Annotated in this window: 33 protein-coding genes and 1 riboswitch (1 of these 34 cut by a window edge); of the genes, 14 read left to right on the forward strand and 19 right to left on the reverse strand. The window is 47.4% G+C overall.

The annotated features are described in order from the left end of the window. A protein-coding gene (locus tag BFC18_RS20165) for a glycosyltransferase (RefSeq protein WP_070127476.1) crosses the window boundary here: on the reverse strand, nt 1-433 show its 5' end (the start). Its footprint begins 737 nt before the window's first position; 433 of the gene's 1,170 nt are visible here — the first part of the coding sequence; it begins with the start codon at nt 431-433; its stop codon lies beyond the left edge, outside the window. A 425-nt stretch (nt 434-858) separates the two neighbouring features. Between BFC18_RS20165 and BFC18_RS20170 the strand changes: the two genes are divergently transcribed. Next, nucleotides 859-1,269, forward strand: coding sequence for a 3-phosphoshikimate 1-carboxyvinyltransferase (locus tag BFC18_RS20170; RefSeq protein WP_070127478.1), 411 nt, complete (start codon nt 859-861; stop codon nt 1,267-1,269). A 63-nt stretch (nt 1,270-1,332) separates the two neighbouring features. On the opposite strand, the gene BFC18_RS20175 is transcribed toward BFC18_RS20170, so the two are convergent. The 4 genes from BFC18_RS20175 to BFC18_RS20190 form a co-directional block, all read right to left on the reverse strand. Then, nucleotides 1,333-2,055, reverse strand: a complete 723-nt coding sequence (locus tag BFC18_RS20175; protein ID WP_070127479.1) for a tyrosine-protein phosphatase — start codon at nt 2,053-2,055, stop codon at nt 1,333-1,335. A 24-nt stretch (nt 2,056-2,079) separates the two neighbouring features. Next, entirely contained in the window at nt 2,080-4,296 is a 2,217-nt protein-coding gene (locus BFC18_RS20180) for a GumC family protein (RefSeq protein WP_070127481.1), read from the reverse strand. A gap of 63 nt (nt 4,297-4,359) precedes the next feature. Further along, nucleotides 4,360-4,908 carry a polysaccharide biosynthesis/export family protein gene (locus BFC18_RS20185; protein WP_425388402.1) on the reverse strand — a complete coding sequence of 183 codons (549 nt, stop codon included), beginning with the start codon at nt 4,906-4,908 and terminating at the stop codon, nt 4,360-4,362. Beyond that, nucleotides 4,908-6,086, reverse strand: coding sequence for an outer membrane beta-barrel protein (locus BFC18_RS20190; protein WP_170826641.1), 1,179 nt, complete (start codon nt 6,084-6,086; stop codon nt 4,908-4,910). Before BFC18_RS20190 ends, BFC18_RS20185 begins: the two co-directional genes overlap by 1 nt. A gap of 330 nt (nt 6,087-6,416) precedes the next feature. Here BFC18_RS20190 and BFC18_RS20195 point away from each other — a divergent pair, with 330 nt between their 5' ends. Then, nucleotides 6,417-7,874 carry an undecaprenyl-phosphate glucose phosphotransferase gene (locus BFC18_RS20195; RefSeq protein WP_083273207.1) on the forward strand — a complete coding sequence of 486 codons (1,458 nt, stop codon included), beginning with the start codon at nt 6,417-6,419 and terminating at the stop codon, nt 7,872-7,874. A gap of 101 nt (nt 7,875-7,975) precedes the next feature. Here BFC18_RS20195 and BFC18_RS20200 read toward each other — a convergent pair whose 3' ends face one another. Beyond that, nucleotides 7,976-8,884 (reverse strand): hydrogen peroxide-inducible genes activator, encoded by a 909-nt coding sequence (locus tag BFC18_RS20200; RefSeq protein ID WP_070127485.1) that lies wholly within the window; start codon nt 8,882-8,884, stop codon nt 7,976-7,978. A 95-nt stretch (nt 8,885-8,979) separates the two neighbouring features. Further along, nucleotides 8,980-9,825: a hypothetical protein gene (locus tag BFC18_RS20205; protein ID WP_070127487.1), complete on the reverse strand. Its 846-nt coding sequence runs from the start codon at nt 9,823-9,825 to the stop codon at nt 8,980-8,982. 211 nt (nt 9,826-10,036) lie between these two features. Here BFC18_RS20205 and BFC18_RS20210 point away from each other — a divergent pair, with 211 nt between their 5' ends. Then, the gene (locus tag BFC18_RS20210) at nt 10,037-11,005 is read left to right on the forward strand and encodes a universal stress protein (protein ID WP_070127489.1); all 969 of its coding nucleotides are present in this window, start codon (nt 10,037-10,039) and stop codon (nt 11,003-11,005) included. Nucleotides 11,006-11,097: 92 nt separating this feature from the next. On the opposite strand, the gene BFC18_RS20215 is transcribed toward BFC18_RS20210, so the two are convergent. The 5 genes from BFC18_RS20215 to BFC18_RS20235 form a co-directional block, all read right to left on the reverse strand. Next, the gene (locus BFC18_RS20215; protein ID WP_070127491.1) at nt 11,098-12,369 is read right to left on the reverse strand and encodes an inorganic phosphate transporter; all 1,272 of its coding nucleotides are present in this window, start codon (nt 12,367-12,369) and stop codon (nt 11,098-11,100) included. A 282-nt stretch (nt 12,370-12,651) separates the two neighbouring features. Next, complete coding sequence (gene phoU / locus BFC18_RS20220) at nt 12,652-13,371, reverse strand: phosphate signaling complex protein PhoU (protein WP_070127493.1); 720 nt, start codon at nt 13,369-13,371, stop codon at nt 12,652-12,654. A 12-nt stretch (nt 13,372-13,383) separates the two neighbouring features. Next, nucleotides 13,384-14,190 (reverse strand): phosphate ABC transporter ATP-binding protein PstB, encoded by an 807-nt coding sequence (gene pstB, locus BFC18_RS20225; protein WP_070127495.1) that lies wholly within the window; start codon nt 14,188-14,190, stop codon nt 13,384-13,386. Nucleotides 14,191-14,197: 7 nt separating this feature from the next. Then, nucleotides 14,198-15,772 (reverse strand): phosphate ABC transporter permease PstA, encoded by a 1,575-nt coding sequence (pstA, locus tag BFC18_RS20230; RefSeq protein WP_083273208.1) that lies wholly within the window; start codon nt 15,770-15,772, stop codon nt 14,198-14,200. After that, nucleotides 15,765-17,924, reverse strand: coding sequence for an ABC transporter permease subunit (locus tag BFC18_RS20235; protein ID WP_245680444.1), 2,160 nt, complete (start codon nt 17,922-17,924; stop codon nt 15,765-15,767). The genes pstA and BFC18_RS20235 overlap by 8 nt, the downstream gene beginning before the upstream one ends. Before the next feature lie 175 nt (nt 17,925-18,099). On the opposite strand from BFC18_RS20235, the gene BFC18_RS20240 reads away from it, so the two are divergent. The 3 genes from BFC18_RS20240 (at nt 18,100) to ppx (ending at nt 22,315) form a co-directional block, all read left to right on the forward strand. Then, nucleotides 18,100-18,606 carry a glycine cleavage system transcriptional repressor gene (locus BFC18_RS20240; protein WP_070127499.1) on the forward strand — a complete coding sequence of 169 codons (507 nt, stop codon included), beginning with the start codon at nt 18,100-18,102 and terminating at the stop codon, nt 18,604-18,606. A gap of 83 nt (nt 18,607-18,689) precedes the next feature. Further along, on the forward strand, nt 18,690-20,759 hold the full coding sequence (gene ppk1, locus BFC18_RS20245) for a polyphosphate kinase 1 (RefSeq protein ID WP_070127501.1): 2,070 nt from the start codon (nt 18,690-18,692) through the stop codon (nt 20,757-20,759). A gap of 5 nt (nt 20,760-20,764) precedes the next feature. Continuing rightward, a complete protein-coding gene (ppx, locus tag BFC18_RS20250) occupies nt 20,765-22,315 on the forward strand; it encodes an exopolyphosphatase (protein ID WP_070127503.1) in 1,551 nt (516 codons plus the stop codon). A gap of 239 nt (nt 22,316-22,554) precedes the next feature. Here ppx and BFC18_RS20255 read toward each other — a convergent pair whose 3' ends face one another. The 5 genes from BFC18_RS20255 to tkt all read right to left on the reverse strand — a co-directional run bounded on the left by BFC18_RS20255 (nt 22,555) and on the right by tkt (nt 29,286). Then, nucleotides 22,555-23,715: a GGDEF domain-containing protein gene (locus tag BFC18_RS20255; RefSeq protein WP_070127504.1), complete on the reverse strand. Its 1,161-nt coding sequence runs from the start codon at nt 23,713-23,715 to the stop codon at nt 22,555-22,557. 247 nt (nt 23,716-23,962) lie between these two features. Further along, the gene (locus tag BFC18_RS20260; RefSeq protein WP_070127506.1) at nt 23,963-24,862 is read right to left on the reverse strand and encodes a fructose bisphosphate aldolase; all 900 of its coding nucleotides are present in this window, start codon (nt 24,860-24,862) and stop codon (nt 23,963-23,965) included. A gap of 188 nt (nt 24,863-25,050) precedes the next feature. Continuing rightward, nucleotides 25,051-26,226 (reverse strand): phosphoglycerate kinase, encoded by a 1,176-nt coding sequence (locus tag BFC18_RS20265; protein ID WP_070127507.1) that lies wholly within the window; start codon nt 26,224-26,226, stop codon nt 25,051-25,053. A 30-nt stretch (nt 26,227-26,256) separates the two neighbouring features. Continuing rightward, nucleotides 26,257-27,270, reverse strand: coding sequence for an erythrose-4-phosphate dehydrogenase (gene epd, locus BFC18_RS20270; protein WP_070127508.1), 1,014 nt, complete (start codon nt 27,268-27,270; stop codon nt 26,257-26,259). A 24-nt stretch (nt 27,271-27,294) separates the two neighbouring features. Continuing rightward, nucleotides 27,295-29,286: a transketolase gene (gene tkt, locus BFC18_RS20275; RefSeq protein WP_070127510.1), complete on the reverse strand. Its 1,992-nt coding sequence runs from the start codon at nt 29,284-29,286 to the stop codon at nt 27,295-27,297. A gap of 412 nt (nt 29,287-29,698) precedes the next feature. Between tkt and metK the strand changes: the two genes are divergently transcribed. Both metK and BFC18_RS20285 read left to right on the forward strand, forming a co-directional pair. Then, nucleotides 29,699-30,844: a methionine adenosyltransferase gene (gene metK / locus BFC18_RS20280; protein ID WP_070127512.1), complete on the forward strand. Its 1,146-nt coding sequence runs from the start codon at nt 29,699-29,701 to the stop codon at nt 30,842-30,844. Nucleotides 30,845-31,048: 204 nt separating this feature from the next. Beyond that, entirely contained in the window at nt 31,049-31,546 is a 498-nt protein-coding gene (locus tag BFC18_RS20285) for a hypothetical protein (protein WP_070127514.1), read from the forward strand. Between the two features lie 16 nt (nt 31,547-31,562). Here the strand turns inward: BFC18_RS20285 and BFC18_RS20290 are convergent, their stop codons facing one another. Continuing rightward, complete coding sequence (locus BFC18_RS20290; protein WP_070127516.1) at nt 31,563-32,075, reverse strand: 3'-5' exonuclease family protein; 513 nt, start codon at nt 32,073-32,075, stop codon at nt 31,563-31,565. 164 nt (nt 32,076-32,239) lie between these two features. On the opposite strand from BFC18_RS20290, the gene BFC18_RS20295 reads away from it, so the two are divergent. Next, nucleotides 32,240-33,445 (forward strand): ABC transporter substrate-binding protein, encoded by a 1,206-nt coding sequence (locus BFC18_RS20295; protein WP_083273209.1) that lies wholly within the window; start codon nt 32,240-32,242, stop codon nt 33,443-33,445. A 167-nt stretch (nt 33,446-33,612) separates the two neighbouring features. Continuing rightward, a complete protein-coding gene (locus BFC18_RS20300; protein WP_139139053.1) occupies nt 33,613-36,300 on the forward strand; it encodes a hybrid sensor histidine kinase/response regulator in 2,688 nt (895 codons plus the stop codon). 78 nt (nt 36,301-36,378) lie between these two features. Here the strand turns inward: BFC18_RS20300 and BFC18_RS20305 are convergent, their stop codons facing one another. After that, nucleotides 36,379-36,672, reverse strand: a complete 294-nt coding sequence (locus tag BFC18_RS20305; RefSeq protein WP_070127520.1) for a PEP-CTERM sorting domain-containing protein — start codon at nt 36,670-36,672, stop codon at nt 36,379-36,381. 727 nt (nt 36,673-37,399) lie between these two features. Then, nucleotides 37,400-37,473, forward strand: a riboswitch (cyclic di-GMP riboswitch). 62 nt (nt 37,474-37,535) lie between these two features. Here BFC18_RS20305 and BFC18_RS20310 point away from each other — a divergent pair. From BFC18_RS20310 to tnpC, 4 genes are all read left to right on the forward strand, one after another. Continuing rightward, entirely contained in the window at nt 37,536-38,735 is a 1,200-nt protein-coding gene (locus BFC18_RS20310) for a hypothetical protein (RefSeq protein ID WP_070127522.1), read from the forward strand. Between the two features lie 462 nt (nt 38,736-39,197). Next, nucleotides 39,198-39,515 carry an IS66 family insertion sequence element accessory protein TnpA gene (gene tnpA, locus BFC18_RS20315; protein WP_070125566.1) on the forward strand — a complete coding sequence of 106 codons (318 nt, stop codon included), beginning with the start codon at nt 39,198-39,200 and terminating at the stop codon, nt 39,513-39,515. Continuing rightward, nucleotides 39,512-39,862 carry an IS66 family insertion sequence element accessory protein TnpB gene (gene tnpB / locus BFC18_RS20320; RefSeq protein ID WP_070125565.1) on the forward strand — a complete coding sequence of 117 codons (351 nt, stop codon included), beginning with the start codon at nt 39,512-39,514 and terminating at the stop codon, nt 39,860-39,862. Before tnpA ends, tnpB begins: the two co-directional genes overlap by 4 nt. 86 nt (nt 39,863-39,948) lie before the next feature. Next, nucleotides 39,949-41,448 carry an IS66 family transposase gene (gene tnpC, locus BFC18_RS20325; RefSeq protein ID WP_070125564.1) on the forward strand — a complete coding sequence of 500 codons (1,500 nt, stop codon included), beginning with the start codon at nt 39,949-39,951 and terminating at the stop codon, nt 41,446-41,448. Nucleotides 41,449-41,469 lie beyond the last annotated feature (21 nt).

The raw sequence follows: 41,469 nt of genomic DNA on the forward strand, positions 1-41,469 counted from the left end.
CTGCTGAAGGGTAACTCGCACGTACCAGAATTTTAGAAATGAGATCTTTTAAGCCGCCTGACAAGTGGCTACTGGTGTTCACACGTTCACTAATAATTGCCTGATGACCGAAGCGCTTGGCAAGCGCCACATTAAGCATATTGGCACGGGTAAGAAACGATACGCAGATGTCTGGCTTTACTGAAAACAAAACATTTTTCAGCGCCTTGTAACCCGCGTGAAGACTACCTTTGGTGTCTAACACCACTTTATTCACATAGGCCGGTACTTGTTGCTGTTCTGGCAGGTTATCCAGCAGAATAAGATGAACACGGAAACCCGCAGACAAGAAATCCGCTTCCATAATTGCCAGCAGCTTACTCATAACACGCTCCGCACCACCCCCTTCAAGCGAGTTGATGATAAAAGCGATGTCAGTTGCCGGCTTTGCCATGGTATTTCCTTGACCGTTTTAGCGAGTGAGAAAGATCTTTTGTAAAAGACATATTCACTATTTGTGCCAAATCGTTAAGCGTTTTGCTTAGAAAAAGAAAAAGGAATCCATTCGCGGCGCTTAGTCTTATGCAAAGATTAAATAAACAAGCCTAAACCAATGATATTAAATGGATTAGTTTTAAAACCTTGGTGTATTTCTAATACATGAAAAGCGCAATCCGAATGGAAAATAAAAAAGGTTATTTATACTTTTGGCTAAAACTGCGGGCTGGTAGGACATTTCTGTGTAGCCACTTAGCAACAATTACCCATGTAGGAGAATTTGTTTCAAAAGTCGTGTAACGACATATCAATACTGTTTAATATAGACATATTTTCTATTGTGCTGATGTTTAGCACCCATTAATTACGGAATGGCTAGTTTTGTCTCAAGAATCTCACCCCGTTCATCAATCGCTACTGATGAAACGCTTGTTAAATAAAATGCCGGAAGACGTTGCTGAATCCTTTTCCGAAGAACAATTGATTGCGCTTAACAAAGCCATAGGCGGAAGAAGCTGGGCCAGACACAAACTTGATTTACGCGGCACGGTGAATATTTGGCGTTCAAGTTTCTACTTTGTCATTCTGGCAGGGAAAAACCGTCGAGAGTTATCGAGACTGGAAGAACATCTCAGCCGAGCAACGATGGCCTTAATGCTGACGCTGTTTGTTACCTTTTGCACCTTATTTGGGTTATTGGTTTTATATCTTATTAAATCTGCGCTAGGTATTAATCTGTTTGAAGACTTCTCTTTAGGAATATGGAGTTGGTTCAAACAAAACGTATTTTAAAAACACAAAGCCCGCTAAAAAGCGGGCTTTGATGGTTTGATAATGCGGCGTGTTTTTGCGCACTTAAAGGTCAACACCCACAATGGCAGCGGGATTCGTCTTGAACAGTCTGTTCGCCACGTCTTCAGAAGCTTGCTCACACACGACCTTGTAGGCAACCCCCATGTCATTAGGCCTGCGTTTCGTGTCGTGCATATCTGAAGCGACCATATCAATTTGATTTTCTTGCAACATATTCATGGCCAGCTCTTCTACATGCTCACCAAAACGGCCAATAAACGCCCCTGCTGTCACCTGAAGTAAGCAACCTTGATTGCGCAACCACTGAATTTTCTCTGGGCGCTTCCAGACATCCCGATTTCGTTCAGGGTGAGGAATTAATGGTTGAACGCCTTCATTGTGTAACCATCGAAAGAGCTGATCTAAACCGGCGGGCATATTACTGTGCGGCATTTCCAGCAGTAAAACCTGTTTCCCTTTATGGGTACCGAGATAGGGCAATTTTGACTGCTTAAACCAAACAGGCACCATTTCGTTTACCCGCACTTCTCCTGCCCAGGACATAGACAACGGAATGCCCTGCTCTGCCACAGCCGCTTTCAATTCCTGAAAGCCCGCTTCAATATTTTCCTGGGTATTGTCGAACGTTCCCCAATGAATATGAGGCGTACAGACAAGGTGGGTAACCCCTGCCTCAACGGCCTGCCTGGCCATATCCAGTGCCATTTCCATTGTGCGGGCACCGTCATCGATGCCCGGAATAATGTGACTATGTACGTCGATCACAATACTACACCCTTGTTACTCATCTTAGTTTGTATTGTAACCGTACTGGTCGTAGAAGCCACCATAGCGTTGCGAAACGTCAGACTTTCTCAGGTCAACCTGGTTCAGTACCACGCCGTCTACACGGTGTCCTACTTGTAAGAAGCGGCCTAGTCCGTTCTTGATCATCTTCTCGCTGGTACTGTCAGCGCGGACTACGTAAATCACCGAGTCACAGCTTTTCGATACCACCATAGCATCTGATACCGCCTGTGTTGGCGCGGTATCCACGACCACATACTTATATTCTTTCTTAAGATGATTGATTAGGGCTTTAAATCCGTCGCCATCTAATAACTCTTGTGGGTTAGATGGAATACTGCCCGCACAAATAATGTCGATGCCTGATTGCTCATCGTGTACCACACACTCTCGCAGCGAGTGGGTTTTCATGATCAGGTTAGATAACCCTGGCTGATAATTCGGTACATTGAATCGTTTGCCTACAACCGGACGACGTAAGTCAGCATCAATAAGAATGGTTTTGTCTAACTGACCTAACGCAAAAGAAAGGTTCACCGAAACGGTGGTTTTTCCTTCTTTTGGCACAGACGACGTTACGAGAATGGCCTGGTTCTGACGCTCAAGGTTAATCAGCGACAAACTGGTTCTCAGCGTTCTTACCGACTCACTGAACTGGTGGAATTTGTTATCGAAGAATGCACGCAAATCCATGTCCTGACGGCGTTTACCGTGGATAAGTGGAATAAGTCCCAGCATGCGCTGCCCCAGTTTTTTCTCCACATCATCGACAGAACGCACACCGCTATTCATTGCTTCTAACACAAAGGCCAGCAGAACACCGAACCCGAAGCTGGCGACAAAGGCCGCAACAATCAGTAAGGTCTTATTCGGTGCAGTAGGGTTATTTGGCACAGGCGCAGGGTCGAGTACCCGAGCGTTGGCCGACTCAAAGCCACCCATTTCGCTGGTTTCTTTCAAGCGGGTAAACATTGAGTTATAAAGTTGCTGGTTAATATCAACTTCGCGTTGCAATGCGCGGCGGGTGTTTTCAAGATTCGACAGCTTACGATACTCAGATTTCGCGTCTGACACTTCTGTTTGCAGCGTAGCTACACGTTCTTGAGACGCACGATATTGCGTAGTAATACTTGAAATCAAATCACGAATTTGGGTTTGCAAGGTATCGCGAACAGAAGTGAGTTCTGCGTTCGCTGCAATCATCTGCGGGTGCATAGGCCCAAATACTTTACTGAGCTCAGACACCCGGCTCATGGCTTCCGCTTCCTGCCGACGCACACTTTGAATATTTGCATGGTTCAGTACTTCCGGCAGTCTCGCCAGTGCACCGTAATCCGCACCATTTCTTTGCGTTTGCTCGTAAATAGTACGGTTTTGTTTCAGTGTCGTTTGCGCTTTTAACAATTGATCGCTCAACTGCTCCAATTCTTCGGCAGCTAAACCGACCACGCCATTACTGAGATTGACTAATTGATTCTTCTCATAGAATTGAGACAAGTCCCGTTCAGCGGTTTGCAGCTTGTCACGTAGGCCATCCATACTTTCCGTTAAGAAAGAAGTGGCTTTGGTGGTCATTTCCACCTTGGCTGACAGGTAATTTTCTACATACACATCGCCCATGGTAGTGGCAATGGCAGCCGCCAAACGAGGCGAGTCGCTGGTAGCCGTAATATTGATAACCTGGGTATTTTCTACCAAAGAAACATCAATGGATTTCATCAGCTTATTAATGGCAGCTTGACGACGCCTCTCCATTCGGTCTTCTTCGCTTAACGGTGTTTTTTCCGTTTTTTCGATGAACGGCAAGTTATCCATAACGAAGTTTTTCGCTTGGGTAATAACCGACTTTTCGCCATCTGAAGGCGGCATGAAAACAGGGTCGTTCGCCAAATCGAGCTCATCAACAGCACGGGCTGCCACCTGGCGAGACTGAATGATTTGGTATTGGGTACGCATGTAGTCTTTGCGCGTGGTATCCGATTTATACACCTCTTCGATAGACATGACATTGGCCGGCTGCGACTCAATGAGCAGACTGGCCGTAGTAGAATAAATCGGGGTCATGCGCATTACGATGAGGCCAACCAATACTGTAAACAGTATGGCTAACAACGAGATACGACCCAAATTACGTTTAAAAACTTGCCAATAGTGCGCAAAGTCGATGGTTTCATCGTTCAGAATACTTGTCTGAAGCGAGTCCTTCATATTCAACGACATATAAGATCCCTTAGATTCTAAATTTCATGCGCCAATAGCATTTGATTCGCACAGACACTCACCTTAGAAGAAGCGCTGGGGTATAGTAATAATGTCGCCGGGTTGAATCAGGTGACTGACATTCACTTCCATCGTTTTTTGATTTCCATTACTTTCTCTCACAACCTGAATATCCGAGCGAGAGGCTCGTTCAGTATAACCCCCGGCTAGTGCGGCAGCCTTGTTCACCGATAAACCTGGCTGATAAGGATAACCGCCTGGGTTTTTAACTTCTCCGTCGATAAAGAAAGGTCTATACTCGATAATCGATACGGCCACCGATGGATTAACCAGGTAATCTCCTTCCAGACCGGTGTAAATAAGATTTTCGACCTCGGACAATGTCAGACCGACCAATTTCAACTCCCCAAGAAATGGATAGTTGATTTTTCCAACATCAGGCAAGCGGGTTTCCATCGACAGGTCGCTCTGCCCAAAAACGTTGATAGCCACTTTGTCTCCAACCCCCAAACGATAAGAACTCATATTAATATTTCCTTCCTGAGCTCTCGCGACACAACTCATAAATAAAACGAAAATCATTAATAGTGTTCTTTTGGCAAATAAGTTCATTACAGTGTTACCTTTGCAGTTAGTCCATAAACATTTCTGTCGTATTCAATCAGTTCTCGATTGCTATCGCGAACACTTTTTGAGAAAAAAATTCCTAAAGTAAGCCAACGTCGAAATTTATAATCGCCGGACATAGTAATTCTAGTGGTATCGTCCTCTCGAAGATCTTCAGCCATACCTTGAAATTCGTCAACTAGATAAGCTCCGGTCATCGTAGTTGAGAATCTTTCGACCCAAAAATGTTGCCAGTCGAGCGAAAGATCTCTTGACTCAATGAAGTCAGCTCCTGTTGTATTTGTTTCCCTGACTCCTTGTCTAGTTCTAATAGTAAATTTTGAGTAAGTAACGGGGAGCCATGACGCACCAACTTCCCATGTTACTCCAGAGAAATCGTTTCTTTCAGGTGATTTAAATGATTTTTTGCGATAACCAATCTTTGCAAAACTTGATGATGTGGCGTTCAAATCCCAATCTAGCCCTGCTAGAACGCGGGATTCCGAGCTATCTAACGGTAGCTCAGGATTGCTGTCGTAGGCATACCTAATCTCACTTTGACCAACATCGACAACGAAATTAGTAGTAGGGGCTATCTTATATTTAAACTCAACATCCGCTTTGTAGATGCTTCTGTCTCTAATAAGGTACAACTCTTCTCGTCGATCATAGTCGATATCTTCATATCCAATCGAAAATGCTACCTGACCAAATGAAGATAAGGCTCCATAAGTATAAGCAGCGTTACCATTGATTCTGTCAAAGGTATCGACACTATTTAGTGAACTCCCTCTTCCATTTGAGTAGTTGCGCCCACGCTCGTCATGTCCAGCCAAATAGGCAGCATTAATAGTAACTCGATTGCGATCGTTAATCACAATATTGCTCTTACCGCTTAGCATGTGGTCTGTATAATCATCGGCTGAACTCGAGAAGTGCTTTCCGTTTTCGAGACGATATTTGACCGAAATTAAACTATCATTTAATTTGGTATAAATTTCCGCTTCAGGTGCAGTCACAAGTTTCCAGCTATCTATCTCATTAGCATTGGAATAAGCCACGTTATCTACATATGCCATAGTCGAATACAGACTTGGCCTGAGATTAAACTTCCCGAGCAAAATATCACCCGCAGCACTGCTTTGCGCGACAGCAGTTGGGGTAATAACTGCACCACCAAACATTAGGCAAAACATCCGTCTATACATAAATTTTCCTTCTAAGATAGTCCAGCCATCTAATTTAAAGAATATTGGGAGCATCGTCTATTCCAAGCAAAAATTTTGACTTTGGCGACACGCAAGAAAAGCATATCGGATGCTAAATTTATGCCAGAAAGTATCTTTTCAATACTTGAAATCACCTATTCATTTTTATTGGATAAAACTGGAACGGGATCTGCATTACCTATTTCAGGAAACGGTTAAATTTTGTGACGTACAAATTGCCATAGCCGTGCAGTTACCTGTAACCCATTGATAAACAGGCACGTCACACTTCGGAGAGACGAAAAAATGAAATTCAATTTACTGCAAAGTCAGACGCTGAATAGCAACGCCCTTAGGGTGAACGATGAGCGCAGTGGTATTTCAAGCTCGTATCAAAGCAGCTTTTCAACGGTATACAGACTGGTAGACCTGTCTGTTATTACACTGTGTTTTTACGCGACCATGTTTTATTACGCTGTGCCTGTAACCACGGGTACATTGATTCTGTTATTTATTAGTGTAGTCGCTTTTCAGGTTTCCGCGGAAGCCCTTGATTTATATCGTTCTTGGCGTTCAAGCCACACCAGCGCGCTAATGAAAACCGCGGCTATTGGCGGCATCATTAGTTTTGGGGCTACCCTTATTTTTGCCTTCGCCTTCGCCCATGCACTGCCGCTCACTACAACCGCGACAGGCGTTTGGTTTGGGTCGGCGCTAGTCGGCCTTACAAGCTGGCGTTTAGTACTTCGTCAGATCCTGTTTAAAGTGCGTCGCAGTGGCTTAAACGCGCGCTCTGCCATTATCATTGGTGCAAACGATGTGGGCTATAACATGGCTCTGCAGATGATGAATAACGACCAACTGGGTATTCACTTCCACGGTGTGTATGACGATCGTCCTCGCGACCGTGTAGCGGAAAACCTCTCTGATCAGATAAAAGGTAATATTGATCAGGCTATTGCGTTAGCGAAAGCCCATCAAATCGATTACATCTATATTGCGCTGCCCACCAGTGCAGAAGACCGTATTAAGTCGATTCTTGAAAAGTGTAGTGATACCACTGCTAACGTGTACCTGATCCCAAATTTCTTCATGTACACCCTGTTGAATTCACGTTGGCAGAGTGTGGGCAACGCCCAGGCGTTGAGTGTATACGACACCCCGTTCCAAGGTGCGGATAACGTACTGAAACGTATAGAAGATATCGTGGTAGGTACAGGCATTCTTACTGTGTTAGCCATTCCCATGCTGTGTATTGCAGCAGCGGTGAAACTAACATCGCCTGGCCCGGCTATTTTCCGTCAGAAACGTTACGGCCTGGATGGCAAAGAGATTACGGTTTATAAATTCCGCTCCATGTCTACCCAGGATAACGGTAATGTTGTGAAGCAAGCGACGAAGAATGATCCTCGGGTAACCCGCCTTGGCGCTTTCTTACGCCGTACTTCATTAGATGAATTACCGCAATTTATCAATGTGTTACAAGGCAGAATGTCGATTGTTGGCCCTCGCCCTCATGCGGTTGCGCATAACGAGGAGTACCGTAAGTTGATCACCGGTTATATGCTGCGTCACAAAATTCGTCCGGGCATTACAGGCTGGGCGCAGGTGAACGGCTTGCGTGGCGAAACGGATACGCTAGATAAGATGGCAAAACGGGTTGAATACGACCTGGATTACATGCACCGCTGGTCTGTCGGCTTTGATCTCAAGATCATTTTAAAGACGGTAGTTGGTGGTTTTAGCGATAAAAATGCCTACTAAAGTATAATGAAGTGTGTAATCTTTTCGCGTAGAACAGTAGCGATGGATAACACACTTCATTAACAACTATTTCATGCCAACCACAAAGTATTGCTTAAAAGCTATTTCAGCGTTGGGATGGGTAACAACGGCGACAGCACTTCACCAATACGACGGAAAAGACGCATACGAGTAGTGCCTGAACGCCACACCAATCCAATTTCTCGATAGGCATTATCTTCCGCAGGCAACGCTTTCAGTTCGGTGTTACGAATGATGTTTTGATTCAACGCCAGTTCTGGCAAAAACGTATACCCTAACTTACTGTTCGCTAGCTGAACCAGCGTGTACAAACTGCTGGCAGCCAGGCTACTCACCTGTTCACTGTGTTGCAGGTTACACGCACTCACCGCATGGCCCGTCATACAGTGCTCTTGCTGCAGCAGAAAGATACTGTTGTTAGGTAACGTAGTGATATCGAAGGGATCAGGTAACGAACCGGCCAAATTTTCATGGGCGACTAAGTGGAAGGGATCGTGGCCCAGCACCATCTGTTTACAGCCCGGCGTTTCCATGGGAAGCGCTAGAATGAGTAAATCCAGTTGCCCGTCGGAAAGCTGCTGCAGCAGGTTTTGCGTGGTATCTTCCTGAAGTTCTAACGTAATGTCAGGTAAAAAGGCTTTAAATGCGCCAATCATACCCTCAAACATAAACGGGGCGATGGTTGGAATAACGCCGAGTTTGAGTTTCCCTTTTTCCCAGTTCCCGGCATTCTGCGCAAACTCTACCAACTCTCCCGCTTCCTGAAGCAGGATTTTACTTCTGGCGACCACTTCCAAACCCAACGAGGTGAATACAAAAGTTTTGTGTTCGCGCTCAAGTAATTGGCTACCAAATTGGTCTTCCAGATTTTGAATTGCAGTACTTAACGTAGACTGACTCACATTACAACGTTGAGCAGCACGGTGAAAATGCTGCTCCTGATGGAGGGTTACCAAATAATGCAGATGTTTAAGGTTAGGCCACTTCATAAATAAAATAATAGATTAGAAAACACATTTCTAATCTATCATACTGATAACATAAGTCATCCGTTATTTACGCAGTAGCCCTTACAAAGTAAGTGTTATTTGTTCATGCGCCGGATAACCAGAATCAAGCTGACTGCCATGAATATGCCGAAAGTGCCGGGCTCGTGTACCTGCACTGCCGTCACCGCTTGCAAGCTTTGCGACAGTGCTTCAAATGGCGTGTTTGCTGCACTAACGCTACTCAGTAAGCTGTTGCTGGAATCTACCCAGCCCCCGTTCATACCACCGCCCTGCACAATCGCCAGCACATAGAAGGTGTCGCCAGGATTCACTGCTAAAGAAAGGGAGAGTGACTCTTCAACCAGCTCGCCGCTGCCAATGGCATAGTCGTCAGAATGATACATTGCTGCACCGAGTTCATTGGACCACTGCGGCGCAAAGCCAATGTGGCTCTCTAATGTTTCGAATAGCACCAGGTTGGAAAAGAAATAGCTATCAGTGTCTCCATCCCACTCGCCCGCCGACATTGTGAAATCGAAAGACGTGGTAAAGGTGAGCGTATCACTCGCTCCAGTCCATTCAAATTGCTGATACGCAGCCACGTTTGAGGAAGCGCGGGCCTGTAAATCGCCTTCAGCATAAAAATGGACTTCTGGCAGGAAAAATAAATCCGGGTCGAGGCTGGCGGTAGCCCAGCTTGAATACGACTCTAAAGCCACAAAAGTGGCGTTATTTACGACCACTTGTTCCGCAATGATCTCATTCGGATACGGGTCGTAAGACTGGGCAATACACTCCGCTTCATTCGTGGCATAGGGGCATATGCGGGTGGTGGTGTTGATGCCTAATCCGGAGGAAATAGTTGTGGCTTGAGCACTCACTACAGCAAAAGAACAACCTACAGCTAATACAACGGGTAAAACTTTTAAGAATCCTTTCATCAGAATTATCCTGTGGGTAGAATTAGCGTTTGATTTACTTTAATAGCATTTACCAAATAGTTCAAATTTTAACCGCCGCAATATTTTATTGCCTTCGCGCTTTGGCAAATTCACTGAAATGTCATGAAACGGCACGACTGTTCAGCCACAAAAAAACTATACTGAGTAAAGTGAAGCAACGGCGAGCTATTCTGTTTATTACGAGGTACCCATGAAGGACAACATTAGCAACATACTTTGTGTGTTACACGATACACACGGACAAGACAGCCTCGTCCAGCGCGCAATGAACATTGCGCAAAAATATCAGGCAGAGCTTACGGTAATGTTGGCAATGGAATCGTTGCCGCCGAATGCACGCATGATCATGCAGTCGTTTGAGTATCTGGAGTCGCAATCATCCATCAATCAAACTGCGCAAGACTGGCTCGATGAAAAAGCCGCGACCTGGTCGCAGCAATATCCGGTAAAAACCGTCGTTACTATTGGTGATCGGTTTATCGATATCATCCATCATGTTACCAACAACAACCACGACCTGGTTATAAAGCAGAACGAAAACGAAGCGTCGGGCTACATTACCAGCAGCGACGATAAGCACCTGCCGAGAAAGTGCCCTTGCCCTGTATGGATTATGCAGGCCGATGAGTTGACAAAAGATAAGCAGGTTGTTGCAGCCATCGATGTGAATTATCACTATCCTGAGCATGAAGTGTCTCTGCGTAAACAACTGGCTTTCGATATCCTTTTCCATGCCTGGCAACTTGCTGCACTGGAAAACGCTTCGCTGCATATCGTGCATGTGTACGATGGTGTGCCTGAGAATATTCTGCGTCAGGGATTCATTAGTGTTAATGAAGATGCCGCACAGCAAGACTTGAATGCTATCCGTCAGGAACGCCAGGAAGAAATTGATCGCTTACTGGGCGTATTGGCCCTGGAAGTAAAAGACAGTGAAGGCAGCGAGTTGAAGCCACAGGTTCATCTGGTACGTGGTTATCCCCGCAGGGAAATAGCTAACACTGCAAACGCCTGTGGCGCCACTACGCTGGTGATGGGCACGCTATCTCGGCTAGGCGTGCCGGGTTATATTATGGGCGGCACGGCTGAAGAAACCCTTGAGCAGGTTGAGTGCGCTTTGTATGGCCTTAAACCGCAGGGATTTACATCACCGGTTTAACCACTTCTATACGAAAAAGGCCGGTTACCTTTGCGGGTAACCGGCCTTTTTGTTTCTATTCGCTTGCTTTTGTTCGCTTGCCTTTTACTTACTTAGGCAACACCAAACGCCGCTTTCAAGCAGAAGAAGAATACGATTGCCAGAATGGCACCTGCAGGCAGGGTCACAATCCACGACACCACAATGTTACGTACGATGCCCAGATTCAGGGCCGACACACCACGCGCCAGGCCAACACCCAGTACCGCACCCACCAGCGTTTGCGTGGTTGAAATAGGTAATCCCGTTCCTGAAGCAATAACAACCGTACAAGCTGCTGCCAGTTCTGCGGCAAAACCCCGGCTTGGCGTAAGATGGGTAATACCCTGACCGATGGTTTTAATTACCCGGTGGCCGAATAAAGCCAGACCAGCAACGATACCTAAACCACCTAATGGTAAGATCCAAGGAGCCAGTTCTGAACTTGAATTAATGGCACCACCGGAACTCACTACGCTTACTACTGCCGCCAACGGACCAATCGCATTGGCAACATCGTTGGAACCGTGAGCAAATGCCATACAACAAGCTGTTACCACCATAAGCATGGCGAACACTTTTTCGATATTGGCGCTTTGAATATCGGCACTCTGGTTCTCAGAAAACTTCATGCGAGAAATGGCGTAACGGCCAATACCACCCAAAATAATGGCAATCACCACCGCCAGGATGTAGCCCATTTCAGGCGAAAACGTGAGACCCACGTGCTTCAGACCCTTCTTGATGGTTACCAGCGACATAACGAAACCGGCCAGACCCATGTAGAAAGGCACGTAACGTTTGGCATTTTTGAACGGCGTTGCCGTATCGAAAATCAGTTTATGTGCACTGACAAAGATCAGATAGGCAATAATACCGGAGATAGCAGGCGTAATAACCCAGCTTCCCACAATACCACCTACTTTGCTCCACTCAACGGCATCCATACTTACACCAGTGGCCGTAAAGCCAATGATAGCACCGATGATGGAATGGGTAGTTGATACCGGCCAACCTAACCAGGACGCTAATCCCAGCCAGATACCAGCGGCCAGCAAAGACGCAATCATCCCCAGTACCAGATAATCTGGCCGCTCAGAGAAATAGGTTGCGTCAATAATGCCTTTACGGATGGTACTTGTTACTTCGCCCCCCGCCAAATAGGCGCCAGCGAATTCAAATATCATCGCGATAATAATAGCTTGTTTGATCGTCAGCGCTTTGGACCCTACTGAGGTTCCCATTGCGTTGGCGACGTCATTGGCACCGATGCCCCACGCCATAACGAATCCGACCACAGCGGCCAGAATGATAAGCGTCATGCCATAACTTTGCAGAAGTTCCACAGGTTTCGCTCCTGGATATTATTTGCTTGCTACGCAGGAAAACGCCAAAGGGCGCTGAGGATTGATCGTGACATTTCCACTCGGGAAATTTACAACAGGCGCTAGCGGTAAGTTATCTGTCATAGGTTGTTTTTTAAACGTTTCTAATTTGGCTGCGGCGCATGATAACGTAACTCATCCCGATGCAATAGTGTAAATTTGCCGGAATAAGACAAATCGCAAAGAATCCCGTCGGGTCCGACTATTATTAAAGCAAATATTTCATTTTTGTGACAACCAGACCTAACTAAGATGCTTTAATTTCTGTTGGATGTTCTCTAAGGGCGCATGTCGCACGTCGGTTCCGCGAGACAAATACACCACATATTCGCAAATATTCTTGCAACGATCGCCGATCCGCTCCAATGATCGCAGTGCCCAGAGTACTTCCAGCCAGTCTTGCATATCATCGGTACTCTTTTGCATTTCTTCGGTGGTGTATTTAAGCAGCTTTTTGTATTCCGCATCGATACGGTTGTCTTGGTCGTATACTTCCAGCGCTGAGTTTTCATCTTGCCGGGCCAGCGCATCAAACGTACCGCGCATCATTTGCACTACCCGCTCACCAATGAGCAACATGCTGCTTTTGATGGTTTCAGAAGCGGGCAGCTTATTTTTCGTTACCAGGCGGGCAATACGTTCAATTTCATCGCCCATGCGCTCGATATCGGTGATCGCCTTCGACACCATCATCACTAAACGAAGATCGGACGCTGTTGGGTGACGCTTGGCAATGATCCGCAAGCACTCTTCGTCGATCTGCATTTCCATGTTATTAATTTTGAGATCGTTAAGAATGACTTTCTCAGCAAGACCGGCATTGTTCTGTTGAATGGCTTTCAAGGTATCGACAAGCTGAAGTTCAACTTCCCCGCCCATGGTAAGCACAGAATTACGCAAATTCTCGAGTTCGGTATTGAACTTGCCGGAAATATGCGTGTTTAGAGCAACCTGACGAACCATATGTGCCTCCTGTTAGCCGTAGCGACCAGTAATGTAATCTTCGGTTTGTTTATGTTCCGGCATCGTGAACAAGGTGTCACTGTCGGCGTACTCAATCAATTTGCCCTGATGCAAAAATGCAGTGTAGTCAGACACCCGCGCCGCCTGTTGCATGTTGTGGGTTACAATAACAATGGTACAGCGCTTTTTCAGGCTCGCCATGAGCTCTTCAATAAACAAGGTGGTTAACGGGTCGAGGGCGGAAGTGGGCTCGTCGAGCAACAAGATGTCGGGTTTCAATGCCAGCGCCCGGGCAATAACCAAACGCTGCTGCTGACCACCAGAAAGAATATGTGCAGATTCAAATAACCGGTCTTTGACTTCTTCCCATAGTGCCGCATCTTTCAGCGATTGTTCTACGGCGTCATCCAGATACCGGCGCACACGAATGCCTTGCAGGCGAAGGCCATAACACACATTATCGTAAATGCTCATGGGAAAAGGATTTGGCCGCTGAAACACCATGCCTACCTGGGTCCGCAGCTGCGACACATTTTCTTTGCGGCGGTTAATATCGCGGCCACCAATGAAAATACTGCCGTCGTAACGGCAATCCGGGGCCAGATCGTTCATGCGATTAAAACAGCTAATCAAAGTAGACTTGCCGCAACCACTTTGGCCAATCAGCGAAGTGATACGGTTCTTCGGTATCCGCATACTGATATTGTGAAGCACGTGCTTTTGCCCGAACTGCAGGTTAAGTTTTTCAACCCGGATAGCCGTTTCCTCTTCACTGAGGTTCTGTACATCCAGCGTTTCGTGTTCAAATAGCTTCAGCATAAAATTCTCAGTTTGTGAGATAACGTTTACGCAGCCGCGCCCGCAGCAGCACAGCCAGAATATTAAGCACCAATACCACCAGCAGCAACAATAAGCAGGTAGCAAACATCATAGACGCCCCTTCCGCATCGGTTTGACTGTGGAACGCGCCATCATAAATCAGTACACCTAAGTGCATAAACTGCCGGTCGAGGTGCATGTAAGGAAACTCGGTGTCTAACGGCAGGTTTGGCGCAAACTTCACTGCGCCCACCAGCATGAGCGGGGCTACTTCACCTGCGGCACGTGCAATCGCCAGAATCACGCCTGTCATAATACCCGGAGAGGCCATGGGCAGCACGGTGTGCAAAATCGTTTCTGCTTTCGTGGCCCCGAGCGCATAACTGCCCGCCCGTAATCCATTAGGCACCCGCCGCAAACCTTCTTCGGTGGCAACAATCACAACGGGAAGTGTAAGGATTGCCATGGTCATGGCAGCCCAGAATAATCCCGGTGTTCCTAAGGTTGGCGCGGGCAGCGTATCGGCAAAAAACAGCGCATCGATATTGCCGCCCACCACATACACAAAGAAACCCAGACCAAACACTCCGTAAACAATGGAAGGCACGCCGGCCATGTTCGACACGCTAATACGAATAATGGCGGTAAGCAGGTTGTCAGGCGCGTATTCATTCAGGTAAACCGCAGCGAGCACGCCAAACGGTGTGACGATAATGGTCATGATAAATACCATCATCACCGTACCAAACAAAGCGGGAAACACACCGCCTGCAGTGTTGGCTTGCTTGGGTGACTGAATAAGAAACTGCCCGATATGACCGAACGTGACGCCAACTTTCCCCCACACACCAAGTTGTCCGGGAAACACAATCTCTTCAATGCTAGCCACCGGTACCGACAGAGTTGTGCCATCGGCCATGGCGATTTTCAGGGTGTAATTGTCGCGCTGATCTTCCAGTTTAATGATCTTGTTCTGCCATTGCCTGAACGCATCGTTGAGCTTTTCTCTGGCAGGGGCATCCATGGCTACACCACGTACGTCCAGTTCAGATAACTTTTGGTGAATAGCGCTTAGCCAGCGGGTGCGGATATCTTCAATTTGCTGCTCAATACTGCTTACCTTCTCTGCAACCGACGCATAGGCCTGCTCAGAGTATCGAACATTGTCTGACGCGCGAATTTGTACCGGTACCCCCAACACTGATAAGCCATCATTCAAGGTAATATCGGCGCTGTTTACCGACTCTACCAGCGTAAGAATACGGTCTTCATCGATAAGAGCTTGTGTGCCGTGGGGCGCGTCACTGCTGGAGTACACCACCAACCTCACCGCGTCGCCCTGATCGTGAAATTCGCTGAATACCCGGGCATAAACGGCTTTGGCCTGCTCAGTCTGGTCATCTACAAAGGTTAACGAGTACACAGGCGCAGGCCAGAAATAAGCCACACCACGGTAAATGATCAGTGCCAGCACCGACACCAGCGCTAACAGCAACAAGGTTGACAGAAACGCCGTAAAGCTGATGACGAACGACTGCCGCTGCGCCGGGTTCATGATGGCTTCAATCCTGGTTTTAATCATGACGGGCGTTCACTCTGAGACGTTGGCGTAATAACTCTGCCAGCGTGTTTACCACAAAGGTAAATCCAAACAGAATACAAGCGGTAAAGAATAAGATTTGATAATGCACACTGTTTACGTCGGTCTCTGGCAGTTCAATGGCCAGGTTGGCAGTAAGTGCCCGCAAACCTTCGAGAAGGTGCCAGTCGGAGATGGGCGTGTTGCCGGTAACCATAAGCACAATCATGGTTTCGCCAAACGCCCGGCCGAAGCCCAACATGATAGCCGCAAGAATGCCCGGCATAGCCATTTTGAGTACCACGTGATGCAGCGTTTGTAACCGGGTTGCGCCCAGTGCAAACGAGGCATGTTTCAGGTAATCGGGTACGCCACTGATGGCATCTTCTGCCAACGAATAAATGGTGGGAGAAATCGCCACACCCAGCGCTAGCGCCACTACGATGGTGGTTTTGCCAATAGGCGTTTCCGACGAAGTAGACAGCGCAGTGAGGGAATCCACACCGGTTAGAGTAAATATCCAGTCTGGTGCCCACTGCATACTCACGTAACCCAAGGCGAGCAGTAACAAGGGTAGCACAATGAGCTCGGTGCCCCGGCGCAACACCGGTGGAAACTTTCTAGCAATACGATATTGAAACAACGCGGCGACAAACAAAATCACCGGCACTACAATTAAAAAGAAACCAAAGGAAAACAACACCCGCTCAGCCATGGGTGCCAACCAGATGGCAGCCACAAAACCAATGAGTACAGAAGGCACGGCTTCTAACATCTCAAGCGCGGGCTTCAGCCAATGGCGCAACCGTGCTTCAGAGAAGTAGGCCGAGTAAATGGCCGCCCCAACAGCCACCGGTATGGCTATCATTAACGCCAGTACCGACGCTTTAAGACTACCGATAAGTAACGGCACCAGACTGTATTTCGTTTCCTGATAATCGGAACCACTGGTGGTTTGCCATACGGTATCGGCTTGTTGATAGCCTTCGTATTCCTGCGGCTGGAACAACGAGGCCCAGGTAGTCACGCCACTTAGCCAGTTTACTTTCTGAATGCTGACACCAGTTTCTGACGCCAGATATAAACGCCGTCCATACCAACTCAATGAGCTGCGCGGCACCTCAAGGCTAGTGGCACTCACGACTTCTCCGGTTACCCGGTTCATAAGTACTAACTTACTGGCAGAAGTTAATATTGCCAAAGCATCCGACGTGGCATGAACACTCACATCAACAGGCGTTTGATAGTCGTCGAAGGGAATGGTCCAGGTAGGATAAAACGTCATTTGCCCGTTGTTGTTACGCAGAATCCAACGGGTGAGTAGGCCATTGTCTGATGCCGTTAGTAGCGTGCGATCTTTTGGTAGGCTTTGCCACCACACAATACTTTCTTTGGTGAGCGAGTCGTTGGCAACACCATCCAGCGGTTGCTGGGTAAGTAACCCTTTTTCGAACGTTAACGTTAATGCCGCCCCAGGCAATGGCAATACCATGGCGCGAGGCGAGAAAGAGAAATCGATAATGCGGGTAGGATTCGCGCGATTAACCCAGCGAACAAACGTTTGAGAGTCGGTAACAACCTTTGCCACAATCCAGCGTTCGCCCGGATAAACCTGCCAGGACTGCTGCGCCAGCCATACCGCTTCGGGCAACGCAAAGCTGATTAAGCCCGCGCCCAAGGCTTTCGGCTCGGCACCGGTTAGCAAAGGCGACTGTGTCATGGCAATAGACTGCACATCGACCACCCTCACCTGGCCAGAACCAGAGATATCTGCAATATAATGTTGTTCTTTTTCACTGACCACCGCCGTGCTGTGGTCGCAAGGCCGAATGTAATCGTGAAACGACGCAAACCCCGTTTCGGCCTTATTCAGATTCAGCATGCGAACCCGACAATCCTCTGTTCGCGCTAGCAGTGGCTGACCTTCCATGAGATCACCGGCAGACAGTACCGACAACCCCTGACTTTTCTGGGCTTCATTAAATTCGGGCGAGGACACTTCCGATAACGACGGCGACATCGCCAGCGGCATTGCCTGGGAAATCAGGTGAGAAATTAACAACACCAATGTGAAAAGCACCAGCCCGCCGAAAAGCGTCACGGTGACTTTCAGGCGCTTATCTTTGCGCTGCCTTTTTATGATTTGTTTGTCCACAGGTGACTTCATATTGTTAAAAGCAACTTTTGCCTGATTTTTCAAAGATCAGATAGGGTTGGTTGCCAATCATGTGTTATTTTAATACTGCTAATCAAGTGGAAAATCGCAGGCCCCGTGGCCTTCAACCTTCAGCACCGTTGCCGGGTGCCATCATTAAAAACAGGAGTGCGATATGCAACCTCTGATCATTACCATCATGGGCAAGGACAAACCAGGTCTGGTAGATGCGCTTGCCAAATGTGTTTATCGTCACGATGCCAACTGGCTGGGCAGTAGTTTTGCTCATATGGCGGGTTTATTCACCGGTTTTGTGGAAGTGCACGTACCGGCCGACAAACACGACGCCCTGGTATCTGCACTCAACGATTTGCCCGACCTTACCGTACAATCGGTATCGGTGGCCGACAATGAGAAAACCTTTAGCGAAACCTTAAGCGTTGCCATTATGGGTAACGATAAGCCCGGCATCGTACAGGAACTGACAAATATTCTAAACCAGTTCAACCTGAATATTGTGTCTTTCGATAGCCGATGTGAAAGCGCGCCGGCCTGGGGCAGCATGATGTTTAAAGCCAAAGCGACCATTGCGGTACCTGAAGACTTCGACGACAGCGCACTGCAAACCTCGCTGGAAAGTATTGCAAATGATTTAGTGGTAGATATCACCACCAGCGTATAACCCGCTTTCCCCCGCCTGTCACATGGTTGTCACGGATAAATGGCAGGCTTTGCAAATTTTTTAGATAGAAAAAACTGCGACGTATGGATTACAACGAACTCTACTACCCGAAAGAACTTAGCTGGCTGGCCTTCAATGAAAGGGTGTTACAGGAAGCGGCTGACAAAAATAATCCTGCGGTTGAGCGCATTCGTTTTCTGGGTATTTACTCTAATAACCTGGACGAGTTTTACCGCGTTCGTGCCGCTGATGTAAAAAGACAAATCACCATTGCCGAAGAAAACGGTAGTGAAGAAGAAGCATCTAAACTGATGTTGTTGATGGAAGCCATTCAGAAAAAAGTGGTGCATCTGTCTAGCAAGTTCGATGAGATCCACAAAGACGTGGTAAAAGCCCTGGCGCGATACAATATCTTCATCGTGCGCAAAGACGAACTAAACGACTACCAGAAAGTGTGGTTACGCAATTTGTTCGTGAACAAAATTCTGCGCCACATCGCCCCTATTCTCATTGAAAAGAAAACTGACCTGCTGAGTCGTCTGAACGGCACGTCTGTTTATCTTTATGTGGCGATTCGTCGTGAAGGCCGCAATACCCGCTATGCCGTAGTGCAAGTGCCTACCAGCGAAACCTCCCGCTTCGTGGTTATTCCACCCGAGCGCAGCCGTAAGAAGAAGCACATCATTCTGCTGGATGACATTATTCAACTGTGTCTGGAAGAAATTTTCCGCGGTTTCATTAAATATGATTCGCTGGAAGCCTATTCGTTTAAAATGACCCGTGACTCCGAGTACTCCATCAACGATGAAATTGATGAAAGCTACATGGATAAGATGTCTGAAAGTATGAAGCAGCGTCTTATTGCCGAGCCGGTGCGGGTAATTTACGACCATGCAATGCCTGAAGACATGGTACTGGATTTACGTAAACGCCTGAAAGTAACTAAGCTCGACACCATGCACGCTGCGGGGCATTACCGCAACTTTAAAGACTTCATTGGGTTCCCTAATGTGGGTCGTGAGTATTTGGAAAACCCCAAATTACCGGCCATCGATACCAAAACCTTTTCGAGCTACAACACCGTGTTCGACGCCATCACGGCGCACGACATTCTGTTGTACTACCCGTATCACCGCTTCCTGCATTTTACCGAGTTTCTCCGTCAGGCCGCTTTCGACCCCAGCGTTAAATCCATCCGCATTAATATTTACCGTGTGGCCAGCAACTCGCGCATTGTAAACTCGCTGATAGATGCGGTTGATAACGGTAAGAAAGTAACGGTAGTGGTAGAGCTTCGCGCACGTTTTGACGAAGAAGCCAATATTGAATGGTCGCGCCGGATGACCGATGCAGGTATTCGCGTTGTGCTTGGTGTACCTACCCTGAAGATCCACAGTAAAGTGTGTATCGTCGCACGGGAAGAACGCGGTTCGCTGGTGAACTATGCCCATTTCGGTACCGGTAACTTTAACGAGAAAACCGCTAAAATCTATACTGACTTCAGCCTGTTTACCCGTAATCAGGAGCTGGCAGAAGAAGCAGCGAGCGTGTTCGATTTAATCCAATATCCGTATCGCCGGTATAAATTCCAGCATCTGCAAATTTCGCCGCTGAACAGCCGTACCAAGATCCAGTCGTTGATCCGTCAGGAAATTCAGTATCTGAAAGAGGGCCATAAAGCCCAAATCACCTTTAAGATTAATAACCTGGTAGATAAAGAACTTATCGACGATTTGTACCGTGCCAGCCAGGCGGGTATGAAAATTCGCGGTATTGTACGCGGTATGTGTTCGTTGGTGCCGGGCTTACCGGGGATCAGCGAAAACATCACCATTACGTCTATTGTCGACCGTTTCCTGGAGCACCCTCGCGTGATGGTGTTCGAAGGTGGCGGCGACAGAAAAGTCTTCATTTCCTCTGCAGACTGGATGACACGTAACATGGACAACCGTATTGAAGTAGGTTGCCCGGTGTACGATAAACGCTTACAACAGCAGATCGTAGATATTCTGGAACTGCAGTTCAAAGACACACTAAAAGCACGCATCATTGACAAGGACCAGACGAATAAGTACGTTCGTCGAGGTAACCGTAAAAAACTACGCTCACAGATAGAAATTTATGACTACCTGAAGCGTCTTGAAGATGAGTAATCTATTTGAGCCCCACCGAATCCGTTTTTGACGCTGTAGAAAGCCGCGACACCACCAAAGTTGCGGCACTGGACATTGGCTCCAACAGCTTCCACCTGGTTGTAGCCCGCATTAATGCGGGCTCGGTACAAATTCTTCACCGTTTGAAAGAAAAAGTCAGGCTAGCAGCCGGGCTTGGCGAAGATAACGTCTTGTCGGATGAAGCTATCGAACGGGGCCTGAAAATGCTGGAGCTGGTTGCGACCAGCCTAAACGGATTTGAACCAGATTCCGTACGTATTGTGGCTACCCATACCTTGCGGAAAGCCGTTAACGCGCGCACCTTCATTAATGCCGCCCGGGAAGTCTTGCCCTACCCTATCGAAGTCATTTCCGGTGTGGAAGAAGCCCGTTTAATTTACTCCGGCGTGGCACATACGAATCACAGCGATGGCCGCCGCCTGGTAGCAGACATTGGTGGTGGTTCCACCGAGTTCGTTATCGGCGAAGGCTTCGACCCGCTAATTTGTCGCTCATTGCAAATGGGCTGCGTAAGCTACACCAACCGTTTCTTTGCCGACGGCGAGCTGAAAGCAAAAACCTTCAATCGCGCCATTACAGCCGCCAAGCAGGAACTGGAATTGATTGAGAACCGCTACAAGCATCTCGGTTGGACTCAGTGCATTGGCACGTCGGGCACCATTAAAACGCTGTTCAATTTGGCCCAGCGCGATAAATCTAACGGTCACGACGAGCCGGTCACACTAAAGAGCCTGCGTAACGTAATGAAGAGTTTCATCGACGCAGGCCACATCGATAAACTCACCATGCCTGAAATCAGTGAAGATCGTCAGGGCGTTATCGCCGGTGGTTTGGCTATTCTGATTGGTATTTTCGAAGCGCTGGACATTAGCGAACTGGTGTACTCGCCCGCCGCATTGCGTGAAGGTGTGCTGTACCAAATGGAAGACGAGCTAAAGCACTCTGACATTCGTGAGCGCACAGCGAAAAGTTTAGCTACCCGTTACGATGTAGATACCACTCAGGCAAACATGGTTCTGGCGACCACATTAAACCTGTACGATCAGGTGGTGGGAGACTGGAAGTTCAAAAACAAAGATTTCCGCGCTATGTTGGGTTGGGCATCGTTGCTTCACGAAGTGGGTATTCAAATTAACTCTCGTGGCGTTCAACGTCATTCGGCCTATGTGTTGTCGAACGTAGACATGCCTGGATTCACCCAGGAGCAACAAGAGTTGCTAGCGACGCTGGTGCGTTTTCATCGCAAGAAAATTAAATCTGCGGAAATTCCAGAATTTCAGCTGTTCGACAGCAGCGCAGTAAAACGTGCCATCGCCTTACTCCGTTTAGGCGCGATGTTGAACATAAAACGTCAGGAATCGTTTCTACCCGAACTGAACGTAACCACCAGTAAAAACAGTCTCACCCTCACCTTCCCGGCAGGCTGGAAAGAAAGCCGCCCCATTATGAGTGCTGACCTCCAACAGGAAGTACAATACTGGAAGGCAATAGACTTAACGCTGAACATCGAAGAAGCTGAATCGGCTGCCGAGTAGCGCCCTATCGCTCGCGGTAAAGCCCGCGCCGGCGTGTGGGAGTATTGGGACTTCGGAACAGTAAACCCGCGGACAGGGGGCGGTGTTGCCTGAGCGAACCGTCTGCCGCAGGGAAGCGGCAGCCGAGGCCCCATGGATGGGTTTACGCCGTGTTCGCGAAGGCAATTCCGCTCCCTGGCCAGAAGGGTTTACGCCTTTTCCGAAGTACCAATACTCCTAACAACCGACAGTGCTTTGTATTAGCTCTGTGCGCGTTTTACCTGGTCGCGGCCTGATGCTTTAGCGCGATATAGCGCTTCGTCTGCCTGGCGGATGCCGTCGAAGATGGTGTCATCTGCGTTCAGGCTTGCTACCCCAAAAGACGCAGTGAGCTTCAATGTGGTGTTTTCTACCTTGATCTCCGCATCTCTTACCTCGTCGCAAAGCCGTTGGGCCATGGTAGACGCTTGCTGAATGTCGGCGTTAGGTAATACGATAAGAAACTCTTCTCCCCCCATACGAACCAGTGTATCGCCGCTGCGTAATAAATCACTGATGATGTGAGCAAATTGCTTGAGCGCTTCATCTCCTGCTGGGTGGCCGTGCTGATCATTCACTTTTTTGAAGAAGTCGATATCACAAACCACAACTGAAAAATGCTGCTCATGGCGCTGGGCGTGAGCTAACATGCGAACGGATTCGCGATAGAGATAGTGGCGGTTTTTAGCGCCTGTAAGCGCATCAATGTAGGCCTGCGTACTCAGCCGAATAAATAAAGATTGCATCAGGCTGGCGGGAAAACCCAGCATAAACAACAAGCAAAGCATGAATATGGCAACAAAAGCCACTTCCGTACCCACCGGCTCTCCCGGCTCCAACCACATGCGATAAAAAGGCACCCCAAACACCACGCCAATGGTGGTAAGTGACACGACGATAAAAATCATTTCATCGCCGCCGCGGTTGTCGGGAATATTTTGGTAAATCAGACGCAAGGTTAAACCAAGAGGAATAAGCACACAAATCGACACCAGCATTTCACGAATTAATAGCTGGTTATTACCCAAATAGAAATATAACGATAAGGCTTCGCAAAATACTAGGTGCAGAATGATCATCGCAATTTGCTTGTGGGTTAAAACCTGTCCGTAGCGTTTGAGTACGGTGAGATACAACATGTACATGGCTAGCAACACACAGAGATTTAACGTTGCTGCACTAGCGAGAGGGAAGCCTAATGGTTGCAGGCAAATACCGAGAAAAGCGAACCATAGCGTAACGAGGAATAGACGGCCGTAAATAGGGCTTTGGGCTTTTACCCGCTGTGAGGGAACGGGCAACACAAACGTGAACGCGACACCTACGCCGACCAGCAAGCTCAAAATGCCAATCAAAAAGTAGATTTGTTCAAAAGTGTTCACTACCACTGATCCTTCAATTCCGGCGGGATTTACCGCCTTCTAGCGCACCTAACTGATCACTTTTTGATCACACCGAAACAATAGACATCGAATATAGGTGTGTCAATTCCATTGTGAATTGTACGAAAGGTAAAATAATAACGTTATAGATTTATAAATTATACAACTAAAGTATAGGATGTTTTTAATAAACAGGAAAGGAAGGAGAGAGAAAACCGACGCGAAACCACGTCGGCTTTGATTTGAATTAAGATTTTGAAGCCTGGTAAATACCTTCGATGGCTGCATCGAGTGTTTTATCAAACTCAGCATCAGACTGCTGCGCAGATACACCTTCAGTCAATGCACGAGAGAATGAAGCAATAATGCCTTGGTTCTCTGCCAGTTTCGCGTTGGCTTCGTCGCGGCTATAACCACCTGAAAGCGCCACTACTTTAATCACTTTAGGGTGATCCACCAGCTCTTTATAGAAGTTATCTTGCGTTGGCAGTGTCAGCTTAAGCATAACTTCCTGGCCTTCGTCGAGCAGGTTTAACTGGGTCAGAATTTCCAGCTTCAGCAGCGCTTCGGCTTCGGCTTTCTGCGGGCTGTTAATGTCTACTTCAGGCTCGATAATAGGAACCAGGCCAGCAGCAATAATTTGCTTACCCACGGTGAACTGCTGTTCAACAATCGCCTTGATGCCTTCGTGGTTAGCCATTTTAACCACAGAACGCATTTTGGTACCGAATACGTCTTGTGCCACGGCTTTCGCCAGTAATGCATCCAACGCAGGCATGGGCTTCATTAGCTGAACGCCATTCGCTTCTTCTTCCAATCCTTTGTCTACTTTCAGGAATGGAATAATACGCTTTTTCTCCCACAGGAATTTCGCTGTAGGGATACCTTCAATGTCACGGTCGAGTGTATTTTCAAACAGAATTGCACCAATAACGCGTTCGCCACTGAACACATCGCTGGTGATAATGCGGGTACGCATGGCATGAACCATGTCGAACATTTGCTCATCTGAACTGTACTCAGACGGTTCAATACCATAAAGTTTCAGTGCTTTTGGGGTACTACCACCACTTTGATCCAGCGCGGCAATAAAACCTTTTTGCACTTTGATTTTATCCAGCATAGCTTGCTGAGCTTGTGATGCCATGAGCAACACTCCTTTTTATTTTCCGTCATTACAACGGCTGTAGGGTTGGGAAAATACTCAAGCGTTCCGCAGCGTCCGAAATACATAATGGGGCGGACGAGGCGGAATCGACTTCAGTATATTGTCGGCAAACGTCACTGTTCGCCGACAAATTGGGTAACGCGATTACGTTACACAGTGGCTGTTTCTTATTTGTTTTTTTCTTCTAAAACAGCAACTGCAGGCAATGTTTTGCCTTCCAGGAATTCCAGGAAAGCACCACCACCGGTGGAGATATACGATATCTTATCAGCGATCTCGTACTTATCTACCGCAGCCAGGGTGTCGCCACCACCAGCAATTGAGAATGCATCGCTGTCGGCAATGGCGTGAGCCAGCGACTTGGTACCTGATGCAAACTGATCGAATTCAAATACCCCAACTGGACCATTCCAAACAATGGTACCGGCATTTTTGAGGATTTCTTCCAGCGCCGCTGACGAATGAGGACCAATATCGAACACCATGTCTTCGTCGCTGATTTGGTCTACCGCTTTTAGCGTGGCAGGCGTAGATTCAGAGAACTCCGTACCGACAATCACATCGGTAGGCACTGGAATATCACCGCCGTTGGCTTGGGCCTGGGCGATCAACTCTTTCGCTTCGTCAACCAGGTCCATTTCAACCAGTGATTTACCCACGTTATGGCCCTGTGCGGCAATAAACGTATTGGCAATACCGCCACCAACAATAAGCTGGTCGACTTTTTCAGCCAGGGTTTTCAGCACGGTGAGTTTTGTCGATACTTTAGAACCACCAACAATGGCTACCATTGGGCGCTTAGGGTTGTCCAGGGCTTTGCCTAACGCATCAAGCTCAGCAGCCAGCAGCGGGCCAGCGCAAGCTTTAGGTGCAAACTTTGCTACACCGTGGGTCGATGCCTGGGCGCGGTGCGCGGTACCAAATGCGTCCATCACAAAGATGTCGCACAGGGCGGCGTACTGCTTGGATAATGCTTCGTCGTCTTTCTTTTCGCCCTTGTTGAAGCGAACGTTTTCCAGAATAACCAGTTCACCGGCTTTTACTTCAACGCCGTCGAGATAGTCTTTTACCAGGGAAACCGGCACATCCAGGGCATCGTTCAGGTAATCAACCACAGGCTGCAGTGAATATTCTGCTTCGTAATTGCCTTCTTCAGGGCGGCCCAGGTGAGACATCACCATTACCGCGGCGCCCGCTTCCAGCGCGGCTTTGATAGTAGGAATAGATGCCTTGATGCGGGCATCAGAAGTGACTTTACCGTCTTTTACCGGTACGTTCAGATCCTGACGGATCAACACGCGCTGTCCATCCAGCGCAAAATCCTGCATGCTTGGAATTGCCATAGTTTTCCCTTAAAAACTCAGTTACTTTCCTCAACACCCCGACTGGTACATAGCCAGCGTGGTATCAATCATCCGATTCGCGAATCCCCATTCGTTGTCACACCATACCAGTGTTTTCACCAGTTGTCGGTGGCTCACGCGGGTTTGCGTGCCATCAACGATGCATGAATGCGGGTCGTGATTAAAATCTACAGAGACTAACGGCGCTTCCGAATAACCTAATATACCCGAAAGTCGTCCTTCTCGCGCTTTTTTCAGTGCGTTGTTTACGTCCGAAATGTTCACTTCGGATTCCAGCGTAACACTTAAATCCATCGCCGTGACGTTTACCGTGGGCACGCGTACTGCAATCGCTTCAAACTTGCCGGCAAATTTCGGCAAGATACGTTCAATACCAGCAGCAAGGCGGGTATCTACAGGAATAATTGATTGACTCGCTGCCCGCGCCCGGCGCAGATCTTTATTGTAAGCATCAATAACCTGCTGATCATGCATGGAAGCGTGAATAGTGGTTATGGTTCCGCTTAATACCCCGAACGCATTATCCAGTGCCTGGATAACCGGCACAATGCAGTTGGTTGTACAGGAGCCGTTAGACACTAAACGATGTTCAGAAGTGAGAGACTCTTCGTTAGTACCGAAGATAATGGTGTTATCGAGATCAGTGCTGCCAGGTTGGGAAAACAGTACCTTCCCTGCCCCCGCATCCAAATGCGCCTGACCGGCCACGCGATCAGAAAACACACCGGTGCATTCCAGCACAATGTCTACGCCTAGCTGTTGCCAGGGCAGATTGCTGATATCGGGTTCAGCCAGCAACCGGATGCTGTCTCCGGCCACATTAAGCTGATCATCATGAAGATGCACATCAAAACCGAAACGACCATGGGTTGTGTCGTATTTCAGCAGATGGGCAATACCTTGCGGTTCTGCCAGATCATTAATCGCAACCACTTTTATCAACTGATTGCGCCCTGTTTCATACAGGGCGCGAAGTACGTTACGACCAATGCGGCCAAAACCATTTATGGCAACTCGGACCATAAAAAACCGCCTGTTGTCGAACTGTTATAAAGACTGTGCTGCCTCAACAACGGCATCGGTAGTGATGCCGAAGTGTTTGAACAGTTCGCCTGCTGGGCCAGATTCACCGAAGGTGTCCATGCCCACAATAGCGCCGCCGAAACCGACGTACTTGTACCAGGAGTCTTTCGCCAAGGCTTCAACCGCAACACGTTTCGTTACCGCTGCAGGCAGAACAGATTCTTTGTACTCGGCACTTTGACGGTCGAAAGCATCCGTACAAGGCATAGACACAACGCGGGCTTTCACGCCGCTTTCAGCGAGTTTCTCAGCTGCCGCGACAGCCAGCTGTACTTCTGAGCCTGTACCAATCAGCAGCACATCAGGTGTACCGGCGGTATCTTTCAAGATGTAACCACCTTTAGCGATGTCGGCAACCTGCGCTGCAGAGCGTTCTTGCTGCGGTAATCCCTGGCGGGTGAAAATTAATGTGGTAGGACCATCTTTACGCAGAATCGACTCTTTCCAGGCCACTGCAGACTCAACCTGGTCACAAGGTCGCCAGTTGTCAAGGTTAGGCGTAGAACGTAAAGCCACCAATTGCTCAACCGGTTGGTGAGTTGGGCCATCTTCGCCCAGACCAATAGAATCGTGGGTATAAACGAAAATCGAAGGCGCTTTCATCAGGGCTGCCATACGCACTGCGTTACGGGCATATTCCATAAACATCAGGAAGGTAGCGCCGTAAGGCTTGAAGCCGCCGTGTAAGGTAATGCCGTTCATCATGGCCGACATACCGAATTCACGTACACCGTAATAGATGTAGTTACCAGACGCGTCTTTCGCATCTACGCCTTTTGAACCCGACCAGATTGTCAGGTTAGAACCGGCGAGGTCAGCAGAGCCACCCAGCAGTTCAGGCAGTAACGGGCCGTAGGCGTTCAGTGCATTTTGCGACGCTTTACGGGTAGCCGGTGCATCAGGGTTGGCTTGCAAGTCTGCAATGTAAGCATCTGCTTTTTCTACAAAATCAACCGGCACGTCACCATTAATACGACGGGTAAATTCTGCTGCCAGTTCAGGGAACGCTTTTTCGTAGGCGGCAAAGGCTTCGTTCCAGCTCGCTTCTGCTGCGCTACCTTTTTCCTTGCCATCCCACTCAGCGTAAATGTCTGCTGGTACTTCAAACGGACCATGGTCCCAGTTCAGCTCTTTGCGGGTTAATGCAATTTCATCATCACCCAGCGGTGCACCGTGACAATCTTCTTTACCTTGCTTGTTAGGCGAACCAAAACCAATGATGGTTTTGCAGCAAATCAGCGTAGGTTGGGTAGTGTTCGCGCGGGCCGCTTCTACTGCCGAGCGAATTTGCTCAGGATCGTGACCATCAACGCCCGCAATCACTTGCCAGCCGTAAGATTCAAAACGTTTTACTGTGTCGTCGGTGAACCAGCCTTCTACTTCACCGTCGATAGAAATACCGTTGTCATCGTAGAACGCAATCAGCTTGCCTAAGCCCAGCGTACCAGCCAGTGAACAGGTTTCGTGAGAGATACCTTCCATCAAACAGCCGTCGCCTAAGAAGGTGTAGGTGTAGTGGTCGACGATGTCGTGACCATCTTGGTTAAACTGTGCAGCCAGTACTTTTTCAGCCAGCGCCATACCTACCGCGTTGCTGATACCCTGACCTAACGGACCTGTGGTGGTTTCTACGCCCGGTGCATAGCCGTACTCAGGGTGACCTGGCGTTTTTGAATGTAACTGACGGAAATTCTTCAGTTCTTCCAGCGGCAACTCGTAACCTGTGAGGTGCAGCAATGAGTAGAGCAGCATAGAGCCGTGGCCGTTTGAAAGCACAAAGCGGTCGCGGTTAGCCCAGTTCGGGTTGGAAGGGTTGTGTGACAGATAATCGCACCACAGAACTTGCGCGATGTCTGCCATTCCCATTGGGGCACCTGGGTGACCTGATTTAGCTTTCTGAACAGCATCCATACTTAATGCACGTATGGCATTAGCGAGTTCACGACGAGTTGGCATGCTAACTCCTTTGATATTGGCTAATAACTACAATTTTTGACAACCCGGAGCGTGCTCCGGAAACGAGTGGTCGTCCTGCTGCCAATAATAATGAATAAAATAGTGGCAACTATTCTTACCTAAGCATAAAACCAGTTCAATGTGTTTTATGCCGTCTATACTTATCGAATCTGGTTATTTGAATCGATATCAACATAATTTACGTAACAACGAACCATTGCTGTCAACGAAACGTAACAAATAGACTTTTAGACGTCCAGAAGTAAAGATGGTATTTTTACCCAGTCTCGGTACAATGTGAATCATAGTCCGACTGCGTTTTATACCAGCGGGCAATTGAATATACCCAACCAATCATCAGCAACCTTTAATATAAAGATGATTTGGTAAACCCCAGAATAACGGAGGATTTATGGCCGCACGCCTTTTCACATCGGAATCTGTCTCTGAAGGACATCCGGATAAAATTGCCGATCAGATTTCAGATGCTGTGCTCGATGCCATATTAGAACAGGATCCCAAAGCACGGGTTGCCTGCGAAACATATGTCAAAACTGGTATGGTTTTGGTAGGTGGTGAGATCACCACATCTGCATGGGTAGACATTGAAGAACTTACCCGTCAAACCGTTAAAGAAATTGGTTACAATCACTCTGACGTAGGCTTCGATGCCGAGTCATGTGCGGTTTTAAACGCCATTGGTAAACAATCGCCCGACATTAATCAGGGTGTAGACCGTGCACGTCCTGAAGAACAAGGTGCCGGTGACCAAGGCTTAATGTTCGGTTACGCCAGCGATGAAACTGACGTACTCATGCCTGCGCCAATTACGTATGCTCACCGTCTGGTACAAAAACAGGCTGAAGTACGTAAAAACGGCAAGCTTGATTTTCTGCGTCCAGATGCGAAAAGCCAGGTAACCTTCGTTTACGAAAACGACAAGCCAGTAGGTATTGATGCGGTTGTACTGTCTACCCAGCACAACGAAACCGTTTCTACCGAGCAGCTTCGCGAAGCAGTAATGGAAGAAGTGATTAAGCCAGTTCTGCCTGCTGAATGGCTGACAAAAGACACCCAGTTCCACATTAACCCTACCGGTCGTTTTGTTATCGGTGGCCCTATGGGCGACTGTGGTTTAACTGGCCGTAAGATTATCGTAGACACCTACGGCGGCATGGCCCGTCACGGTGGTGGTGCATTCTCTGGTAAAGATCCATCAAAAGTAGACCGCTCAGCAGCCTATGCCGGTCGTTATGTGGCGAAAAACATCGTTGCAGCAGGATTAGCCAAGCGTTGTGAAATTCAGGTTTCTTACGCTATCGGTGTTGCCGAGCCAACGTCTATCAGTATCGAAACCTTTGGTACTGGCGTGGTTGACGAGAAAACGCTGGTTGCATTGGTGCGTGAACACTTCGATTTGCGCCCTTATGGCCTTATCAAGATGCTGGATCTTGAGCGCCCAATTTATCGTCCTACAGCGGCTTATGGTCACTTCGGTCGTGATGAATTCCCATGGGAAGCTACCGACAAAGCAGCAGCACTGAAAGCGTCTGTTTAAACGGTTCATCCTTTTAAATGAAAAAAACGAGTGTTCCTGACACTCGTTTTTTTGTATTTAAAATCAGCCGTCCTAAAAAAATTTAAAGATTATTTAGCAAATTTACTATTTTCTTCATCCATAAAGACTACACTTAAGTATAAGATACTCACACTTCAACTTTTAACTGGGCAGCAGACTCAGGCACACACAGGAATCCTAGCCATGAAAACATTCTGGCGAGTGAGTTTGTTGATGATGTTATCTGCGTCCGCCCTGGCCGCAGAAGATTCGTTGCTGGCAGAAAAAGAAAGTAAAACTGCCTTCGTCGCTTCCCCCTATCAATCTGAGATTTCTTTTCAGAGCAAGCGCCTGCCTAAGTGGCAATTTGGTGTGCGCTACAATCGCGAAATGCCTTATCACGACCAATGGGTAGACAGCATTACCTCTTACCAGTCGGTAGACTCAGTGCGGGTTTCCGCCAGCCGGATGATCCTGAAAAACTCAACCCAGCGCATCTTCGCCGCTTTGCAAACCAGTAACGATACCCAGGCCGCCTATTCTGAGTGGCTTTATGTACCTTACAATGCCGGTACGGCAGCCAGCGTCGGCTGGCAAATTGGCGAGCTTGATTCAGTGAAAATGGCCGTAGAATTACAATATCGCGAAGTGAGCGATACCGATATCAGTTCGTTGCTACTGGGCGTGCAATATTATTTCTAAAAGGTTTTAAGCTGTTCTAGCGTTCTGCCAAGGCCGGCAGCGACGCCGTGGAAATGTAGGTTTGCTGAATAAGTTCCGCATCTACGCTGGCGCGATGTCTGGAAACACTGTTCGCTTCCATCAGCGTCTGCTTAGTGGCGTGCCAGTGCTCCATCTGAGTTTCTGACAATATATATTCCAGCGCACTGAGCTTGAAGGTCATTAACACGCCGGCCTCAGCATAAAGATTAATTAGCCAAGGATAGTCGACCACCCAACCATCTGAATAGGCGACGTGTTTGCCCATGAACGCATTTAACTGTTTGCACACCTCAATACCGGATTGCCCGTATTTCTCCAGTTGTTTGCGGCTAATACCGTGCAACGCTTCGGCTTCGGAACTCCAATGGTGCCACCCCGGATATGGCTTAATCAATCGACAAAACCGCGCCCCATCGGCACGCTTAACACCAATTTCAATGGGAAAACTGTCACTGCCAAAGCCACTGGCTTCAACATCAAGAATGGTAGGAGGCTGAATGATAGACACGCTTCAGGTTATTGATTATTCATACCTTAAAACTAAGTGCCTATGGGAAAAGGTGCAAGTTTTTATTGCTGTAAATTCCCCCATCCTTTGTCTAATTGCAGAATTACCGTAAGCCACTACTATTTAGCGTGTCTTGAGCCAATGAAGAAAGTTATTAGATTTCAATGAACACGTTCCGCCCCCTTCTACTGCTGATCGCTACGCTAACGGTATACTCCACCGTTGCCTTTGCTACGAATGAAAATGCAGCGAATGAGACGACTGACAAACTGACCCTCGCCCTCGATGCCGACTTAAGCGCCGTGGCCGTTGAAGGTGGCTTTGCTATTCGTGAGGGTATGGAAATCGCCATTGACGAAATTAACCAGCAAGGCGGCGTGCTAGGCAAACAACTGGAGCTGGTATTACGTGACCATCGTGGGAATCCGGCGCGAGGCGTTCGCAACATCGAAAACCTGGCAGACCACAAGCAATTACTTGCCGTATTTGGTGGCGTACACACGCCTGTGGCCCTGGCTGAACTGGAAAAGATTCATCAGCACAATTTATTGTTCATGATCCCCTGGGCCGCCGGCACAACCATTGTCGATAATAACTTCACGCCCAATAATGTTTTTCGCGTATCAATTCGTGACCAAGAAGCCGGTCAGGTGCTTATTCGTCATGCCAGCGAGCGAAACATAAAGCGGGTCGCGCTGGTATTGGAACGTACGGGCTGGGGGCGTTCAAATCAAAGCTCGTTAACCAAAGCGGCTGGCGAATACGGGCTGAATATCGTTAATACCCAATGGATTAACTGGCGACAGGATAATTTTGATACTGAAGTGCAATCGATCATCGAATCGGGTGCTGAGGCAATTATATTAGTAGCTAATGCCCCTGAATCTGCCGTCGTTGCCAAAACCCTCATTGCGAAGCAAGCGGTTAACTTACCAGTAATCGCTCACTGGGGTTTAGCCGGTGGAGATTTTGTTGCGCTAACCGGTTTGGAAAACCTGAGCCAACTGGATATCTCGGTTATCCAAACATTTAGCTTTTTACAGCAAAAGAACACAAAAGCGACTTACCTGTTTAACGAGTACCAACGCAGAAACGGAGAAACGACGGAGTCCGCCGTACCCGCCGTGGTTGGCGTGGCACATAGCTACGATTTAGTGCACCTGCTGGCCAAGGCCACCGAGCAAGCTGGCACCGCCGATCCAGATAAAATTCGACATGCACTGGAAAATCTGCCACCGTTAGAAGGCGCGGTAAAACGTTACGCGCCGGCGTTCTCCCCGAGCTTCCATGATGCGCTTCTGGCTGAGGATTATTTTATGACAACTTTTAATGAGAACGGACATCTCGTTCCTTTGTCTGCACAACCGTGACTGCGCGCCCGACTCTTTATCACCAACTACAACGTTATATTCTACCTCGCCTGTTAACCGCGTTGAGTGTTATCAGCGTTATTCTGTGTCTGTGCATTTTTTACGTTGCAAAAAATCAAATAAAAACAGAGCAGCAAACTAACCTGCAATATCTCAAGCAGGATTTAATGATTACCCTGGATAATACCCAGCAGTTGATGGAAGGGATTGCCGCCAACGACTTGTTGATCAACAGCTTGATAGATATTCAGCAGCGGAAAAATTATCTGCCGGTGTTTTTTGGTTCGCTGCGTTTTACCCGGGCAAAAGTTTATAGCTTAGGGCTTTTCGAATTTGATGGCACTTTGCTCATCGAAACCCACAGTAACCAGCCGATGTCCGCTTCAATGGCGAACAGTTGGCAAGAAACCGTACTGCAACAATCGAATTCCTATCGGCAAATTACCGAAGACGGTGTGTTAATTGCCGTGCCGGTATTAATTGCAGGCGCAGCAGAAGGCGCACTGGCCCTTTATATCCCGTCATTTCAGGAACTCATTTACGAAAGAGACACTACCGCATATCAACTCATTGTAGATAGCCAGGGCAAAATACTGTTTTCAAGCCACCCAGATTTCTTCAAGGTAAATACTCACTTCGACCAGCAAAAATACGAATACTGGACATCACAGGAAACCGAATGGCAAGGCCTCACGCTCATTAGCCAAGCGCCCGCATTAGATGCCTATTCCAACGTTTTGTGGCTGATCCCCGCCATACTCATAACCTTAAGCATGGCGATTGTAATTAGTTATTACGCCACAAACCGGGCAGCACGTCTTAGTGCCTCTACCCTGCGTGGGTTGCACGACGATATTCAGCAAAGTGCAACCCGCCGTCAGCCCCAATCTGCGGAAGACCGAATTGAAGAAGCGCAGGAACTGGCTGAAATCAGGGAAGCGTTTAATGCGTTAGTAAACAATATCAGCTCCATCACCCTTTCAAACCGGCAATTTTCGAACGCTATCGATTCGCTGGAAGAGATCTTGGTGGTATTGGACTCAGACAGCAATAAGATCCTCGCGAACCGCGCCTTTAATCAGTACATCCTGTATTACGACCTGAACGAATCGCAGATCGTGAGCGTGAAGAACCGGCTTTCGGGCAATACGAAAAGCCTGCAACGCACCTACGCCTCACTAAGCGAAAAAGCACCGGTTATCATAAACTGGACTGCCCTGCCCTTGCTCGACGACAACCGCATGCAAGTAGGTACCATTCTGGTAGGCAACGACGTTTCCAAGCAACGGGTATTAGAGAAGCGGATTAACGTAATTAATCACGCTATTAAAGCCGCTACTGTGCCCATTCTTATTGCCGATGCGAAGAAAAAGGGCTTTCCCGTTATTTACGCCAACCCCCATTTCAGTCGGGTAACGGGTTTCAAAGAAGATGAGACCTTGCATCATACCTTCTTACTGATGAGGGAACTGGAAGCTGTACCAGAAAAAGCCGACAAGATAAAAACGGCGTTACAACAAGGTACCGCTTGCGATGAAACCTTGCTGTGCTATCGCAAAAACAAAACGCCACTGTATATTCAGGTAATACTCACCCCCGTGTTTAACGAAGGTGAGTTGGAGCACTTCGTTGCCTTCTTTCAGGATGTAACCGAGCGGGAGCAAGGACAGCAGTTTCTCGAAGAAGCCCGTTTACGCGCGGAAGAATCTGCCCGGCTGAAATCGAGCTTTCTTGCCAGCATGTCGCATGAGGTACGCACACCTTTGCATGGTGTATCGGGTGCGTTGCAACTGGTAAGCAAAACCGCGCTGGATAAAACGCAACAGCATTATGTTGGCCTGGCCGATGAGAGCATTCGCAACTTACAGCACATTGTGGATGACATTCTCGACTTCTCAAAAATTGAAGCAGGACAACTTAAGCTGGAAAATGTGCCCTATAACCTGCCCTTGCTGCTAGAAACCTTGTACGAACAGTTCAGCATCAGCAGTGATGAAAAGGGCCTACAGCTTAATTTGGATACCGAGCTGGCCGAGCATGTGATGGTGCAAGGCGACCCCGTGCGGTTGCGTCAGGTATTGAGTAACCTGTTAAGCAATGCGGTTAAATTTACCCAGAACGGCAGCATTTTACTTTCAGTGAGTCTTGTAGAAACAAGCAGCGAACAATGGCAGTTACAGGGTTTTGTGCAAGACAGCGGCATCGGCATAGATGAAGGCAACCTCGACAGCATCTTTGAGGTGTTTCAGCAGGAAGATACATCAACCACCCGAAAATTTGGTGGTACGGGATTGGGCCTTTCTATCAGCAGGCAACTCTGCCGCCTTATGCAAGGCGACCTCACCGTTCAAAGTCGCAAAGACGAAGGCAGTAAATTCTTGTTCACCGTAGCCGTTTCCAGACCCGCATACGAAGCGTACATTGCCTCGCCAGACACAACTAAACACAGCGAGCCAGAAGCTACGCTACAACCCAGCCGCATACTGATTGTGGAAGACAACGAGATTAATCAGCTTATCGCCCGGGAACATTTAAGCGAACACAAAACGCTCACCGCCAAAAACGGTGTAGAAGCGCTGGAAGCACTGAAACGACTTAAAGTGCAGTTCGATGTGATTTTAATGGACTGCCACATGCCAAAAATGGATGGCTTTGAGACCACACGGCGCATCCGCGCAGGTGAAGCCGGTGAGCGATATACAGAAGTACCTATTATTGCGCTAACAGCGAATGCCATGAAAGGTGATAGAGAGCGTTGTGAAGCAGCGGGCATGGATGATTATATTAGTAAGCCGTTTACTGCCAAGCGGTTATTGAAAGCAGTGAGTAACGCCAGATACAAAAAGGGCCAGTAAATCATACTGGCCCTTCAAATTTATTTATCACTTTCAGGGCCTAATTTAGCGGCCCTGATGAGTAAAGATTCTAACAGCTTACTTCGCTTTGCGGCGACGCAGGCTAGCCAAACCTACCAAGCTTAAGCCCATAATAGCGATTGACGTTGGCTCTGGTACGTTTACAGACAGGTTGAAATCGCCTGATGCCAATGCGATATCAGTCGCCTGGTTGTTGCTGTCGAAAGACAGGAACTTGAAGCCGTTGTCCAGGCCAGTCACGTTGCTTACCAATGCATCCATATCGATATCGCGGGTTAGGTCGAAGAACAGAACGAAACCGTCACCGTAATAATCGCCCCAGTTGAAAGACAACGCAGAACCCGCGGACATTTCATCAGCGTCATCAACAAAAGTGTAAGCACCATTGTGCGGTACGGATCGTCATTTTCATAAACTGGGACAATTAAAATATTTGGAGTAAAAAAACAAGTGCAAACTTACAAAACACATTCTACGTTGCGCACTAAATCTAACAATATTTAATTAAAAATTTATCAATAGTAAAAAAGATTGATTAAAAAACACTCGCGCATTACTCTCGCAGATCTTAATCTTTTATAAATCCGTAACTTGTATAAACTTAATCATAAATATAATGTGACACTATTCTATGTAGCGATAGTCCTTTAATACACTATCTTTTAAAAAAGATACTATTAAAGACCTTAAAGAATAAATTGAAAACCCTAGAACTGGCCCGAACACTACAATTAAAACAAAGGGTTAGAATAATTTTCGTGCAGATAGGATTGAAGCAAGAATGCATTTTGATTAAAATCAATAAGCATAGACTTCGAGAGAAACATTTACATTTATAAAACATCACATGTATTTTTTCTCACTCACGAGCTGCGTTCGTTGCCTGACATTTTCGCTATTCAGTGGGTAGTAAAAAAACCTTTTTAAACCCACATAATCTGTTGTTTTTACTTTTGAAAAATTGTAAAGTCGCATTTACAAACTCTAGCATCTAGATTTGTACCTTAATTTCTATTTTAATTAGAAACTCGCTTAAACCTTAATCTATTGTAACAATTCAGCAATAAATTTTAATTGTCTTACGAAAAGGCAAACCTCCAGTAATGAAGGGACGCAAAGCCACGGGTCTTCTAAGATAGCCGGGTTGTCGGTATTAAAATTTAAATCCGAAATTTTCGGAAACTATGCTTAAATACCACTTGAATGGAACCTTTATGCAAAACTCATTAAAGTTATTTTGCAGTGCACTTTTATTAAATGCCACAACAGCCGGCGCGACTTATAATCATCATGATTTTGAAGAGAAAATCTACTTTTCAGATACAATGCAGAAATTTGATGGTGTCTCTACAATATATAGAATCGAGCTTGATACAAACGCAGAAACAGCAACTCTTATCCCACTACAAATCAACGAAAATTCAGATGGTATAGCCGAATATGATCACATTGATGTATTAGCGTCCTCAACAGATGGTAATACATTGTGGATGATTAATTCACTTTATGCTGAATCCACCGAACTGCTAAAATATAACGTACAATCAACCAGCTTAGAGAGTATCGGCCTTGTCTCTTGGGATGGACCAGAAGCAGAAGGCGACGCAGACCAAGCGGCAGTTGCACCTAATGGTGATCTGTATATTACTCGCAAATATAGTAACTTTGTGTACCGCTTAGACACAACAACAGCACAAGCTGAATTTATCGGTGAAGTCACGGATACAAACTTAAATGGTGGAGATATTTCGTTTGGTAGAAACGGGGTACTTTACATGAAAAACTATGCAGGGTTATTTATACTAGATATCGAAAATGTATCAGAACAGAATATCCCTGCAGAAATGATTGGTACTAGCGGTGTGTTTTATACTGGTCTCGCTAACAGAGATGGCGGTTATGGTAATTTACTGGTTTCAAACCGAGAAGATAGCACCTTCGAAGAAGTAAGTCCTGATAGCGGATTAATACTCAAAAGTTACATTATGCTTACAGAAAGCGGAGCTCCATATAGCCATCAGCTTGGTGGTGATATGGCTACGGGGCCTTTCCAAACTTGTAATAGGAATGTTGATTTCTGGAAAAACAATAGCTGGAGAGATCAATCAATCACTATAAACGGACTTCATATAGATGAAATTGTAGGTAGATTCGGTACAAAATCAGAAGGTAGAGAACCCTATAATGGTATGCTTTGGAACACAAGAAACTACACATACAGCAAAGTATATGCTCAACTGATAGCAGCAAAACTCAATACTTTTAATTCATCAAACTCTAGTTTGATTAATAGTGCAGAATCATTCTTGCGTGGAAAATCTCCATCGAAGAAAGTTAAATTCTGGGATATCTTTCACTATACATTGTACAAAACAGCACTATACAAATTTAATAAAAAGAATAAGTGTAAATAAAGTATTGTTAAAGATCTACTCTACGATTAACTGAGTAGACTTCCTTAATGGTTATAGCGGCTATCTGCAAGTGGATAAATGTGTTTGAGTCTGTGACGGACTGTCAGTAGCAGCTCAGCAAACCCGAAACCGATATTGCGCAGCTTCTACCATGGCAGTTTGCTAAACGTTAGATGGGGATAACTGTTTACACAGAAACGGCATGTCTGTCGGAATACAGTATTCAGTTGTGAAAATCCCTGCTATCACCCTTCCCTTTCAAGGCTTTAAATAATAAAAACCGGCTCGTCTGAGCCGGTTTTCTAATCCTTACAGCTTTAAAGCAGACTTAATTCGCCTGCTGTCGCATTATTTTACTTTGCGACGCATGCCAGCCAAGCCTAACAGGTAACCGTCCGGTAATCCCCACATTCAAAAACTGATGTCGCTACTGCATCGTGTTCTTTTGCTAAGGAGAACACCATGCGATACCAACGACGAGACGTTAATACCTGGCTGGCGCTTTTCGAACGTCAGGAACAAAGTGGATTATCAGCGGTGGCGTTCTGCCGTCAGCATCAGATAAACATTCAGACGTTTTATGCCAGACGCAGTGACATCCGGCTTCAGCGAACCAGCAATAAGTTTGTTCACGTTAAGCGCGAAGTCACCACGTTCGAATCCCGTATTGAAGATGACCCGCAGACCCTTTCGCTTGAATGCGCTGCTTCGACATTGCGCATACCCGCCAATGTCAGCCCACAGTGGTTAGCCGACCTGATGAAGGCGCTGAACGAATGAAGATGTTCGTCGAGCCTTCTGACATTTATCTTTATCTGGATAATGTCGACTTCCGTAAATCCATCAACGGCCTGATTGTCGTGGTGGAACAGCAGATGGAATTGAATCCGTTCCGGGATGCGTTGTTTGTGTTCTGCAATAAAAAGCGGGATAAACTGAAGGTGTTGTACTGGGATAAAACTGGCTTTGCCCTGTGGTATAAGCGCCTGGAGAAGCATCGCTTCAAATGGCCATCAGACACTGAATTACAGCACATGCACCTGAGTGAGCAGCAGTTGCAGTGGCTATTGTCGGGCTTTGATGTGATAGGCCATTCGCCATTGAACTACACGGCTTCCGGCTTATAACCGGTGATCATAAGTAGCATTTATCGATCACGAAATAGTCTGAATAACATCAGGTAATCAGTACCTTAATCGGCGATAATAGTCTTATGAACGAAGAAGATTATCAACGCCGCATCGCTGAACTGGAGCAGCAGCTCCGGGAATTGAATAACCGGTATCAATACCTGGAAGAGCAGTTCCGTATCGCACAGCAAAAACAGTTTGGCAAAAGTACTGAAGGCCACCCTGGTCAGGGTGAGCTGTTTAATGAGGCGGAAGAACTGACTGCCGATGTTGAAACGCCAGAGCAGGAAACCATCAGCTATACACGCAATAAACCTAAGCGTAAACCACTGCCTGAGGACTTGCCGCGTGAAGTCATCGTTCACGATATCCCTGATGAAGATAAAGTCTGTGGTTGCTGCGCTGGCACACTGCACTGCATCGGTGAAGATAAGTCTGAGAAACTTCAGTTCATTCCTGCTCAGGTGAAAGTGATTGAGCATGTACGTCCGAAATATGCGTGCCGTACCTGCGAAAAAGAGGGTATCAGCAATACGGTTAAACAAGCGCCGGTACCTCACAGCGTTATCCCTAAAGGCTATGCAACACCCAGCTTGTTAAGCCAGATAATCACCAGCAAATATCAGTATGGTCTGCCACTTTACCGGCAGGAAGCCATGTTCAAACAGCATGGCATCGAACTCAGCCGTAAAACCATGGCAGACTGGATAATCCGTTGCGCTGAGTTATTTAAACCGCTTTATGACCAGCTTCATCAACATCTGCTAAAGCAACCGGTTATCCAGGCGGATGAAACCACGCTGAAGGTTGTCGATTCTGACAAAGCGACCAGTTACATGTGGCTGTATGCCACCGGTGCAGATTCACCGCAAGCGACCATTACCGGCTCGTCAACACCCAATATCGTACTGTACGATTATCACAATAGTCGTGCGGGGCGATGTGCCGTGGACTTCCTTGATGGTTATAGCGGCTATCTGCAAGTGGATGGCTATCAGGGCTACGAACAAACGCAGGCCACCTTAGTCGGCTGCTGGGCCCATGCGAGACGCAAGTTCATGGAAGCGAAAAAAGGCGCTGGCAGTAAAGGCAGTGGCAAAGCCGACTGGGCACTGAACCACATACAGAAGCTCTACCGTGTCGAGACGCAGTTAAAAGAAGAAACCGCAGCAACCCGCTATGCACAACGACAAGAAAAAAGCCTGCCGTTGCTTAATCAGTTTGAAGCCTGGCTGATAAAATCAGCCCAACAGGTATTACCGAAAACAAAACTCGGCGAGGCAATACAGTATTGCCTTAATCAATGGCATAAACTGGTTCGTTACACACTCGATGGCCAGCTCACCATCGACAATAACCGCGCAGAGCGAGCCATTAAACCGTTCGTCATCGGCAGAAAAAACTGGCTGTTCAGCCAGACCGCAACCGGTGCCAATGCCAGCGCCATCCTCTACAGCATCATTGAAACAGCGAAGGCTAACGACCTCAATGCGTTCGATTATGTCATGGCCTGCCTGGAGCAGCTCAGCAAACCCGAAACCGGTATCGAGCAACATCTACCATGGCAGTTTGCAAAACGATAGGTGGGATTAGCGGACGCTTAC

This window comes from Alteromonas confluentis (assembly GCF_001757105.1).
In the GTDB taxonomy this organism is placed as follows: Bacteria; Pseudomonadota; Gammaproteobacteria; order Enterobacterales; family Alteromonadaceae; genus Alteromonas; species Alteromonas confluentis.

Excerpts from the sequence above, each read along its gene's own strand:
- metK (WP_070127512.1), top strand. The coding sequence starts at position 29,699 with ATGGCCGCACGCCTTTTCACATCGGAATCTGTCTCTGAAGGACATCCG.
- BFC18_RS20205 (WP_070127487.1), bottom strand. The coding sequence starts at position 9,825 with ATGAAAGGATTCTTAAAAGTTTTACCCGTTGTATTAGCTGTAGGTTGT.
- phoU (WP_070127493.1), bottom strand. The coding sequence starts at position 13,371 with ATGGTTCGTCAGGTTGCTCTAAACACGCATATTTCCGGCAAGTTCAAT.
- pstB (WP_070127495.1), bottom strand. The coding sequence starts at position 14,190 with ATGCTGAAGCTATTTGAACACGAAACGCTGGATGTACAGAACCTCAGT.
- BFC18_RS20200 (WP_070127485.1), bottom strand. The coding sequence starts at position 8,884 with ATGAAGTGGCCTAACCTTAAACATCTGCATTATTTGGTAACCCTCCAT.
- BFC18_RS20210 (WP_070127489.1), top strand. The coding sequence starts at position 10,037 with ATGAAGGACAACATTAGCAACATACTTTGTGTGTTACACGATACACAC.
- tnpC (WP_070125564.1), top strand. The coding sequence starts at position 39,949 with ATGAACGAAGAAGATTATCAACGCCGCATCGCTGAACTGGAGCAGCAG.
- BFC18_RS20190 (WP_170826641.1), bottom strand. The coding sequence starts at position 6,086 with ATGTTTGGTGGTGCAGTTATTACCCCAACTGCTGTCGCGCAAAGCAGT.
- tnpB (WP_070125565.1), top strand. The coding sequence starts at position 39,512 with ATGAAGATGTTCGTCGAGCCTTCTGACATTTATCTTTATCTGGATAAT.
- BFC18_RS20180 (WP_070127481.1), bottom strand. The coding sequence starts at position 4,296 with ATGTCGTTGAATATGAAGGACTCGCTTCAGACAAGTATTCTGAACGAT.
- BFC18_RS20300 (WP_139139053.1), top strand. The coding sequence starts at position 33,613 with ATGATTACCCTGGATAATACCCAGCAGTTGATGGAAGGGATTGCCGCC.
- tnpA (WP_070125566.1), top strand. The coding sequence starts at position 39,198 with ATGCGATACCAACGACGAGACGTTAATACCTGGCTGGCGCTTTTCGAA.
- tkt (WP_070127510.1), bottom strand. The coding sequence starts at position 29,286 with ATGCCAACTCGTCGTGAACTCGCTAATGCCATACGTGCATTAAGTATG.
- BFC18_RS20285 (WP_070127514.1), top strand. The coding sequence starts at position 31,049 with ATGAAAACATTCTGGCGAGTGAGTTTGTTGATGATGTTATCTGCGTCC.
- epd (WP_070127508.1), bottom strand. The coding sequence starts at position 27,270 with ATGGTCCGAGTTGCCATAAATGGTTTTGGCCGCATTGGTCGTAACGTA.
- BFC18_RS20265 (WP_070127507.1), bottom strand. The coding sequence starts at position 26,226 with ATGGCAATTCCAAGCATGCAGGATTTTGCGCTGGATGGACAGCGCGTG.
- BFC18_RS20295 (WP_083273209.1), top strand. The coding sequence starts at position 32,240 with ATGAACACGTTCCGCCCCCTTCTACTGCTGATCGCTACGCTAACGGTA.
- BFC18_RS20185 (WP_425388402.1), bottom strand. The coding sequence starts at position 4,908 with ATGAACTTATTTGCCAAAAGAACACTATTAATGATTTTCGTTTTATTT.
- BFC18_RS20260 (WP_070127506.1), bottom strand. The coding sequence starts at position 24,862 with ATGGCATCACAAGCTCAGCAAGCTATGCTGGATAAAATCAAAGTGCAA.
- BFC18_RS20310 (WP_070127522.1), top strand. The coding sequence starts at position 37,536 with ATGCAAAACTCATTAAAGTTATTTTGCAGTGCACTTTTATTAAATGCC.
- BFC18_RS20195 (WP_083273207.1), top strand. The coding sequence starts at position 6,417 with ATGAAATTCAATTTACTGCAAAGTCAGACGCTGAATAGCAACGCCCTT.
- ppk1 (WP_070127501.1), top strand. The coding sequence starts at position 18,690 with ATGGATTACAACGAACTCTACTACCCGAAAGAACTTAGCTGGCTGGCC.
- pstA (WP_083273208.1), bottom strand. The coding sequence starts at position 15,772 with ATGATTAAAACCAGGATTGAAGCCATCATGAACCCGGCGCAGCGGCAG.
- BFC18_RS20240 (WP_070127499.1), top strand. The coding sequence starts at position 18,100 with ATGCAACCTCTGATCATTACCATCATGGGCAAGGACAAACCAGGTCTG.
- BFC18_RS20305 (WP_070127520.1), bottom strand. The coding sequence starts at position 36,672 with ATGTCCGCGGGTTCTGCGTTGTCTTTCAACTGGGGCGATTATTACGGT.